This is a genomic window from Amycolatopsis japonica, assembly GCF_000732925.1.
GTDB lineage: Bacteria > Actinomycetota > Actinomycetes > Mycobacteriales > Pseudonocardiaceae > Amycolatopsis > Amycolatopsis japonica.
This window is the reverse complement of record NZ_CP008953.1, coordinates 1,467,012-1,524,060: the sequence shown is the minus strand read 5'-3', so window position 1 is coordinate 1,524,060 and position 57,049 is coordinate 1,467,012. Positions and strand designations below refer to the sequence as shown.

Below are 57,049 nucleotides of genomic sequence, written 5' to 3'. Positions count from 1 at the left end.
GCGCGGCCCGTTTCGCCGATCGAGCGCATTCCTCGACGGCCTTGGCGACCTCGTCCATCTGCTGACTCCTTCCGCGCGGAACGAGCCATCAGTCTGCCGTACCGCCCCGGTCAGGCGACGGTCGGCTCCAGCAGCCACAACCCGCCCGCGAAGAGACAGCTCACCGTCAGCACGGCCATCACCAGGACCCACAGCACCGCGGGCATCCCGGTGAGCCTGCCGAGCTGGTCGGCGTCGGAATCCCTCGCCGCACCCCGGCGCCGCTTGATCTGCAGCTCGACCACCGGCCGGACGCCACCGAACAGCAGGAACCAGGTCAGCAGGTAGACGAAGATCGCCTGGAACCACGACGGCGCCACCAGCGCGACCAGCCCGAGCACCACCGAGCTGGCGATCACGGTGAACACCCCGTAGGTGTTGCGCACCATCACCAGCACACCCAGCAGCATCAGGGCCATCACGATCAGCACGACGGTGATCAGGTCCGACGAGAGCAGCCCTGCGAACACCAGCCCGAGCACCGCGGCCGCCGGATATCCGGCCAGCGCGGTGAACGCCATCCCCGGTCCCTCCGGTTTGCCGCGGGAGACGGTGACGCCGGAGGTGTCCGAGTGCAGCTTGATGCCCTGCAACCGTCGTCCGACCAGCACCGCCGCCAGCGCGTGGCCCGCCTCGTGGACGAGCGTGATCAGGTTGCGGGCGATCCGCCAAGGCCTGCCCGAGAGCACCACGAGCAGTGCGAGACCACCGGTGACCAGGGTGATCGTGCCGGGCGGAGTGGACTGGGCGATGTCGGAAACCGTTTCGGCGGGAGACGAGCTCACCTCACCAGCTCACCACAGGCCGGATATGTCCCGTGTCAGGCGGTCATGGAACCTCCGATCCCCCGCGTGCGAAACTCCGGGTCGTTGCGCAGGGCGAAGGCCACCCAGCTGCGGAACGGCCGCCAGATCGCGGAAAGCTCCTCCAGCTCCTCGGGCGGCGCCTCCGGCAGGTCGTACGCGGCCCGCATGGCCTCCTGCAACCGCGGCTCGCCGGTGGGGAAGACGTCGGGATGCCCGGCGCCCCGGATCAGGATCAGCTGTGCCGAGAACGGGCCGATCCCCGGCAAGAGCTGCAGCCAGCGCAACGCGTCCGGCACCGGCATCGCGCGCAGGTACGCGGCGTCGAGCAGACCGTCCTTCGCGGCGTTGGCCACCGCCCGCAACCGCTCGGCCTTCACCGCCGGCAGCCCGCGCCCGGCTTCGGGCCCGGCCAGCACGTCCGGCGCCGGGAACGACCTGAGAACCTGCCCGCCGACGTCCACCGGCCTGCCGAACTCCTCGGCCAGCCGCCTTTTCACGGTGGCGGCCTGCGACATCCGCGTCCGATGGCTCAGGATCGCCCAGCAGGCCGCTTCATAGGGCGAATGGAACAGCACGGGGCGCAACCCGGGATGCTCCCGCTGCAGGCGGCGCACCACCGGATCCGCCGCGCCGAGCTTGGCGAAGCCGACGCCGTCGACGTCCACCGAGAGGATCCGCCGGACCTGGGCGCCGACCTCGACGGCGAGCCCTTCGTCGGCGAAGACCTCCACCTCGATCGTGCCGGGCGATCTCTGTCTGACGGCCGCACCGACGTGCTCCCAACCCGCTTCGGCGGGAAAGGCGAAGCGCAAGGTGCCGGGCTCGGCGGCGGCGTCCGCGCGGCACGCGGGCGGGAAGTCGGTCAGGAAGCGGATGGACTTGTCGAGGTCGAACGGGCCGCGCACCGGGATGCGCAGCGTGGTCGACGCGGGGTGCTGCAGGATCGAGCCGGTCATTTTCGGGCTCCTTCGGCTGGGGAACGGCGACTCCCTCCGACGTTAGAGACGGGCACCGACAGTTTCGGGCCGCGGCGGCGGGAATGTCGCGAACGGACCGGTCATGGCAGATTCTCGGGGGAACACCGTGAAGGGAGCAGCCGTGCCGGACCATCACGAACGTCTGAGGAGCCTGCTGAGGCCGGGCATCACGACCACCGGTGAGGGCAAGGGATTCCTTGATCTGCTGGGAGAAATCCCGCAAGCTGGGCCGCCGACCGGGCTCGCGCAGCGGCTCATGCGCACCTCCGCCGTGCCGATGATCTACGAGCGGTACTGGCGCCCGGCGCTGGGCAGGGTCGCGAAAGGACTGAACGGCCCGAGCATGGCCGACGAGGTCCGCATCGCGATCGAAGCGCTCGGCCTGCGCCCCGGCCGGATCGCGCTGGACGTCGCCTGCGGCACCGGCCGGTTCACGAGGGCCTTCGGCGAGGCGGTCGGCCCGGACGGGCTCTCCATCGGCCTCGACGGTTCGGTCACCATGCTGGAGAAGGCGCTCGCCGCACCCAATCCCGCTTCGGTGACGTATCTGCGCGCCGACGCCGTCGACCTGCCGCTGGACGATTCCACTGTGGACGCGGTCTGCTGCTTCGCCGCGCTGCACATGTTCGCCGACCCGGACGCCGCCCTGGATTCGTTCGCCCGCGTGCTGAAACCCGGTGGCTCGCTGGTGATGCTGACGAGCGCCCGGCACGGCGATCAGCCGATGCGGCTGGCGGACACCGTCCTCGGCAGGCTGAGCGGACAGCGGATGTTCGACCGCGGCGAGATCGCGGCGAAACTGTTCCGGCGCGGCTTCGACCACGTCGACGAGCGGTACTCCGGTGTCACGCAGATCGTCACGGGCGAGCTAGGAGTTAACATCCGGAAATGATCCGCTCTGAGCACGCTTCGCCGATCCCTCCCGACGACAGCTACCTCCGTTCACTGGTCGAAGCGACCGCGGACGCCGTCGCCGCGGCCGAACCACTCGGCTCGCCCCATGACGGCGCGGACGCCGCCACACGGGACGCCGTCGTCGCCGAGATCGACGCGCTGCGGGCGGAATTGGTGGAGTTGAGCCAAGACCTGCACGCTCACCCCGAAGAGGGTTTCGCGGAGCACCGCTCGGTCCGCGCGCTCGGCGACCTGCTCCGGCGGCACGGCCACGAGGTGACGATCGGCGCGGGCGGGCTGGACACCGCTCTGGTCGCGACCACTCCCGGCAGCGGCCCGCACATCGCGGTCCTGTCCGAATACGACGCGCTCCCCGGGCTCGGCCACGGCTGCGGGCACAACGTCATCTGCACCGCCGGCGCGGGCGGCTTCCTCGGCGCGGCCGCGGTCGCCGGACGGGTGGGCGGCCGGGTCTCGCTGATCGGCACACCGGCGGAGGAAGGCGGTGGCGGCAAGGAGACCATGGCCCGCGCCGGTGTTTTCGACGACGTCGACGCCGTGCTCATGCTGCACCCGTTCAGCCACGACATCGCCATGCACCCGTTCCTCGGCAGGCGCCAGCTGGAAATGGTGTTCCACGGTGTCGGCGCGCACGCGTCGGCTCAGCCGTTCATGGGGCGCAACGCGCTCGACGCCGCCGTCGCCGCGTACCAGGGTGTCGCGGCGCTTCGGCAGCATCTGCCGTCCAGTGACCGCGTCCACGGCGTCTTCACCGACGGCGGCGCGCGGCCGAACGTCGTCCCCGAACGCGCGGCGCTGCTGTTCTATCTCCGGTCCGCGCAACCGGACACGCTGCGCGACCTCGCCGAGCGGGTTTCGGCGGTCGCGCGCGGCGCGGCGGAGATGACCGGCTGCGGCGTCGAACTCCGGTGGGACGCCCAGCCCGCGTATCTGCCGATCCGGTTCAACACCACGCTCGCCGGACGCTGGTCGGCGCATCAGGTCGACGCCGGCCGCAAACCGCTGCCGCCGGGGATCGTGCCCGAATTCCTCACTGGCTCGACCGACCTCGGCAACCTCTCGTACCGGATGCCGGCGATCCACCCGATGATCGCCATCGCCGGACCGACGACCGCCTTGCACACCAAGGAGTTCGCGGCCGCGGCCGGTTCCCCGGACGGCGATCGCGCGGTCGTCGACGGGGCGCTGGGGCTGGCGCTGACGGCCGTCGACTACCTGGCCGACGCGAAGCTCCGCGCCGCGGTGCACGAGGAGTTCGAGGCATCGGGCGGAGCATTGGACGTGCCGGCGTTCTTCGACTGAGTTTTCTCAGGTAATTCTTCTCAGGAAAGCACAGGGGGATTCCACAGGCGGTTCACAAGTACGGGCGCGAATCTTGTTCCATGACCGAGAACGAGAGTCGGCCCGGCCCCGCCTCAACCGGTGGGCACCAGCCGCCGCACCAGCAGCAGTACCCCGGTTACACCCCTTGGCAGGCCGCGCCGAATCCGCTCTTCACGCCGCAGCCCGCACCTCGTAAGAAGGGCGGACGGATCGCCGTCCTCGTCAGCGCGACGGCACTCGCCGCCGCACTCGTCGGCGGGGTCGGCGGAGCGGCGATCATGGGGATCGGCTCCGCTTCGTCGGCGTCGGGCACGGGTTCGTCCGCGGTCGCCGACGGGCAACTGGTCGGGAACAACACCTCGGGTGACGTCAGCGGGGTCGCCGCGAAGGTGACACCGAGCGTCGTGCAGGTGAACGTGACCACCGCGCAGGGTGAGGCCGTCGGCTCCGGCGTCATCCTGACGGCGGACGGGCGCATCCTCACCAACGCCCACGTCGTCGCGGACGCCGAGGGCGACGTGACCGTCACGCTGTCCGACGGCAAGCAGTACAAGGCGAGCGTGGTCGGCGCCGACACGAAGGCCGACATCGCCGTACTCCAGGCGAAGAACGCGAGCGGGCTGACCGCGGCCTCGCTCGGCGATTCCAGCAAACTCGCCGTCGGCCAGCAGGTCGTCGCGATCGGCTCGCCCGGTGGGCTGCAGAACACCGTGACCACCGGGATCGTGAGCGCGCTGAACCGCAAGCTCGACGAGTTGAGCAGCGGCCAGGAACGGCGCTCGCCCTACAGCAGGACCACGAACGAAGCCGGGCCGAGCTACACCGCGATCCAGACCGACGCCCCGATCAACCAGGGCAACTCGGGCGGGGCGCTGGTGGACGCGCAGGGGAACGTCATCGGCATCAACTCGGCGCTGTACAACCCGGCCTCGACCGGCAGCATCGGCATCGGTTTCGCGATCCCCATCAACGACGCGAAGAAGATCGTCGAGCAGATCGTCGGCTGACCCCGCCGTCTGGACCGCTGTCAGGGGGCGGCCCAGCAGGCACAGTCCGTGAAGGCCTCCTTTCGCAAGGAGGCCTTCACGGGCTTTCAGAGTTCGTACGTGAGGGTGAAGGTGTGGTTGCCCTCGTCGTCCTGGACGATCTCCGCCGTTCCGGTGATGCCGGTCAGCTCACCATGGCCGGACCCCGGCAAGACGATCAGGTGATGCCCGTTGTCCCCCGCCGAGTGATGCAGGACGAAGCCGCCCTTACGCCCGCCGACGGAGACGGCCAGCCGCTCGAAGGCGACGTACGCCGACGACGTCTCGTTCACCGCCGTGAGCATCTCGACGGCACTGGTGCCTTCGACGTCGCCGGTGAACGTCTTGGTCAGGAGCACCCTCGAGAACTCGGTGCCTTCGGCCTTCTCGGCGGCTTGGGGATCCCAGCCGTCCACGGTGAACGACGCAGTCGCGCTGTTGGTCATGGCACCGAGTCTGCCGCGCATACCTGACAGATCGCGTCAGGTATTCCTCACCGCCGCCGGTTCCCGAACAGACCGCGCGTGATCTCCCGGCCGAGCGCGCTCGCCGCCGAGCGGAGGAACGACTTCACCGCCGGGTTCTTCATCGCCTGCTCCACCATCCCCGGCTCCTGCTTCTCCGGCTTCGGAGCGGGCGCTTCGGGCGGCGGCGCCTCACCGGCAGGCGGAGCGGCCACCTTCGCGGCGAGCTTCTCGTAGGCCGACTCGCGGTCGATCGTCTCGGCGTACTTCGCGTGCAGGTCCGAAGACGTCGTCGCCGCGGAGATGGCTTCGGCGCCGATCGAGCCCATCTTGGAACGCGGCGCGCGCAGGCGTGTCCACGCGACCGGCGTCGGCGCGCCCCGTTCGGAAAGGACGGTGACGATCGCTTCGCCGATACCGAGCGACGTCAGCGCCGAGTCCAGTTCGTAGTGCTTCGTCTTCGGGTACGTCTTCACCGTCTTCGTCAGCGCCGCCTGGTCCTCGGGTGTGAACGCGCGCAACGCGTGCTGCACGCGCGCGCCGAGCTGGGACAGGACGTTGTTCGGGATGTCCGTCGGAAGCTGCGTGCAGAAGAACACGCCGACGCCCTTCGACCGGATCAGCTTCACGGTCTGCTCGATGCGTTCCAGAAACGCCTTCGACGCGTCGTTGAACAACAGGTGCGCCTCGTCGAAGAAGAACACCAGCTTCGGCTTGTCGAGGTCGCCCTCTTCGGGCAGTTCCTCGAACAACTCGGCCAGCAGCCACATGAGGAACGTCGAGAACAGCGCGGGCTTCGACTGGAGGTTGTCCAGCTCCAGCAAGGTCACCATCGCCTTGCCGTCGGCCTCGCGCATCAGGTCGTGGACGTCCAGCTCGGGCTCGCCGAAGAAGTCCTCGCCGCCCTGAGCCTCCAGATTGGACAGCGCCCGGAGGATCACCCCGGCCGTCGCGGCCGAGACGCCGCCGATGCCCTTGAGGTCCTCCTTGCCCTCGTCACTCGTCAGGTGCGTGATGACGGAGCGAAGGTCCTTCGTGTCCAGCAGTGCCAAACCGCGCTGATCGGCCCAGTGGAAGATCAGGCCGAGCGTCGACTCCTGCGTTTCGTTGAGCCCCAGCACCTTCGACAGCAGGATCGGGCCGAAACTCGTGATCGTCGCCCGGATCGGCGATCCCTTGCCGCCGGTGCCCAGCGACAGGAACTGCACCGGGAACGCGGCGGGCTCCCAGGAGTCGCCCAGTTCCTCCGCGCGTTTGGCGATCTTGTCGTTGCTTTCGCCCTGCGCGGCGAGCCCCGACAGGTCGCCCTTCACGTCCGCCAGCACCACCGGCACACCCGCCGCGGACAGCTGCTCGGCGATCAGCTGCAAGGTCTTCGTCTTGCCGGTACCGGTCGCGCCCGCGACCAGCCCGTGCCGGTTCAGCGTCGCCAGCGGCAGGCGGACCGCCGCGCCGGCGTCGGCCTTGCCGTCGATCACGACGGCGCCGAGTTCCACCGCCGCCCCGTCGCTCACATATCCCTGCGCGATCTCCTGGGCTGGACCCTGTTCGGCCACTGTCGCTCCCCGATCTGTGACATGACTCACCTGAGGATGCACACGGTGCCAGCAACGCGCCGAACCCGCACGTCGCGCGCCACGAATCCCCGGGTCGGGTTAGGGTTTCGGGGTGAACGACCGCCTAGTCTGGATCGACTGCGAGATGACGGGGCTCGACCTCGGCAAGGACGCGTTGATCGAAATAGCCGCGCTGGTGACCGACGCCGAGCTCAACGTCCTCGGTGAGGGCGTCGACATCGTCATCCACGCCGACGAGGAAGCCCTCGACGGAATGCCGGAGGTCGTCCGCGAAATGCACGCCCGCTCCGGCCTCACCGAAGAGGTCCGGCGCTCCACGGTCACCATGGAGGAAGCCGAGCAGCGCGTGCTCGAGTACATCCGCGCGCACGTGCCCGAGGCCAACGTCGCCCCGCTCGCCGGCAACTCCATCGCCACCGACCGCGGCTTCATCACCCGCGACATGCCGCTGCTCGACGCGCACCTGCACTACCGCATGGTCGACGTCTCGTCGGTGAAGGAACTCGTCCGGCGCTGGTACCCGCGGATCTACTACGCCAAGCCCGAGAAGGGCCTCGCGCACCGCGCGCTCGCCGACATCAAGGAATCCATCGGCGAGCTCGACTACTACCGTCGCGTCGCCTTCGTCCCGCAGCCCGGCCCGACCACCGAACAGGCCAAGGCCGCGGCCGCTGAAGTGCAGGAACGCCACGAACGGTAACCCGTTGCGAGCCCCGGAAACGGGCACGCTAATATAGTGCGGCCGAGGTGATGGGGGGTTCCCCGAGCCCGGCGATGGTGGGCGTAGCTCAGCTGGTAGAGCACCTGGTTGTGGTCCAGGAGGTCGCGGGTTCGAAACCCGTCGCTCACCCCATCGACCCCAGTTCGGCCGGTTTTCCGGCAGGCTGGGGTTTCGCTTTTTCCGGGGGTATCGGTAACGCGGCGTGGTGCTCGCGCGAGTTCAGGATCTTCGTGGCGTCTCCGCCGAACCGAGTACCCGCACCGCTGCGGTTGAGCCCACGTCCACCAGTGAAGGTCACGTCCTCGGTCAAGAAGTCACCCTGAACGCCATGAGGGTCCTGTCAGGACGAAACCGTCCTGACAGGACCCTCATGAAGAACAAGTCAGTTCCGGTCGCCGCCGGTCTTCCAGTCGTCCCACGACATCTGCCACACCGACCAGCCGTCGGTCGGCTCCAGCACCTGCGGGCCCGAGTTGGCGACGGTGATGATGTCGCCCTTCTTGGAAGTGTCCATCAGCCACTTCGCGTTCTCGGTCGACAGGTTGATGCAGCCGTGGCTCACGTTCCGCTTGCCCTGCGATCCGACCGACCACGGCGCCGAGTGGTAGAAGATGCCGCTGTTCGACATGCGCACCGCGTACTTCACGAACGTCCGGTAGCCGGCCTTGCTGTCCGTCGGGACGCCGTACGTGCTGGAGTCCATCGTGTACCCGGTGTGCTCGCTCATCACCGTGTAGGTCCCGGCCGGGGTGCTGCTCGACGGCTTGCCCATCGAGATCGGCATCTGCTTGACCTCTTGGTCGTTCACCACGACCTTCATCTGGTGCGTGCCACCGTCCGCGGTCGCGACCAGCTTGTCGCCGACGACCACCTTGGCGGGCTTGTCCTCACGGCCGAAGGTGTTGTTGCCGAGGTTCTTGCCGTAGATCGCGGCGTTGACCGAGATCTTCGTGCCCGCCTTGAAGTACTCCTTGGGCCGCCACATCACGGTCTTCTCGCCGAACCAGTGGAACGCGCCCTCGGTCACCGGCTCGGTGACGATCTTCAGCGCCTTCTCGGTCGCGGCCTTGTCCGGCACGTTGCCGGTGAAGGTGAAGATCAACGGCAGGCCGACGCCGACCGTCTCCCCTTCGACGAGGTTGATCGAGACACCGATCTGGCGGCCGGGCTTGGCCGTGGAGAACGTCGAGGTCGCGGTGACCGGCTTGCCGTCGGTCCCGGTCGCGGCCGCGGTGACGGTGTAGCTCTTGCCGTAACCGAGCGGCTCCGCCGACTCCCAGCCCGAACCGTCTTCCTTCGGCTTGCCCGCGACGACCTTGCCGTCGGCGCCGGTCAGTTTGACCTCGCCCACCTTGCCGTCCGCGACGGCCACCGTGACCGGCTCGCCGGGCGCCACGTTCGCCGCACCCTGCGCCGGGGTCAGCGTCATCACGGCGGGCTTCGGCTCCGGCGCGGGCGCTCCGCTCTGCTGCGAACCCCCGGGGGCGCCCCCCGGCGACGGCTGTTCACCCGACGGTGTACTGGTGCACGCGGCCAGAGTGAACCCGGCCACCAAAGCCACCAAAGCCACCCGCGACCGCCCCGTCGCTCCCCAGACCCTCATGCACACCGCCCGTTTCGCGTGGTACCAACCCCTACGTCTGGCTATAGTCTGCCTGACCGGCCGCAACGCTCGCGGCCGGATGGCCGAATACGTCCCGGCCCGGCGTTAGGGGACCCCCCTGAAACGGGCCCCAGCAACCCTGTGTTAATGTTTTCCACGTCGCCGAGGGGAACACCAAAGCGGCGGAACAAGCAGGCGCCATTAGCTCAATTGGCAGAGCAGCTGGCTCTTAACCAGCGGGTTCGGGGTTCGAGTCCCTGATGGCGCACATCCAAGCCCCACGTTTTCGGTTTCGATGACGTGGGGTTTTGTGTTATCTGGACGCATTTCTTCCACTTCCTTACTGTCCATTGTGGTCTGATCCGCGCCCGAGACGAGCCCGAGCTGTCGGGCGGGATTCCTGGGGATGAGGTTGGCCGTCGCCTCGGCCGCTGCGAGGGCGATCTCAGGCAGGACCGTGGTGTAGGTATCCATGGTCACGGTGATCGAGGAATGCCGGAGCATGGCCTGAACGACCTTCATATCGACACCGGCGGCGAGGGCGAGCGTGGCAGCACCGTGCCGGAGGTCGTGCAGGCGGATGGGCGGCAGCCCGGCTTGCCGGACGATCTCGTAGAACCGCGCGGTGACATCAGCCGGATGCAGAGGACTCCCGTCCGGTTGGGTGAACAACAGGCCGCTGTCGACCCATTCGCTACCGAGGCGAGCCTTGTCCGCGTCCTGGCACGCGATGTGCCGACGCAGGACGAGGACAGTGTTCGCGTCGAGCGCGACCAGGCCTTCCGACGACGTGGTCTTCGGCGCTGACTGGCCGGTCTCCCACCCGTACTGCACGATCTGGTTCGCCACTTCCAACGTCGCAGCATCCAGATAAGTGTCCGCCCGGCGTTGCCCACAGGCCTCGCCACGCCGGACCCCGACATGCGCGACCAGGTGGAAGAGCGGATACAGCGGATCGTTCACCGCGGCGTCGAGAAACTGCCCGGTCTGCTCCGGCGTCCACACCATCACCGGCGACGGGATCTCTCCCGTGAGCTGCCAGCGCAGGACGCGCTCCGCCGTCCACACCTTCGGCGTCGGCCGGTTCGCCGGGGGCAACTCGACCAGCGATGCCACGTTCACCGTCAGCAGACCTTGCTTCACCGCGGGGCTGAGCGTCGCACGCAGCGTCTCCCGGATTCGCCGGATCGACGTCGGCCCGACCGGACGCTGCCACTTCACCGCCGCGATCTTCTGCGGATCCCCGCTGTTGCGGTACTCGGCAATGCGGTCGTTGTGCTCCACGATCGCGTCGAACATGCTCTCCAGGTGCGGCACGCCGAGCTTGTCCCTGCGAATGTGACCGAGATGCGGTCGCAAGTAGAGCCGGACATGCGACTCATACGACCGATAGGTGTTACGGCTTCGATTTTTCTTCTTCAAGGCCAGAAACGCAGTGAAGACGTCGCCCATGTACGGGTGTTCCAAGACGCCCGCACCCGCGCGCACGAGACGCCGGACATCGTCCACCTCCGGCAGTTTCTGCTTCTTCGCGACAGCGGTGGCGATCACGTCACCAATCTTCCGTCGCGTGTCCTCGTCGTCGTCTTCGGCGATCGCGAGCAGATCCCGGACGTGGTCGAGTTCCTCTTGGGCTTTCGTCGCCGACTCGAAGCCACTTCGGCGACGGGGACGCCGGGTGCCCTTGGTGTCGGCGGGTAGCTCGATCCGCCAGCACCACTGGCCATGGCGATGCTGAGTCAGCTTCGGACAGTTGCTGCCCAGCTCGCGATTGTTGTTGTCCCGGCAGGAACAACGCTTGAAGACCGACCCCAACGGCACCTGTGCCACCAGTCGTCCTCCTTTCTGTTCGGTTGAATCAGCGGGTTCGCACGATGCTCGCGCTGACCACACCTCTCGGGGAAGCCCGAGAGGTGACGAATTCACCTGATGGATGGATCAATCCCCAGCGCGCGTAGAAGCCCGGTGGTGGGTACGCGGTACTCGCCACCGACTCGAAGCAGCGGGCAGGGGAAGTCGTCGTTGCGGGCCAAGCCGTAGGCCGTGGTCCGGCCGATCCCCAACGCACGCGCGGCGGTCATCAAATCGACAACGGCGGGCAACGCCGCGACCTCGTCCAGGGTCAACGTCGTGAACCGCTCAGCGTCCGGGTTCACGGCTCTTCCAGGAAGCTTCCGAGCCGGCGCCGGGCCAGGGCATGGCATTCGGGATCCAGATCGATCCCGATGAACGAGCAGCCCTGCGCGAGCGCGGCAAGGCCGGTCGTTCCGCTGCCGGAGAAGGGATCGAGCACGACACCGCCGTCCGGGCATCCGAGCCGCACGCAGCGGCGGGCGACCTCCACGGTTCCCGCGGCGCGATGCCCGGTCCGGCCGCGGTCCGCCGCGACCGTCCAGACATCCGAATCCACTCCTACGGCACCGTCTCCGCGGAACCAGTGCTCACCGTCGCGGGCAAAGAGGAAGACCGACTCGTAGCGCTGCGAAAGTCGGTCCCGGACGCTCTCCGGACGCCCGTTGGTCTTCGCCCACACCACCGCGTTCCGCAGCAACCAGCCCCGGTCCTGCAAGGCGAACGCGACGCGCCACGGGACCCCGATCAGATCCTTCGCGCGATACCTCGACTGGGGCGGGCGGTGCACTCCGTAGGCCTGCGCCGAGCGGGCTGACGCGGTCCGGGCGAGGGATCCGCGGGCGACGTAGTTCCCCCATGAGCCGCCGAAGCTGTCGCCGAGATTCAGCCACGCCGTGCCGGTCGGTGTCAGCACCCGCCCGACTTCGTCGAAGACATCGGCAAGCCGGTCGACGTACTGTTCGATCGTGGGCTCCGCCCCGTGCTGGCCGTTGACCCGGTAGTCGCGTAAGCCCCAGTACGGCGGAGACGTCACCACGCAATCCACCGACGCCGGCGGCATGGCGGCAAGGACTTCCCGTGCGTCCCCGAGGCACAGCCGGACACGATCGCCGTCAGCGGAGGGGACTAGGCCGTGTCGGCTGTGGCTGGCTATGTGCGAGTCCGTCATGCCGCCACCTCATCTCCACCTCTGGTTTCCAGGCCGAGGCGCCGCAGCCCGATGTCGTGAAAGTCGGGATTGAGGTCGATACCGATGTAGTTCCGTCCGAGTTTCCTTGCGGCCAGGCCTGTGGTGGCTGCGCCGCTGAACGGATCGAGCACCACAGCGCCGTCGGGGCAGCCGGCGGCGATGCAGCGTAGCGGGATGTCGACCGGGAACGCGGCGAAGTGCGCTTCCCGCAACGGTCGGGTGGTGATCGACCAGACGTCCCCGGGGTTCTTGCCCCGTGCATGCGCCGCGGTGTGCTGTGTGCCGGTCGGGCGCATCGCGTCGCTGTGGGGCTTTCCGGCGAACGGTTCGGTGTCCCGGTATTTGCCGTACACGCTGTTGCCGCGGCGGCGTGCGGTTGCGTCGATCCCGCCGTAGCGGCCCTCGTTCGCGCCGCCGATCACGATGCTCTCCCCGACCGCTTCAGGACGGGCGAGTGGTTCGCGGATGGGGTCGAGGTCGAAGAAGTACTTCTGCTGTTTCGTCAGCAGGAACAACATCTCGTACCGGTTGGACAGTCGGTCTCGCACGGATTCGGGCATGGCGTTGGGCTTGTGCCACACAATCGCGTTGCGCAGAATCCACCCGTCTTCCTGGAGCGCGAACGCGACCCGCCACGGCATTCCCATCAGGTTCTTCCGGGGAAGGTCGTGGGCGCGCGCTGCTCCCGCACGGCGGACGGAATCCTGCAGCTGCGCCGCCGTGCTCCGGCCGGTCAACGTGCTCGCCCGCATCGCGTCGTCGGCGCGGCCGGGAGGCTCGGTGGCGTAGCAGTCCCCCAGGTTCAGCCAGACCGTGCCGGTATCGGCCAGCACCCTGTGCAGCTGGCCGAAGACCTCGCGGAGGCGGTTGACGTAGTCCTGCGGCGTCGGCTCCAGACCGTGCTGGTCGTCCTCCCGCCGCGCGCCGCACCGGCGACAACGCGCGGGTGCACCGCCACGATGCGCGGCCGAGGCAGGGTAAGCGGATTGACGCTGTATGGACTGGCGAACGTTGCCGCCGCGCCCGGCTGCGGCCAGGTGCGCACAGTCGGCGTCGCCACAGACCCAGCTCCCGGTGCCGTAGTCACGCAATCCCCAGTAGGGCGGACTGGTGACAACACAATCCACCGACCGATCCGGCATTCCGGTCAGGGTCGACGCGGCGTCGCCTGTCAGCAGCGTGACCGACTCGTCGCGGTAGTGGACGGTGCTCCTCGGTTGCGTGTTCACGCCGCCTCCTGATCCGCGTTGGTTCGTGTGTCGATGCCGGAAGTCGCTGCCTCCGGACGTCGACGGCTCCTGCGTCGTCGTCGGTGCACGTCCACGCGCGTGGGAGACGGCCACGCCGGTTCGGCCGCGGCCTGGTCGATGGCGTCCGGATCGGCGTGGAAGACCAGGACCGTGTGGTGCGCCGGGAGCGCGATCGGGTACCCGAAGGCGTCTTCTGCTCGCCGAACGGCGCGGCGCTGGGCGAACGTCGTGCGGGTGTGGGTCCTGCCTCGTTGCACCGCAGCGGTCAGGGCGACGCAGCGGGCCACCGGGACCAGCCCGGCTGTGTTCCCGATCGCCTCGATCCGGCCGGGAACGTCGAGCAGCTCGTGCCGTGTCGGGTGGCGGTGCGGGGAGCAGGTGACGACGATGTGGCCGCCGGGACGAACCAGCGGCCGGTACTGCGCCAGCAAGGTTCCCAGCCGGTCCACGTCGCCTTCCATGTCGCTGTTCCGGCCGGGACGCAGCGCGGTCAGCAGGAGATCCACGCGTCCGGTCAGGCCCGCTGTCGCAGCGGCGACGGCCGTGCCGTGGCGCCGGTCGAGGACCAGGACCATGCCGTCGACGAACACGCCATCGGCCTTGGTGGTGGTCACGTTCGCCCGGGCGAGCCGCCACCACCGGCGCTGATCGGTCAGCCCGATCGCGTGCCTTCCGCAGCGCAGCGCTTCGACGACCGTTGTGCCTGCTCCGCAGTCCGGATCGAGGACCACATCTGCGGGTTTCGTGAACGCCGAGATCGCGTATCGGGCGATCGCCGGAGCCATGAGCGCGGAGTCGGTGCCCGTGGCCTCGTGGTAACCGCCTTCCTCGAGCTGAGTTCGGAAAGAAAGCGTCCCCGTCGGCCACACCGAAGTCGGCACGAGACGGTCTTCCTGGTCGAGTTCTCCAGCGGACAGCGGCCGGCTCGTGCGCTCAGACATCAGAGGTCTCTCCTCCCCCGGCAACGTCGGCCTCGTCCTCTGTGACCGATGTCCGCGTGAACAGGACGAGGTCGTGATGGACCTGCCGGAAGGGCATCGGCCTGTCGAGGCTCGCGGAAGGCTTAATGACACGGCCCTCCCTCGTATGCGCGTCCTGATGTGCGACCGAGAAGTCAGAGGCATGGGCGGACTGCACGGCGATGTGGTCGAGACAACGCAGCTGGTAATTACCGAGCGTGGCAGCCAGTTCGGCGATGGGTTCGACGAGGCGCCCGGCTCGTCGTTCACTGTGGGTGACGAGGGCGACGATGCCTCCCGGAGTGATCTGCGAGTTCCAGTCGGTGTGTCCGATCCAGTCGGTGGCGCCCGGGTTGACAGCGGTGATGATCAGATCGAATGTGCCGCGGGAGCGGTCCCCGTCGGCCCGCGCGCAACGCGCGGAGTCGGGGGACGGTTCGGCGACCGACCGCAGGCCGAGCCGACTCGGGCGGGGTCGCGTCACCGACTCGTTTCGAGTGACCGGGCGCGAGTCGGTGCGATCGCTGCACTGGTCCCGGACCGGCACGGCGGCCGCGGTGTCGACGCCGCGGCCGAGGCGGCTGACGGTCCAGACCGCTTCAGCGAGTCCGCCGTAGTGGACGGAGTCGTGGCCCCTGCCGGTGGCGCGCGGCGCAACCCGGTTCGGCGCGGGCGGCGTGAGAAGAAGGACGCGGTCACCCGGGCTCGTGTAGGTCGTGACGATGGTGACGACGGTACGCCCCAGCCAGCCGGCGAGCTGTGCGGTGCCGGGCAGTTGCTCGGCGTCCGCGAATGCCCAGAATGTCGTCGGCCGGGGGCCGCGGATGCGCCGCCGGGCGGAGCCCAGGGACGCCGTCCGGCGCCTGGCGTGGTTGTCGTGACCGTCGTGGGTCGGGTGATGCCGTGGTGTGCGGCAGGGGCGGCCGTTGTGATCACGGTGCGGTGTCGAGGTCATCGGTAGCCCTTCCTCGCGGATAGTCCTCGGCGCGGTCTGCCAAGTCACCCCAAGAGGCCGCTTTTGAGCCCGATTTTCGACACCGCACGCCGAATTCCTTCAACTCTGCCGGGGCCGACGAAAATCTTATTTCAGTAACGCAAGGACTGCGCCCGTGCCCATGCTTGCGAGACGGGCAAGCGGACGCAGTCTGCAAACCGCCGCCTCCGACACCATTCACCCCGATTACGAGCATGACCGAACTACCAGACTTACAGCCAAGGGCCTCGACGCGCACAACCCGCGAGACCCGACTAACAACTACTTAAACACCAGGTAGAGATGCATATTTGCGCACCTGTGCCACGGGTCGACGCGCGGTCTCGACACCTCGACACCCGCTCGCTGAATCGATCACCTTCGGCCTATTTAGTAGTTCTTTAGTCCCAATCTCGGATTGACCTTGTTCTTTTCTTGTTCTTTTCTTGTCGGAGCTCTGGCGTCCTGTTCTCACGGATTTCCAAATCAGCAGAACAGGAGCAGGTCATGACGGTCGACGACACCTTCTCCACCTCACCTCGGAATGGCCGGGACGAGCATGAATGGTTGCCTCTGGATACCGCCCGCGATGCTTTCAGCTGGCTGGTCACCGGCCCGGATCCGATGGCCGTGCACGGCTCCAAGTTCGCCGGGCTGCCGCGGCGGCCGGTGCCGCTGGACGAGCTCCGGGACCGGTTGCTGAGCAAGCAGTGCCCATCGCGTACTCGCGATGCCGTCTGGGCACATCTTGTGTTGAGCTCGCGCGCTCAAGGTGGCGCGTGGACGGTGGCCTGTGTCGGCATGGCGCTGCCCTCGCTGGCATCGAGCGCAGGGTGGTTGGCGGCGCGGTACCGCGGCGACCGAGCCGACGCACACGCGGCAGTTCTTGCCGGGTTCATCGAGGCGTTGGCGACCGTAGACCTGACCGATCCCGGCATCTTCCTCCGGCTCCATTTCGCGGCCCGCCGCGCCGGCCAAGCGGCACTGGAGGAGTCCCTCGACGCACCTCGTCCCGTCGGGATGGCCTTTCGGTCGACCGTTCCGAAGCCACCGTACGGACACCCCGACTTGGTGCTCGCGACGGCAGTCGGTGAACAGATCTTGACCCCTGCCGAAGCGGAGTTGATCTCCGCCACGCGTCTCGGCGAGACGTCGATGACCGCATGGGCACAACGCCACGACACGGCCCTCGCGACGGCATACAAGGCGCGCAACCGGGCCGAAGACCGACTGGTGTCCTGGCTTCGGCAGCAGACCGACGGCACCGGCGACGAAGACCCGGTCGCCGACGCCGCCCTGAGCGCGCTCAGGGCGGCCGCTCCTGCCGCCGCCACCGACGACGACACCCACAAGTCACGCGCGGTGAGCGGGCGTCTCCGCAACGGGCGACCGGCGAACCGAAAGAAAGCGTCACGCTCGGTGTCGAAAAACAACCCGAAATCCGGCCTCTTGGGGTGCGGGGAGAGCCCGACCAACTCTCCGCGGACCGCCGAGAACGAGCCGACTTCGGAGGTGCGCCGATGCGCCTGATACCCCATCCATCGACCCAGCCCACCGTCTCGCCGCCGCCAGGCGCGGCAAGCACTACCGAGCACGCGCGGCCTGCTCCGCCGAACGAAGCGCGCGGCAACTCGAAGACCAGTCATCCGAGCACTAGTTCTCGGTCCGCGCGCGCCACTTTCTCCCGACTGGTCAGCTCGGCGATCGTCACCGCGCTCCTTCTGACCACGCACACGGCGGATTCGGCGCAGGCCTCAACGCATGTTGTCGCGCTCGCGACCACCGTCGATCAGGTCTTCACCAACATCCGTAACTGGCTGGTCGGGATCTTGGCGGGTCTGGCGACGGTGTTCCTGACCGTCGGCGGTGTTCGGTACCTGCTGGCCGGTGGCGACCCGGGTGAAACGGAGAAGGCGAAGTCGGCTTTCCGGAACGCTGCGTGGGGTTACGGGTTGGCGGCGCTGGCGCCGCTCGCCGTGGAGATCTTGCGCGGGATTGTCGGGGCCTGAGGTCATGGCCACGTCCCGTCCCGACCCCGCGCTCACATCCGGTCGCAGCGAGACCGACACGCGTGTGACGGTTCGCGGGCGCATCCTGCTCAGCCCGTCCGCCTCGGGCGGGACCGGTGGTCCACGGCGTCGCCTGCTGCGGTTGCTTCCGCTCGGCCTGGTCGTGGTCCTCGGCTGTCTTCTCGCGGTCGGAGCGTGGGCGGCGCCAGTGCCTTCGCCGTCCTCCGCCGTGTCGCAGGCCGCGGCGGCGCAACCGCAGCCCGAGCTTCCCCTGCCTCTCCCGACGGTCGCACCGGGTGAGACCTGTCCGCCGGGATCACCGGACCCGATCTGTAACTTCCCAACTGGGTCGCCACGGCCGTCGGTCCCTGCGACCCCGCTGCCGCCGATCACCGAACTGCCGCCGCCGGAGAGCTGTTTCCCCGGCCAGATCGGCTGCGCACCCGGCGAACCAAACACGGCTCCGACCACCAGCCCCGGCAGTCCCTGCGTCGGTGAAGGGTGCATCCCGCAACCCAGCTCCCCCGCGCCGTCCACGCCTCCGGGGCCGACCGGGCCGGGCGCCGACGGTGACGACCCGGACTGCGGGATCACCAACATCGAAGGCTGCATCAACAAGGCCATCAACGCGGTGTTCCGCGAGCTGGTCAAGTCCGCGCTCGACCCACTGCTGAAACTGCTGGGCGACACCGCGTTCAGCACGCCGACGCTGGATTCGCTGCCCGGAGTGACGAACCTGTGGAACAACTCCTGGCTGATCGTGCTGGCCTGCTACAGCGGGCTGATCATGATCGGCGGGATCATCGTGATGTCGCACGAGTCGGTCCAGAGCCGCTATTCGATCAAGGAGATCGCGCCCCGTCTCGTCATCTCCTTCATCGCCTCGATGCTGTCGCTGTTCGTCATCGACAAGGCGATCCGGCTCGCGAACGCGCTGTCGACCGCGGTGTTGTCCGGCGGGGCGGATCCGCCCAAGCTCGGCGACAACCTCACCCAGTCGATCAACGGCACCTACTCCGCGATGGCCTCCGGCGGGCTGTTCGTCATCCTGCTGCAAGTCGTCCTGGTCATCGCGGTCATCGCGCTGCTGCTGGTCTACGTGGTGCGGGTGATCATCACGCTGCTCCTGACCGTGTCCGCCCCGCTGTGGGTCGCCTGCCACGCCCTTCCCCATACCGACGGCATCGCCCGCTGGGGCTGGCGGGCACTCGCCGCAACCCTCGGTATCCAGGTAGTCCAATCGCTCACGCTGATCGTCGCGGTCAACACCTTCCTCAACGGCAGCACGAAGCTGTTCAGCTCCGTCGGCGGCGGTCTGATGATGCTCTTCGCCGTCCTCGGGCTGCTCTACATCCTGATCAAGATTCCGTCCTGGTTTCTCTCCGCCACGAAGCTCGGCGGGGGCGGCCGCTCGTTTCTCGGCGGCTTGGTCAAAGCCGTGATCGCCGCGAAGACCTTCGGCGCCATCGCCGGCAGCTCCGGCGGGTTCGGCGCGTCCCGCGCAGCCGGCATCGCCACGACACCCCGCGGCCGCGGCGGGAATGGGCGTGCCCGTGTCGCCGACCCGCCCTGGCCGCCGCAACCGCGGCTGGCCCCGACTCCGGAAGCAGTGAACAAGCGCATGCAACAGCAGTACGACGCCGAGCGGCTGCTCGCCGCCCAGCACCCCCGCGTCCCCTCGCAAGAACCGAAGTTCCTGCAACCTGGTCCGCAAACCACGACGCACGACCCCGCCGTCAGCCCCACTCCATCGGGACCGCCCCCCAAGCCGAAGTTCAGTTCGACGCCCCGGCCCGCCGTCCCGCTCCCACCGCCTGGCGGTGGTCGGCGGCGCGTGACGAACCCGCGATTCCAGACGGCGAATCCGTCACACCGCCAGGGGAACGGGCAGGCGCCCGCGCGGCCCGTCGGTGTCGCGGCGGTCCCGCCGCACTTGCGGTTCCAACCCGCTGCGCCGGAACCGGGCCATGTGTCCCGGCCAGACACGCCCGCGACCGCGACTCCGTCGGCGCCGGTGTTCCGGACCCCGCGTCCCGAGCCGCGTCCCGCGGACGCCAGACCGCGCACTCCGGCCGCTCCCCCGGTCACGTTCCGTGCGCCGACTCCGCCACCGGCGCCCCCAGCACCCGCGCCGAAGCCCTCGTCCCGTGGAGGTAAGACGTCATGACCCAGCCCGTGCGCATACCGTCCGATGTGGATCGGGAGGACCGGGTCCTCGTCAATCTCACCGCACGGCAGCTGGCGATCCTCGCGGTGACCGGAATCGCCCTCTACGGCGGGTGGACGCTGGTCCGCGGCACGGTGCCGCTGCTGGTGTACCTGATCATCGCCGTCCCGATCGGGGTCGTGGCCGCGGTGCTGGCCCTGGGGCAGCGCGACGGCGTGAGCCTTGACCGGCTCGTGCTCGCGGCCATCCGGCAGCGCATGCAGCCACGGCATCGGGTAGCCGCGCCCGAAGGTGTCCGTCCCGCGCCCGACTGGCTGACCAGTCAGGTCGCGGCGAACGACGACACTGGCGCGGCGGACGGTTCGCAGGTGTCACCGGCCGCGCTGCGACTGCCCGCGGAAGGGGTCACCGAAGCCGGTGTCATCGACCTCGGGTCCGACGGCGTAGCCATGGTCGCGGTCGCCAGCACCGTGAACTTCGCGCTCCGCACCCCCGGCGAACAGGAAGCGCTGGTCGCATCGTTCGGCCGGTACCTGCACTCGATCTCCGCCCCCGTGCAGATCCTCGTCCGCGCCGAGCGACTCGACCTGAGCCACCAGATCAACGACTTGCGCGAGGCCGCTCCCGGCCTGCCGCATCCGATGCTCGAAACGGCCGCGCGCGAGCACGCGACCTACCTCGACCAACTGCGCCGCTCGACCGATCTGCTACGCCGCCAGGTGCTGATCGTCCTGCGCGAACCGGTACGCGCGGCCGGTCCGACCGACGGGCTCGGCGGCGCATCACCGCTGGCTGTCCTGCGCGCACGCCGCCACGCCAACCGGAACGACACCGTCACCGAAAGCGCGCTGCGATCCGCGGAAACCCGGCTCGTGCGCCGCCTGGGCGAAGCCATCGAACTGCTCTCCCCCGCCGGGATCACGATCACCCCGCTGGACGCCGGGCAGGCCACCGCCGTCCTCGCCACCGCCTGCAATCCCGACAACCTCATCCCGCCGTCGGCCGGGCTCGCCGGCGCAGACGAGGTGATCACCACCGCCGCCGAACCCGAGGACGAACCACCCCTCCGAACCCCGAGGACCCGCCGGGAGCCCACCCGCCGCGCGGCACCGGAGGCAACAGCACTCGACGACTGGGAGGGCGACGACCTATGAGCAGGAAAACCAGCCACACTCGAGGACGCGCCCGACGAACCGCGGCAACCCCGGCGGGCGGAGCGAGCGCGTTCACCCCGGACTCGCTCTCGGTCTCGCCGCGCCATCTGGAGATCGGCGGCGAATGGGTCGCATCGTTCGCGATCACCGGCTACCCGCGCGAAGTGCACGCGGGATGGCTTCAACCGCTGCTGTCCTATCCCGGACGGGTCGATGTCTCGCTGCACATCGAGCCGATCGACCCGGTCACCGCCGCCAACCGGCTCAAGCGCCAGCTGTCCAAACTGGAATCCGGACGACGGCACAGCAACGAGAAGGGGCGGCTGCTGGACCCGATGGTCGAGGCCGCCACCGAGGACGCCTACGACCTGTCCGCCCGCGTTGCCCGCGGCGAAGGAAAGCTCTACCGGTTCGGCCTGTATCTGACCGTGCACGCCACCAGCGAACCCGATCTCGCCGAACACGTCGCCGCGGTCCGGTCCCTCGCGGCGTCGCTGCTGATGAACGCTCAGCCCACCACCTACCGGTCGCTACAAGGCTGGGTCTCGACCCTGCCGCTCGCGCTGGACCTCATCGGCATGCGCCGCACCTTCGACACCAGCGCGCTGGCCGCCGCGTTCCCGTTCACCTCACCGGACCTTCCGCCCGCCGACCCGACCAGCGTCACCGCGCCGGACGGTGTGCTGTACGGGTTCAACATCGGCAGCCAGGGCCTGGTGCACTGGAACAGGTTCGCCGCGGACAACTACAACAGCGTCGTCCTCGGCCGGTCCGGCGCCGGAAAAAGCTACCTGGCCAAACTCGAAGCGCTCCGCTCGCTCTACCGGGGTATCGAAGTCGCGATCATCGACCCGGAAGACGAGTACCGCCGGCTGTGCGAGGCCATCGGCGGCACCTATATCCGCCTCGGCGATCCAGCGGTCCGCATCAACCCCTTCGACCTGCCGATCGCGACACGCCCGGACGGGCGCCGCACCGCACCGAAAGACGCGCTGACCCGACGCGTTCTGTTCCTGCACACCGTGATCGGCGTCCTGCTCGGCATGGAACTGTCCGCGCACCAGCGGGCCGTGCTCGACCGCGCGTTCCTCACCACCTACAAGAATGCCGGGATCACCAGCGATCCCCGGACCTGGGGCCGCCAGGCACCACTGCTGGCCGACCTCTCCGCGACCCTCACCGGCACCAGTGATCCGGTCGCGGCCGACCTCGCGTCCCGGCTGCATCCGTTCGTCGACGGCGCATCCTCAGCGATGTTCGCCGGGCCCACCACCACCAGACCCGAGGGCCACCTGACCGTGTTCAGCCTCCGCGACCTGCCAGACGAGCTGCGCGCGATCGGGACCCTGCTCACCTTGGACACGATCTGGCGGCGCGTCTCCAACCCCGCCATCCGGCGGCCACGGCTAATCACCGTCGAGGAAGCATGGCTCCTTATGCAGGACCCCGCCGGGGCGCGTTTCCTGCACCGCATGGCCAAAGCCGCCCGGAAACACTGGGCAGGCCTGACCATCGCGACACAGGATGCCGGCGACGTCCTCGGCACCGAGCTGGGCAAGGCGATCATCGCCAACGCCGCCACACAGATCCTGCTCCGCCAAGCCACCCAAGCGATCGACGAGATCGTGACGACGTTCAACCTGTCCGACGGGGAGAAACAGTTCCTCGTCTCCGCGGACAAAGGACAAGGCCTGCTCAGCACCGGGACACAGCGAGTCGCGTTCCAAGCTTTGGCCTCGCCCCAAGAGAACGCGCTCATCACCACAGACCCGGCCGAGCTCGCCGCGTACGCCGAATCCGGCGTCGAGGCCGACGACAGCGCGTTCGTCGACCTTGACGGCATCGATACCGAGGCGACGTTCGACGACGACACCGACCGTCACATCGACGTCGATCCCGCCGCCTGACGCTAAGCCCGCTTAGCCGCTCCCTTTCCTTGCTCCTGCCTGCTTGTGTGAGGTGCTTTATGTCTTTACCCGGCACGAAATTGGCTAACGTCAGCCGGCCCGCGCGGTTGCTGACGCAGAACCGGGCGATGCGCGCCATCGGCGTCTGGAACTGGACACTGCCCGCGCTCGCGGCCCGGCTGCCCGACGGACGAACACAGGTGACCTGCCCCGCGGCCTCGGCCTGCGCGCAGATCTGCTACGCCCGCAACGGAACCTACCGCTTCCCTGCCGTGAAAGCCCGCCACCAAGCCAATCTCGCCTTCGTCCTCGACGACCTGCCCGGCTGGGAAACGGCCATGATCCGCGAACTCTCAGCGCCACGGTTCACCGGCAAATTCATCCGCGTCCACGACGCCGGAGACTTCTTCGACGACCCCTACACGCTCGCATGGTGCCGCGTCATGCGAGCCTGCCCGGACGTGACTTTCTACGCCTATACCAAGGAAGTCCTCCGATTCAAACGGCTGATCGAGCCGGATCCGCCCAGCAACTTCCTGTGGGTCTACAGCTACGGCGGCAAAGAAGACACCCACATCGACCCCAGCCGCGACCGGGTCGCCGACGTTTTCCCCGACACCGCCGCCATCACCACAGCCGGATGGTCCTCGCAAGAAGCCTCCGACCTGCTGGCCGTACTCGGCCCGCGGCTCGTCGGGGTACCCGCGAACAACATCCCGCACTTCCTCAAACGGATGGACGGGCGACGACTGTCGGAATGGCAGGCCGAAATCGACGCCGACCGTGCCCACAAACGACGCCGACACCTCCGGCTCGTACCCGGCACGAGCCCGGCGCCGCCGTCGCCGCAGAACCTTCCGCGCCCAGCGGACGCCCATCGCCACGCAGCCTGAACGCCTGATTTCCCCAGTGCAGAAAGGAGTTCTGATGTCTTCTGCCCCATCCGCGGCTGCCTACGCGGAGGCGATTACCTCTCCCTTGCAAGACTACCTCCGCGATCCCGGAGGCGCGGTGCACGCCCTGCTCACCGCGGTGCGAGACGTCGCCATGTCGTGGGGACCGGTCGCCGGTCCCGCGCTCGCGCTGGCTTGGACCGGCGCCGTCCTCGGACGACGGTGGTGGATGCGACGACGCCATGACCGGATGACCGCCGGGGCCCGGCTGGTCACGGTGCTCGCCCCGCCCACCGTGGACCCGGACGGTGCCGAGGCGCTCTTCTCCAACCTGGTCGGACTCCTACGTCCCGGCTGGAAACGCCGGATCCACGGACAGCCGCACATCGTATGGGAATACGTCTTCTCCCACGCCGGAGTCGCCGTCCGAGTATGGCTGCCCGGGATCGTCCCGCCCGGCATGGCCGAACGCGCGATCGAAGCGGCCTGGCCCGGCGCCCACACCCGCACCACCCCGGCCAAACCACCGATCCCGGAATCCACGCCCGCGGGAAAAGCCGTCGAGGCCGTCGGCGGGGAAATGCGGCTCGCTCGCAGCGAAGCACTGCCGATCCGCTCCGACTTCCCCGCCGACCCGGTCCGCGCCCTGCTCGGCGCACCGGCAGGACTCGGCTCCCGCGAACGCGCCGTCGTGCAGATCCTCGCGCGACCGGTCACCGGTGCGCGTGTCCGCCAAGCCCGCCGAGCCGCCCGCCACGTCCGCTCCGGAAGCTCCGCGAAAGTGGCGGGACGCTTCCTGGACCTGATTACCCCGCACACGAAGGGACGCAAATCCCGAGCCAGCACGACGAAGCCGGTCGCCGATCGCCAGACAGTCTTAGAGACCTCGTCCCGAGATCGGGTCATTGTGGCCAAGCAGCGCGGCCCCCAGTACGAAACCCGCATCCGCTACGCCGTCGCCACCCTCGTCGACGAGGACCTGACCGACGCGAAGCGTTCGCCGGTGCACGAGCACTTGGCCGGACGCGGCCACGCCATCGCCAGTGCGTTCGCGGCTTTCAGCGAGCACAACTACTACCGCCGTGTCCGGCTCTCTCACCCAGTCCGTGCCGTCACCGAACGCCGCCTCGCCGACGGCGACCTGCTCTCCATCACCGAGCTGGCCGCGCTCGCGCACCTCCCGACCGACGACGCCATACCCGGCCTGCAGCGCGCCGGGGCAAAGGCTGTCCCACCACCGCCTGGTATCGCCACCGGTGGCGCAGAGGTGAAGCCGATCGGGGTCAGTGACTCCGGCCATTCCCGTCCGGTCGGGCTGCGTGTCGCTGACGCCCGTCACCACCTGCACATCCTCGGGGCCACCGGCAGCGGCAAGAGCGAACTGATGGCGCGGATGATTCTCGACGATGCCGACGCCGGCCGCGGCCTGGTGGTCATCGACCCGAAAGGCGACCTGATCACCGACGTCCTGATGCGGCTTCCGTCACGGCTCGGGGACAAGGTCGTGCTCTTCGACGCCGATAGCCGCTTCCGGCCACCGGTGCTTAACCCGCTCGAAGGTGCCGACACTGCTCGCACCGTCGATGACCTGGTGTCGATCTTCTCCCACGTGTACTCCTCCAGCTGGGGCCCACGCACCGAAGACATCCTCCGATCCGGATTGCTGACCCTGCGCGAACTTCCCGGCACCTCGACCCTGACCCACCTGCCGAAACTTCTGACCGTGCCGAGCTTCCGGGAACGCGCACTCGCACAGGTCTCCGACGACGTCCTGCGCGGCTTCTGGGCCTGGTACGACGACCTATCCGATGCCAGCAAGGCCCAGGTCGTCGCACCGTTGATGAACAAGCTCCGCGGCCTGCTGTTGCGGCCGTTCATCCGGGCCTCCCTCGCAGGCGGCGAATCCACCGTCGACATGGACGCGGTCCTCAACGGTGGCATCTGCCTCGTCCGGCTGAGTAAAAACTCGCTCGGGATCGACACCGCCCGGCTGGTCGGTTCGATCGTGGTCGCCCGCACCTGGCAAGCCGCCACCCGACGCGTCCGAATCCCCCAGCGGGAAAGGCTCGACAGCTCGCTCTACATCGACGAATGCCACAACTTCCTGTCCCTCGCTTACCCCTTGGAAGACATGCTCGCTGAAGCTCGCGGCTACCGGATGTCGATGACCCTGGCCCACCAATACCTGCGCCAGCTCCCCCGCGAGTTGGAAGAAGGCATCAGCGCCAACGCCCGCTCAAAGATCATCTTCTCCGCGTCGCCCGAAGACGCGCGTGACCTCGCGCGGCACACCGAGCCCCAGCTCTCCGAACACGACCTCGCCAACCTGGGCCGCTACCACATCGCCGCACGGCTGGTGCTCAACAGCGAGGAAGCACCCCCGTTCACATCAGTCACCGAGAAGCTTCCGCCCGCGATCCCCGGACGCGCTAAGGAGATCCGCCAGCTCGCACGGACCAACGCTAAGGCTCCGAGCACACCGCACACTGCCGAACACGCACGATCCGCAGCATTCGATCCCCGGCGTGCCGCCTGACCCGGCACTCGCAATTCCTCGTTTGAACCCAACGCCGCGCATTGGCGCATTTGGAGGTGCACCACATGAAGATCAGCAACCCCACCCCGCAACGACAGCTGCGAGCACACCGGCCGGAACGTCCCGCACCACGCGTACTGAACAGCGCCGAGCACCACGCCTGGCTCGCCCGGCATCTCACCGACCGCGACCGCTGGTTGTGCCGGATGCTGTTCGAGCACCACGTCCTCACCAGCACTCAGATCGTCGACATCGCCTTCCCTGGACGCCGTGCCGCGAACCTGCGCCTGCACAACCTCTACCGGTGGGGCGTTGTGCACCGATTCCAACCGCACCGGTCCGTCGGCTCGCACCCGATGCACTACGTCCTCGATACCGCAGGAGCCGCGGCGATCGCCTATGAAGACGGCCTTGAGCTCAAAGACCTCGGCTACAGCCGCGAACGCGAAGTGGGCCGCGCTTTCTCTCTCCAACTCGCCCATACCGTGGGCTGCAACGCGCTCTTCACCACCCTGATTCGCGCGTCCCGTCAACCCGAGGCCGCCGCAAAGCTCACCACTTGGTGGTCGGCGGCCCGGTGCGGACGACATTGGGGCGACATCGTCACCCCGGATGGCTACGGCAGGTGGGTCAAAGCCGGACGGGAGGTCGAATGGTTCGTCGAGTTCGACTTCGGCACAGAGACACTGTCCCGTCTGGCGAGCAAGTTGGTCCGCTATGAGCGCCTCGCCGACGCCACGGGTATCGCCACACCCGTTCTGGCCTGGTTTCCCACCGCCGTCAGAGAAGCCAACGCGCGCCGCGTACTGGCCGAAGTGCTGCGAAGTCTCGACAGCCCCGCGCGAGTGCCAGTGGCGACGACGAGCGGCGAGTCCTCCGCTGATCCACTCGACATGTCCGCATCTCGATGGCTCCGGGTCGATGACTCCGGAGCTCTGGGACGGGTAGCCCTGGCCGAGCTTCCGAAGCTTTGGCCGCATCTGCCCGCATCCCCGCCGTCGAGCGGTGGGCGCAACCTCGATACCACGCGCGCCATGCGACCGGGGCTGGAGCCGCCCACGCCGATGCCGCCAGCCGTTTCCTCACGCCTTAACAGCTAAGGGGGCCTTAAGCGATGGCTAAGCTCGCAGTAGCCGGCGTCGCGTTCTTCGTCGTGCTGCTTCTTCTCATCGGCGGAGGTGCGATCGCCGTCGTCCAAGCAGTGGTCGGCAGCTCCGCACAAAGCACGAGTTGCATCCCCGCAGGCGCAACCGGCACATCGATAGCCGGATACGGCCCCGAAGAAATGGGCCACGCGGCGACGATCGTCGCCGTCGGCAAGCAGATGAACGTTCCCGAAACGGGCTGGGTCATCGCGATCACTACCGCGATCACCGAGTCACGACTGCGCAACCTCACCTACGGCGACCGCGACAGCATCGGCCTCTTCCAGCAGCGCCCCTCGCAAGGCTGGGGCTCCGTCGCCCAGATCATGAACCCGAACTACAGCAGCGAGCAGTTCTACCGGCATCTCATGGCGCTGCCGAACTGGCAGACCATGCCAGTCGCCGAAGCCGCCCAAACCGTACAGCGATCAGGCTTCCCCGGCCGCTACGCACAGTTCGAACCAGCCGCTCGCCAGATCGTTGCCGCAGTCCATGGCGCGACTTGTACATCCAGCGGGACAGGCGACTGCAACGCGATCCAGGCACCAACCCCCGCAGCGACAGCCGCGATCACCTACGCCTGCCATCAGCGCGGGCTACCTTACATCTGGGGCGGAAACGGACCGGACCGCGGACACGAAGGATTCGACTGCTCCGGGCTGACCAAGGCGGCTTACGGCGCAGCAGGGATCGCACTACCCCGGACCGCCCACACTCAGTTTGACGCCGGACCCCGAGTGCCGGACGGCCAACCGCTCTTGCCGGGCGACCTCGTCTTCTACGGCACACCCGCCAGAATCCACCACGTCGGCCTCTACATCGGGAAAGGCAAAATGATCAACGCCCCCACCTTTGGCCAACCCGTGCAGATCGATAACCACCGCCGTCCCAGAGACGACTACGTGGGCGCTACCCGTCCATCGGCCTGACCATCTTAAGGTTCCGGAGGAATGAACAAATTTCGATGACCGCGCAGCCCGATCAAAAGTCTTCGCATCATTCAGTTACCCGAGCTTGACGTTGACGTCGTGCTAGGCGACTGATCGCCGCCAATATACTTAATCCCAACCCAATACGGAGCAGTAAGGCTGCCAAGTTTTGACCCTTCTGTGCGAATGACGGCGAAGTCGCTTACGTAAGCAACACCGTCAGCACGACTACCCTCCAGCCTCAGAACGGCAGTAGATCCGCTCTGTTCACTGTGAACTGAAAACCCAACTACTTTCGGACGATCTGAGCCGGGTTGCTGCTTCGATCGGACCGCGCCCTCAAGCTGAATTCGGCAATTCTGCTCAGCTGCGGCCACGACCTGGCACAAGCCGTCGTAGTTATTCGCTTGCACCAGGTCGATGGCCTGATTGAGCAGCCCTTCAGCCTGCGCCTGCGAGATCGGCAACTGCGAAGGAGCTGTAGCATCATACGACTTGCATGATGCAATGACAATCATCAAAGAGGAAGCTATCGTTAAAACTGCGATAGCCTGTCTTGATTCCTTCATGTAACCACCTCGCTTAGCGAGACTCTATCTTAACAGGCTCACAAGACCCCAATCACTACTGGGTGTCTTGACATTTATCTCCCGCTCCGGGGTAAATGCAAGGATCCCACGACATCGAAATTCGAGCATCACCCGATGCGCCAGCACCTTCTGGAAGCGTGAACGAGTAGACCAATTCCGACGCCCGAGTCTTCCCCCAAGCTCGTCCAGACCACCAAGCCTTGAAGTACACTCCTGGATTCCATTTGTCAATCTTGATTGTATCGCAAGCCGGATAGCTCCACGAGCCAGTGATCGGCCCCACCGTAACTCCATACGAAATTGTCTTGCACTGCCCAACAGGCAACTCCGAGCGCGGACTCCAGTCCACCCACCTGGCATCTGGCGATGAGACAAGGTTCTGCACGCCACAACCAGTCAGGGTGAAGATCTTGCGCTCTTGCTGCGTGGCACATGTTTGCCACATACGGAAGACCCAATTGCCCCGGCCCGCCGTCGGCGGCAGCCATCCCAACTGCTTGCAGGCGTCCTGCCATCCAACTACCGTATCGCCCACTACGCCGTCCGGATCCGGCTGTACCCAAATTGTGCGCCGGTAGCATTCGACCGGAAACCAGTTCGGCTCTGCCTGAATCCCCAGCGCTGCCCGACCCTTTGCACTTGCGATCTCGGCAGCCGACGGCGGAGCTACATTAAAGTCGAGTGCGGACACTTCAGAGCTCGACCCGGTCATTACTGGAACCGCTTCGGAAACTGCTCCACCAGAGCGGTACGCGACGGCGGCCGACGATTGCTTCTTAGCTCGAATCGAGATCTCTTTCCCGTGCGAGACCACTTCGTAGTCCGCCGGATTGATGTGAATATTATGTCTACCGGCAATACCGGCCACGAAATCAGAGATCATTTTCTTCGACTGCGCCGCCGAGATATTGCTACCAGGTTTCCACTCAGAGCCTACATTTGCGTCCGCTATTGCCACCTGTGGAACACTGATCAATGCAGTCAGCACTACGGCCGAGACTAGCTTCCAATTGGAAAAACGCACAGCAGTCGAACTCCCTACTCGCAAATCTTGGACAACCAGGAGCAGGACGATCTACTGAAGGTAAGCCTTCCCCGACGCACAAAATACTGCCACCTTCACCCTCCCCTGGCGAGCGGTTGCACTCACCGTAAGTGAACACGGCACGTTAGATACCAGACAAGGGCTAACTGGGTGAATGATCAACAACTGGCAAGGTCGTATGACAGGGCTCAGGGTTCCCGCAGGCGGAGCTACAGGGCCCCGCCATTCGGCCCAACTGGAACCCTGGTGGCGTCGCTTCCACGTGCAGCGCACAGCGTTCCCGCAACGGGCCGTGGAACAAGGCTTTCATTCGATTGTGGTTATGCGGGGTCGGCAGCTCAGGGCCGGGTCCAGCGGCGGCGGCGAGGGTTCCAGGTCGCGGCGGTGTAGAGGCGGTTGAGGTCGGGGAGACTGGGGTCTCCTTCTTGCATCCAGCCGAACTCGATACATTCGGCCATCCCGGACATCAGGCCCGTCCATACGTCCTCGGGACAACGGCAGTACATGTGGCCGTTGCGTTGTCGGCCGGTGGCCAAGCAGCGGGCGACCTCGCAGCGATGTTCGTGAGCTTGTCCGATTTCAACGTGACAGGCAGGGCATGCCTCCTCCAGAGGGAAGGCGGACGGGTCGGGGCTGTTGGGGCGCGCAGTCATGGTCTCTTCTCCAAGCCGGTTGCGATTCGAGGGGGCACGTCCTGTCCGCTTGCACTCGCGCTGTCCCTTGGAAGGCGCTCGCGGTGGGACGGCGTGCCGCCGATGGGTCTGCTAGGACTTGAGGTCGGCGCGGGCACTCATTGGCGTACCCGCGCCGACCTGCACGTACCGAAATCCCTCGTGTCTCAGCTTGTCCTCTCCTTGAGGCTCTTCAGCACGGAACGAAGTGAAGCCGCAGGGAACTTGTTCGCGCCGTACTTCTCCGCCGCCCAGTCGAAGGCCCGTTGGACTACCGCGAGTGCCTCTAGCGGTGGGTGCGGCACGACGATGCTCCCTGTGCCGAAATGCCAGCCGTCCAGCTCGGCTGCGGGAACGGCGTGGCGTATAGCGTCCTGCTGGCGCGCCGTTGCCGGCACGAGCGGCGTCGTTCCTGTGATGGGTACTTCGCGTGGCTCGACCCGGATCCCGACGTCTCGCGCCCAGCAGTCGCTGGTGCGGCCGTTCGCATCCCAGCAGACGTGAACCTCGGCCAGCTCCCGGTGCGGCTCGCGGCGATCAGGCCGTACGACGTGGAGGAACACAGCACCACGCCCGTGCGGGCCTGCGACCTTCACCGGGAAGCCTGTTTCCAGCTCCTGTCCAGTGACTCGGTGGACGGCGACGTAGATGGTTCTTGTCTTCTGCTGCATGGCCCTTCCTCCTGAGTTGCTAGTCCTCGATGAGCACGGTGACGCTGGTGTTCGGTGGACCGGTGACCTGGGCTGAGCGGTCCGGCCGCACGGTCACCACGATGGGGAGGTAGTTGAGGGCGAAGTCCCCGGCGCAGGCTTCGTGGAAGCCGTAGAGCTCGTCCTCGTTCGGATGCCGCGCGAGCACTGCCTGCTGCTGCCGGTTGAAGGCGTTGCTGCACCAGCGGCAGTGGTAGACACCGGCGTTCGTGGCGTCCTCGACGCCCTGGACGACCATGGGGCCGAGTTTCGCTCCGGCATGGGTCTGGCAGACGTCCGACACATCGGGGGTGACCGCGGCGTAGGTCACTGCCTGTTTGGTGCTCCGCCGCGACCACGCTCCGGGGAGGGCGCCGCCCTCGGACAGCAGTTTGTCCAGGACGTCCACCGCCCCGACGAGGTCATCGAGAAGGGCTTCGCGCCGTTCACGTGCTGTGTCTTCGTCACCGGGCGTCCCCGCCCGGTCGGCGTCGTCGATCTGCATCAGCGCATCGCGGATACGGGTCAGCAGTGCGGAGGCATCGTCCAACGGGCCAGCAAGGGCCGCTCCGGGCGGATCGACATGTCCGTCACAAGCCCACCCTTCGTTCAGCGGGTCCTGCGGGTGAGTTTCGCTCCAGAACTCCAGCAGGACCCGCGCGGCGTCCTGCTCCGCATAACGGCTGCCCGCTGCATCCCGTGCTTCGCGTGTGTCATAGGGAATCGAGACTCGGCGGACGTTCTTAGCAGTCCGCAGAATCCGAAACGGGTATTTGGGTTCGTGATTCTTGACCATCTTCCCACTCCTTCTGGCGTGCTTGCATGCGGTATCGACTACTTACTAGGGTCATGCTCTGCGCGTTCTATCCGCTGCGCGTACGCGCGGTAAGCCGATCGTTCGGTTGAGCTCGACTCGATGCCGTCGCCACCTTCGAATGTCCAGCAACGACTGAGAAGCGCTCTATGCACAGCCAGTGTCGCCGTGACGCGGAGCGTGTATCCGCGAGAGCGATTGATGAAGCGAGCACCGTCGTATGCCTCGATCTCGTCGTCCTGCATATCCAGATCTTGCAGGAACTCCGCGATGGTTCCAGGCATATCCAGTGTCACGACCATGTCGTCTCGTTCTTCCATGTTTCCTCCTCGAACTGCTTGCAAATTTATAGTTCTTGATCGACGAGCTCCCATTCGAATGTCGTGCCGATCGCGTAGCGTCCGTCGGAATCGGCGTCGATTCGGGTCGGCAGGTAGCCGTCGTCGGCGATTGCCTGGTTGTCCAGCAGCACGATCGTGTCGGCGTCCCAGTACGCGCGGTCTGCGCCCTCTGGGCTACTGCGGGCGACGTCGTTGATCCAGGCAACGACCACCTCGGCGACCTCACGCCGGAACCGCGGACATCCCGCCCGGGACCAGCCGTGCTCCGCCGAGGGCAGTGCGGGGAACGCGGGGTCCGTGCCATCGATGTTGATGGTGACGAGGATTTCGCGACTCTCCGCCGTTAGCCGCGCCCGATCGTCGAGCAATTCAGCATTGCAATGCTTGTCAATGGTCGGAGTGCTAAGTACCCACGCCCAACCTTGAAAGCCGATCGCGTACCTGCCTTCCGCGTCCGGAAGAACCCGCACAGTCGCGCGTTCTTCTCCTTCCAGCACGGTCAGAACGCCGTCCGGGCCAAAAGCGGCTCCACCCGGCCAGGTTCGCGGGTCTTCCTCGTACATGGCATTGAGCCACGACGCGACCGCTTCAGCAGTCGCGCGCCGAAACCTCGGCACGGCAAAGGTGTTCCACCTCTCATCGTCGATAATTGCAGGGAAGGATGGGGCGTCTGGCACTAACAAGGCGACATAGACTTCGTTGCTTGCCGCGTTCAAATTAGCCGATGCAACCATGGCTACTCCTCAAGTGAGATACTCTTTCGACCAATCGATTCACTAGGGTGTCCCTATGCGAGAACTTTTGAAGGCCATCCAATAGGCAAGGAATTTCGAATCTTCCACAGTGGTCTGCGCATGTCGTCGACGCACAAACGAATTCTGGCGTCATGCCCCGGTTGCTACATCAACCTCGGGGAAGTCGCGTGGACATGCGAGTTATTGAATTCCGCAAGGCGTGATAGGTGGACGGCTACGGCCGTGAGGGCACGCATGCACGGGCCGCGCTCGTACTTTAGCTGTTCAGGCTGGGCACGGTTCAGATATCGGCTTGGTCGCCTGAATCGACGGGTGCGCCCTTAACATCTTGAAGAGCTTGCTCTCGCGGGCAATCTGGCTGGGCTGTTAGCGCGGATTGGCGGCTTTTGTGAGGATGTCGCGCAAGGTCTTTTCCGGGAGGCCGACTGCCTTGCCCATTCGTTGGGTGCCCCAGTCCGGTCGCGCGGCCGCCAGGTCCAGCACGGCCTTGTCTCGGGCTTGCTGCTTCTCGCGCTCGTCGTTTTTCGCCTGCGTCGTCCGGGCCCGGAGGTTCTTGTGCAGGTCCCGACTGACCCTCCATCGGGCGACGGCACGCGAGCAGCGCGCGACGGCATCGTCGTCCGAGTCTTCGCCGCCCGTGGGCGGTTCGAGCTCCACGCCGACGAGCTGGCCAGCCCGCGCGAGCCTCACCAGGAGGTCGACCTGCTCACGGACCGCGGACTGTAGTTCTGGCAGATCGTTGCCACCGTAGAGCGCCTCGATCGAGGAGCCCCCGCCTCCGGTGATGAACTCTCGGCAGGCATCGATGACCGTCTGAACCTCCGGCGTTACCTCCAGCGGCTCCACCTGCGTCATCACCTGCACTTCCGTGTCACCGCGCGTTCGCGGCAGTCCGATCGCTGTGGCCGGAGTAATCCGCCGTTCCGCCTGTTCAGCGAGCCTCGGGTGACACCGTAGCCGGTCAGGGGTAGTAGGTGCCTCCGGGCGTGCTTCGCAGCTGGCCATCGCGCACCATCCTTCGGCATGCTTGCCGGACCTGGTCTCGTCCGAGCCCAAGTCCTGCGGCGATCTCTGCCGGGGTCTTACCCTGATGCTCTCGGACCCACTCCACGATCAGCTCGCGTGTCCCCGTCGACGGCAGGTGGGTTACGTCCTGCATTTCCTTGACCTCGATCGGCGCGACGGCGCCTCCGAGGGCGATGTTGCCCCGTGCGGCGAGGTCTTCCTGGGCCAGCGGCAGCGTGGCGAAGTCGTAGTGCCCGACCTCGAGCGACCATGCATCCCGGCTCTCGTCGTACAGCAAGACGTGCGTGCTGTAGTTCGTGCTCCGGCGGGTCACGGCCAACGCTGAGGCGTTGGACCCTGAACCCCCAGGAGTGAAGAACGCGACCTCGACCACCGTGAACCCGTCGACGGTCGCCGGCGCGGCCAGCCGGAACCCGACCGGATCTTGTCGATCTCGGGGCGTCGTACCCTGTCGTTCTGCATGTGTCATGTCGTCCATTGGTATCTCCTCCGTGTTCCGTGTGGCCACGGCGCGCGCGCATCCAAAGATGTGCGCGACCGCTAGCGGCACGGCCTTCGGCATGCGGGGCCTGACTGTCTTCTACGGGTTGGACGGAGACTCCGGCCTCCGAGCATTGCCCCTACACGGGTACGGCGGGCTCCTGGAGTGCCCGGATGATTTCCTGCGCTGCGGTCGTTACTCGCTCGGCGGTTTCGGCGAGCAACTCGGCATCACCTTCCAGCCAGTCAGCGAGAGCAGGTTGTTGATGCGGCGAGGTGTTCAGGCCTAGGGCACCTGCTGCGATGATCGCTACCGCTGACGCTTCACGATCCATCCGTTCGCGGTGTTGCCGATACTCGTCTGCGTCGTCCAAGTGATCGAGCCGGATGTGCGCCAGCTCGCGGAGTGCGGCCGTGATTGCCGCTTTGTCGTCCAGGGTGTCGCAGACCCAAACCTCAAGGGCTTCCGGATCCGTGTAGCTGTCCACGTCATCGGGTGGTCCGCCTACCACGTCGTAGCCAGACCCCCGGATCTCAGCGGCGACCGCCTCCCAGACTTCCGCGATCTCGTCGTCGGTGACGAGAGCACGACTTGCCAGGTCTTCGGGGAGCGGCTCGCCCTCAGTCTGACTGACGTCGAAGCGAGGTGAAGGCCGAACGCCACGGATAGCCATCCGCGGCTTACCGTCACTGCCGAACCCCTTCTTTCCTTCCTTCTGAGCCTCTTCCAGCGAAAGACGGTATTTCATCGGTTCGAAGATGTAGAGGGCCTTCTCGCCTGCCTTGATCTTGCGCCCGAGCTTGTTCCATGCCCTGGACGTTTTCATTATCGACGGTGTGAACCCTCGCTCCGCCGCTTGCAACAGGATCAACATGATGTTGTTGAAGCTCCAGGTGGCCGCGAAGCCCTGTGCCGCCCGGAGGAACTCTTCCCATCGGCCGTCGTCCTCTGCCAGCTCGGCGATGCCGTCGGAAAGTTTTCTGCTCAGTGCGTCGTGCCTCTCCTTGCGTTCTTCTGGGGTAAGCTTCGACCGCTTCTCTTTTCCATCGTTCGCGTCTTCCGTCAGAACCTGATCAGGGGTTTCCCGTTCACTCTCTACTTCCGGAGCCATCTGAGGTTCACTTCCTTCCGAAACATCTACTTTGCCCAATGAGGAAATATTTTCGGCCATCGCTGGGGCGAGCTTCTTTGGCACGGCTATTTCGAATCTGACATGGTCACCGAACTTGCGAATCTCGACCGTGCCGTTGACACCATCACCGTATGAACCGAAGTGGACCTTGTTCGGATCATGGCGATAGGTCGCGCCATTGAGCGCACTCGCCATCGCTTCACAGGTTTGCTGATGCTCAGCGTCCCGGATGTCGCTCTCGGCTTTGTCGACGCGAGCCCTGGCGATCGCTTCTCCTACTCCGGGCAGCAGACGTCGCCGGATCTCGCACGCGATCTCCCTAATATCACGGTCTCTGGCAACGCTGATCACTCGGTCATGCTGTACAAACTTGCCCAAGTCACCGCAAACCGCTTCCGACACGAAGAATCTGTTATTGCCATATTTCTTGTAGTGCTCCGTAGCGACTCGTATACGCACGTCGTCAGCGCCTCGCAGGTAGACATCTCGGCCGTCAAACCTCTGACCTGACTCGACATGCCATTCCTCACCCAACTCACATGCAATAGCCGTAGCAATATTACCTAGGTTAACCACGTTAGGCTTCTTTCATTTGCCGAACGATCAAGGTCGGGCCGTGTGGTCACGGTGTCGCGAGGCAGAGCCACGCGACACCGAAATAACACGTACCACCACAAACACAAAATTCAGAACGACGTGGGACGCATATGGTTCAGGGCAGATCGAAACCACCTTCCAATATGCCTAACTGCTGGAGATTGCCGACAAGAATTTCCCTGACTTCAGGAACGTCCCGCGGGGCCATGACACAGGGCAGATAGATAGTTCCATCGGGAAGATTTTGATCAGGGTCAACGGGGTAGCCGTAATGGCCACCTATGTCGATCGGCCGATGAAAACGAGAAGGCATCTCGTGCATTACGGGCAACCCGAGGGCTCGAAGCATGGCCGGATGCGAGAAGCCGAACATAATAAGCGCCGGGTCTAGCGAATCGTTGACCCCTTTTACTTGCACGCGAATCCGCCCGAACAACTTCGAGCCTTTCTTAGCGTCCCCAAAGCTCATGTCCGCCCATAGCTCCGTCGCGAACCCAAGCGCCGAAAGCGCAAAGGTAAGCGCTGCGATGCCATGGCCACGCTTTTTGATGGTTTCCGGCGATACGGCCGTACTGTAGGCAACCGATGCGCAGAGCACGATTACCCGCCCCGAGCGCGATGTCGGAACAATTTCGTAGTCGATCATATTCTCGGGTTCTCCTGCCAGGTAGCGCGCTACATCTATCTCACAACCACTTACCTCCCAGACTGGCCGAAAACCGGTCAGCTTGTGCTTTCGCCGCACCAACTCGACTGCCTCGCTGGCGACTTCCATTGCCAGCTCAGCCTCCGCAATCCAACCTTCGGCCGCCAGTTTGCGAGCCTCGGCATGCGTGTCAACCCCATGCCATTCCTTGCGCAGAAGGCGATCATAGAAGTGCATATTCCTTTGCGAGAACTCGGCCATTTCGCCCACCGATCCGAATACAAGCTCGACTTCGCTAGGCGTTTCATTTACTTCCACTTGACCCAACCTTTCAAATGCAATCCGATTCGACACGCAAAGCGGAGTAGTACACCTGCAAAATGGATGCCGTCAGTAGATATCGCAGAGTTTTTTCCAGTCTTTATCCCCCATGCCCCGGTGCACACGTGCTTCCACGGCCGCATCCCAAGTCTTGCCAGCGGCCAATAGACGGCACATTCCGACACTTGCACGTGGCGAGATGACGACTGTCATGGCGCGTTCTTCGGCGCGCTTTCGAAGGCGTCGAATGTAGTCCAGAACCTGGGAGACGTCGTCTTTACCGAGGCCGGTAGCACTGCAAAGCGAATGCTCAAGTGCTTCGTCTACCCCGATATTCTCGACCGAAAATCGGTCAAGTGTTGCAGCGTCGATCTGCTGTCGCCCGACGTAGGATCGGTCTGGACCTTGACCGTACGTGTTGGCCGAGGCGACACAGCGGAAGTCTACGTGCCGCTTGACCATTTGATCGGGAAATGCCATCGCACCGTTAGCCAATGCCGCATTGATCACTGCTAGGACACTAGGGTGACCATTATCAAATTCGTCGAAGTGGAAGACACCACCGTTTTCGTACGCTTCGCGGAAAAGTGACCTGACATACTCTCCCTCAGCCTGCATATAGCCGAGAATCTGCGACGCGGGAGTCATCGGAGAAAGACTGATTGAGTAGTAGGGGATATCGAGACTCTCGGCCGCCTGCTCGGCAATTGTGCTTTTACCAGTACCGGCAGGGCCGACCATGAGAACATGCTCACCGGCAAGCAAGTCGGTGGTGACGTCGGCCAGCTTCTCATGCGAGTTGGCAACAATTTTACGGTCGCCACTGACACGTTCGACAACGGTACGCGTTGGCACAACGACGTTGGCGAGCTCATGCTTAATCATTGCGGCGACCTCGCCCCTGTCAACTTTGGGAGCAAGGCTTGCAATCAACGATTGAAACGCCGCAAAGGCGTCGCCATTGCCGGTCGGCGACTGCGCCTGATTTTCCGTATTCGTCGCCGCTTCGATCATGCGATCAGCACCTTTTTCATCGGTATTCTTCGGCAGGTTATCTTCCACGTGGCCCGGGTCCACCGGGTTGTCTTCACCGCATTTATGCAGTGATCCCAAGTTATCGATCAGCACCCACTTGCCGGAAGTTTTGCATTCGTCACAGTAGTTTCCGCCCGCCTGCGCCGTGTCATGCGCCCAGTAGAGCGCCTTTTTTCCACACTTTTTACAGCCACTGCGCAAGGTGCGCTTCGAGTGCTTGACGAACATCATGCATCAACCCCTAATTCGGTTACGGATATTCACTCTGCACCTTCTCCGGAATTGAACCGGTCAGCAGCCCTTAGAGACTGAGGCTTCCTAGCAGAAGGCCCCCGGAGAACCCGGGTTTAAGGTGCCGAAAGAAAACTTGGCGTCATGCTTACGCTGCATCTGTCTAAGGTTTTGCAAAGTAGCCGTGCGTACGATTCGCTCATCTCTTCCAAATGCACGTCAAGCACTGTCACTGCCCGACACGTGAGCCGTCTACCAAGGGAAGGCACCGCGCTTTCAATGGCCACATTTGGATATAGGTCGGACAAGTCGACGACCCAGTCCGCGCGGAGGCGACCCGCTAAACGTTTTTGCGCATCCGGTCAACAACTGCGGACGCGTGCCTTTGAAAGCTAAGCTCACTATGTATGTGTCAAGCACCTAAACCGCATTAAGCGCGCTTGAGCGCTACACTGCGAGGCATCACCGCGGGTTTTCGTTCCTCACCGGACAATGGTCCGGCCGGAATGCGCGATGATGACGCCCCTTCCCTTGCGGTTAGCTGGAATTAGGTCCCACGTCACGCGACTTAAGCGCGTTACGTGACACGGCAGGACTTCATTCCCCATCTTGACCAGCAAGCGGTTTCCGTTCGAGAGAACGGTGATCTAAGCCCAGGGGGCGGCTCGCAGTGCATGCGATTTTGAAAGATCAACAGTGATGCGGGGTACTGCTCTTGCGTCAGCCGGAGAACCTCTCCTGCCTCGCTCTCGGCGGTACGTCACATATATAAGCACCCCGTACGGGGCTATGCAAGATGCCCCGTACTTCGACGTTTGCACTTTGGCCTAAAAGCGCAGGTCAAAGGCGGAATGCGCAGATTCAACATCACTCGATTGGGGCAGCGCGAGATGCCCGGCCCCGGGCGCCATGAGCCGATGCAGCCGGAGGAAACTGCCGGGCGACACGCGCTTAAGCGTCTCGCCTCGATCAGTGTCCGGGCCCAAACTGGACTCGTTTAGGTTCGGGCCTACGTCAAGCCCTGTACCCGTGAGCTAGGCAGAGTCCCGTTAGCGTCCAGCCGAGCCTCCGGGGGCGCCTTAGGCGCGCTTAGCTGGCCGCAGTGAGCACTTAGCGGCCGCTAAGCGTCGTCCCCTATCTCAAGCAACGACCTTTTGTCCATAGTAGACAGTCATGTGGGCAGGACAACACGACGACCAGCAAGCCGCCCCGCCGGCCGGTGGCCGGCGGGGCGGAAGAATACTTCGGATGTCGGGAAGCCCTTGGCATGCGAACGCAACCATCGTGCCCAACGTGACCGCCGAATCCAAACATACGGAAGCCGACCACCCACCCGACAGACTGTTCAGATGCCTGCTGGCACCGAAGTTGGGGGGCACAGAGGAAGGGGTACCGACGTACCTGTGCTGCGACAAGCAGGTTCCCTGCCCTTTCCGCTCTAGTAGGTCCCCGGAGAGGAAGGCGGAAAGGAAGCTGGACAAGTAGGCGGACAAGCTCCTGCCGCCTCGATGAAGAGCCGACTTCTCGCTAGGGAGCGCTGCTGTCTGGTGAGACAGCGGTCCGCTCCCCCGGAGCCTCACCCGGCAACGCCTCGGGGGTCCCGGGTCCCAGGCGAAGCCACGTGAGCACGTCATCTTGGTAGCGCCGCAGTACGTCCGCGAAGCTCGAACGTAGTGCGGTGGGGATGGTGACGTCATTTTCGCGGAGCGAAGCAAGAAGGCGGCCCTTGCTGCTCGTGTCGAGTCCGTGGCGAACGTTCAGGGCTTGATGCAGCAGGGCGATGAATGCCTTAGTTTCGCGTCTGCTGTAACAATACTCCAAGGGGTCGTTCAGCCCTCGCGATGCGCGCCAGGTATTCACCGCAGCCCAGAGGTCGGTGACCGTGTACACCCAGGCACCTCGGCGGTCTCGGACGAGATTCGGGGCGTTCTCGCCGAAGACTCCGGCGAGACCGTGCGCGAGCTTTGCGCGAGAAGTCATTGGCTGCCCGTGCCTTCCGGCGGCCTCGGCGAGGCGGGCCCATCCCACAGAGTCGAACACGAGCCAGCACTGAGCGACGATTTCCTGCACGGCCTCAACGATCGCGCGTTCGGTGGTGTCGAAGTCGTTGTCCGCCGCTCGGCTGGTCTCATGTCTTGCCTCGGCCGGGTTGTCGATCGCCGGCTCCGAGATCTCCTCGGACGGCGTGCTGGCGTTGGTTCCCAGCTGCGCGTCGACCCAGCGGATAAATTCAAGGGGCGAGTGGAAGTTGGCGCGCACACGGGCCTGGATGGCACGGACATCGTGGCCGGGAAGAAAATCTCGACGGCCGATAGCACCGCAGCCGCACCCGCACGGCCGGGCCAGCAGTTCAAGTTCTTCCGGTAATCCTCCGTATGCGACGGGATTCTGCGACTCAGTAACTATGGGGTCTGGCTTGTCGAAGTAGGCGTCCCGGATGGGGTGCCCGGCAGCAAGTAGTTGTCCTTCGAGAGCGGTGCGCCCGGCCAGGATGGTCGTACCGGTGATCTCGGCGACCGCACGAACCATGCCCTCTCCCGTGATCAGCACAAACTGCTGCCGAGCGAGGCGGTCGCGGCTTATCTTCCACAGGCCCCGTCCGGCTTCCCATGCTTCGGCTTCGGACATCCGGGGGAAGTAGCCAACGTGGGAACGCCCCAAGGGGTCGTTCTGCCGAGTCTCGTAGGGACCTAGGGAAATCCGTATCGCCATCGCCGTCTTCCAACTTGTTGAACCCGGTGCTCGTTGCGGACAGTTCAACAGTTGCAACCTGGGTTGCGAAGTTGGACGCGCGCGCGATGAGGACAGTTCGCTCAGTCGTGTCAGCTAGCTCGCCTGCCCGGGATGCCGTTTCCCGGTTGCTGAAGTGCGGCGGCGAGGGCGGCGGTGTCGCGGGCAGGGTGTTCTCCGAGTTCGGAGAACACCGTGGCGAGGAGCCGCAGCGTGCGCGGGATGTTGTCGTACTGGCCGAGGCGGGCTTGGGTGCGCATGAGGTCGCGGTAGATCGCTTCGTTGTAGGGGTCGAGCCGTCGGGCGTGTTCCAGCAGGGCGAGAGAGTGTTCGGGCGCGTCGCGACGGGTTGCGCGGATCAGGGTGCCGAACGCATCGAGGACGTCGCGGCGGAGCGCTTCGCGGGGTCCGTCGATCCAGTCTGCGGTGATGCCTTCGGCGAGGTCTCCGCGGTAGAGCGCGATCGCGGCGTTCAGTGCCTCGGTGGCGTCGGCCGGTGTGCTGGTTCGGCTGGCGGTGAGCGCGTCGTGCAGCTGCCAGAGGTCGACGGTCACGAGTTGTTCGTTGAGGGCGTAGTGGCCGTCCTGGGTGGTGATGATGTCGAGGGCGTCGTTCTCGGTGGCGCGGCGGAGGCTTCGGCGGAGCTGGGACAGGGTTGCGTGGAAGGTGTTGTAGGGGCGTTCGGCTGGTGCGTCCGGCCAGAGCGCGGCGCTGAGGGTTTCGCGGCGGCAGCCTTCGCGGTGCAATGCCAGGTAGACGAGGATCTCCCGTTGTCGTGGCGCGAGCGCTTCGACGAGGTCGTACGGTTCGGGGCCGGTGCGGTTCAGGCGGAGACGGCCGACTACGTGCAGCCTCAGCGACCGATCCGGGGATCGGTCCGCGTGGTGGGTCTCTGCTGGCCCGATGCCCTGTTGCGTGCGTGCCGGTTCCGTTTCGGCGTCGTGTTCGGGACCGGCTTTACTAAATTCGTAGTCGGAGACGGTCGTCGCCGCCGGTTCGACGGACGTGTGCTGCTGTGACGGTTCGGCGCGGTCGGGCTTGACAGCGTGGAGCAGTGCGAGCAGATCGCGGGCGTCGGCGTCTGGGAGCGTGAAGAGTCGCGCGCCGGCGAGGTTGCTGGTGAGTGCCGGGGAAGCCGTGTCGACTATGCCGTCAACGGTCACGCGCACGGTACCGCCGGGACGCCATGGGCCGAGGAGCAATCCTGCGAGGCCGAGGTGGGCTCCGGTCTCGAGGATGGTGTGCAGGCGCCGGTCGGCGTCCGCGCTGGGCGCGGCCACGATGAGAAAGGGCCCGGAACGGCTCGACGGGCGAGGTGTCTGGGTATCCGGATCATTCCCGGCGAGGCTCTGGCCGTGCGTGCGGGCGAGCAGTTCGGCTTCCAGCACATCAAGAGCTGCGGGCAGGGCGTCGACGATTCTCAGCCGTCGCGGTACGCGGTCCGGGAGGGTGTCCCCGAGCAGCGAGCAGGCGACACGGTGCGGGATGACGATCGTGGCGTCGAGGTTGTCGCTGGCGGCTTGCGCGAGCAGGGTGACGATGAGGGCCCGCGCGGCGGAGCGGGCGCCGGGCCCGACGAGCCCGAGGCCTTGTGTCCGGGCGAGGTCGAGCGCGATGGTGTGTCCGTCCCGGATACCGACCGCGGTTCCGGGTGTCGTCGGGTGTGCGGCGCGGACGACGGCCTTAGCTCGGTCGCGGGTGTCCAGCTCGACCAGCCGGCTGTGTCGGGAGTTCGTCGGTTCGGTCGCCGGAGTCTCCTGGTCGGCTGGAGGTTGCGTGGCTGCGTCGTGAGCGATGCGTAGCGCGCGCACGACCGGCAATCCAGTGGGATCGTCGTCGGTTCGGACGCCAGGCCGGTACCAACGGCGACGTCGCATTCGGACCGTGACCGTCGCCAAGGTGATCAGAGCGGCCAGTCCGAGGCCGACGAACGCCCCGCCCGGCAGTGACACACCGCCGTCTCCGGACGCCGCGGGCTTCTGCAGTTCGCCCCCGGGTGTGGGCGGGGGTGTTTGGCCGGTTGGGGGTGGATCGTCCGGGAGTTCGGGTGCGGACACGCTCGGCGGTGGTTCCTGGATTTCTGCCGGTGGTGCGGTTGGCGCGGTGGCGGGCAGGGCGAGCGTCCAGCCGGGTAGGAGCTGGTCGGGGTGGCGCAGGGCACGGCCGTCGGGCTGGGGCCGCCCGGCGTTGAGGTCGAAGAGCGCCCGCCAGGCGTCCTGGTCGCCGAGGTGGCGCTCGGCGATGCCGGTGAGGGTGTCCGCAGGCTGCACGGTGACGGTCTCCGAGGTGGTGTCGTGGCGCGGGGGAAGACCGGCGGCGTCTAGCGGGAGAAGCAGGGTCCAGGCGGGTTCGAGGTCGTCCGGGTTGCCGGCGAGCAGGGTGGGGTTGAGCCGCACGATCTCGTGGTAGCGCCTGCCGTCCCCGAGATGACGCTCGGCGAGGTCCCACAGAGTGTCGCCGTGCACAACCGTGTACGGGATCGCGCCGTGCGTGGTTGTCGTCGCCGTGGCCGCAGTGGAATCGCGGGGCGCGCTGGCCGGGTTCGGATGAGGCCGTGGTGGGGCGGTGGCCGTGATCGGTGTGGCGGGGAGTCCGGACGCTGCCGCGGTGCCTGCGGATGTGGCGATCAGGACGGCGGCGACGAGCCCGGCGATCCACCGGCCGGTCGGGATCCGCCGCAGCGGGCCGCGGGCGGCTCGGCCGGTCTGGCGGATCACTTCCCCGATCACGGAGACGGTGAGGGCCAGCCAGCCCGTCCATGCCACGGCGACGATCAGCCAGATCACCAGGTCGCCGGTGATCCACGCCCAGCGCAGCGTGGCCCAGATCTGCTCGGGCCACTGAGTGATCTGTACCGGGTCCGGCCACCGTTCGGGAATCAGGCGAGCGGGATCGGCGCCAAGGGCCAGCAGCCCGCATGGGATGCCGGCGACGAATGCGAGCAGAGCCAGCGCGGCGAGCGTGCCGCGGACACGCTTTGCCGCCGGGGACGTCATGGGAGTCCGCCGTCGCGGGTCCCGACGCCGAGTTCGGCCACCGCGGTACCGGTGGCCTGGACACTACGGCCGAGCAGTCCGATGGGCGTGGGCTCGGTGACCGTGACCGTCACCCGGACTGTGCGGGTACCGGTAATGCTGACCTGGCCGGGGTGCCCGGTACGGGCGAGGTAGTCGCCCGCTGTCCGGGCGGCTGTGGCGGTGTCGATGCCGACCTGCAGGCTGCGGGTGTCCACGGCGGTGTTGGCGGCGCGGGCGGCTTCAGCAGCCAAGGCGTCGGCGCGGGCGATGGTCCGCAACCGGGCGGAGCCGTCGACGACCAAGGCGAGCACGAACAGCAACGCGGGCACCAGGACCGCGATCATCACGCTGAGCGACCCGGCATCCCGTGGCCGTGCCACGGTGATCATGGCCGTCCCCGGTACGGATCGGCGGGGCTGGTGAACGAACTGGTGATCATGCGAGTACCGCCGGGGACGGGGAGGGCGAGGTCGCTGAGCGCGACACGGCACGTCACGCTGGCCCTCACCAAGCCGGCGCGGCCGACGGCGATCTGGCTGGCGTCGACCGACACACTGGTTTCCTGGCAGGTGATGCCTTCACGTCCGAGACGATCACGAGCCACAGCCGCTCCGGCCTGCTGCGCCGAGTGAGGGCTGCGGGCGATCGACGCGGCGCGGGCAGCCGCGGTGGCGGCGTTGTCGACGGCTTGCTCCGCGGAACTGACACGGGCACCCGCGATGATCAGCAGGCCCACGATGATTACGGCGGGCACGAGCACCGCGGCTTCGACGCTGACGGAACCCGTGTCTGTCCACAACCGACCGATACGTGCGTGGCGAGTCACGAGCCGCCTCCGGTCAAAGACGTGGTGAAGCGTTCCTTGACCGCTCGCGCGGTCACTTCGACCCCGATATCAAGTCCGGGGATCGGCAGCAGCCGGACCGTCGTGCCGGACACCGCGACCTGGACAGTGTCGGCGGTCATGGTGGCACGAACCTCGGGTGAGGTCAGGACACCGCGGCCTGCGCGGTCGGCGAACGACCGTGCGGCGGCGGCCGCGACGGGTTGCGTGGCGCCGACAGGACGTCCGGCGTCCACACCGGCCTGTGCCGCCTGAGCGGCCACGGAGTGCGCGTGCCACCACAGGCCGCCTTGCACCATAGCGAGAATCAGCAGCAACACCAACGGAAACAGCACGGCCAAGCCGACTGACTCCGCTCCCCTGTCGTCGTGAAGCCGCGCCCGGACGGATACTCGGCACCGTGTCCATAGTGGCCGGTCGGCCTGGCGGAGCGAGAAAGTTGATGTTGTCACGACGCTACCGCCGGGAGAGGAACGGTGCCGCCGCGTGCGGGTGGAATGTCTTGCGCGGCTGCGACGTTGTGCGCTGGCTGGTGTGAAGCGGCCGGTTTCCGGGGCTGGGTGGTCTTCGCAGGATTCGTTCCGGTGGGCTTCTTCCGCTTGATGCGGCTGGGTTTGGCGTTGTTGAGCCAGCGGGCGAGCTCGGTTGCGGGCACGTCGGTGAAGGCGGCCAGCTCGTCGATCTCGATCACGTCGCCGGACTCGGCCAGTACCTCACCCAGTTCGCGTTCGATGCCGCCGAGTTGCTCGGCCAGCTCGGCGTGGCGGTCTGCCAAGTCACCGACGCGCCGTGCCGCGGCGGACCTCCTCTCACTCCGGGCAGTGTCTGCTACTTCGACGCGTCGTTCGATCTCCTCAGCGGTCGGCATCGTGTGGTCTCCTTTGCGGTTAAGGGCTTCCTGGCACGGACAGGTTCACTTGATCTGGCCTTGGTAGGTCTGGACGGCGGCACGGATGGCGAAGCCAAGCCCGATCGCCACGGCGAGGCCGATCGCAACGAGGACCGCCTTTTCCACGGACTCGGATCCGCAGTCTCCCGATGCACGGGCCCGCGTCCACTGGTCTTCTGCAGTGACGACGTAGCTGAGCACCCACGCGGTGAGGAACAGCCCGAGCCGGGCGCCTCGTCGCCGGACTGTGATCGCGCAGCGCTTGAGATGGTTAAGCATGAGTCCCGTTCTCCTTTCCCAATGAATTCGTTGGTCTATAAGGCTTGCCGGTTGACTTCGCGTTCACGGCTGCCTCTTCGTGATTAGGCGTGTTGATGGTTCGCCCGGCCGGGAGGTCACCTGCTCCGGGCCACTCGGACGGAGGTTGCTCCCACGGGAATGCCCCGGAATGCGTGATATCTCGTGCCGCGGTGACGTGAGCGAACATTTTTCGCGGCAACGCGTCGGAGTCCTGAGACAACCTGGTGAGGTGGTCTTGCCCCGGGATGGTGGCCAGGGTGTGACTGACGCGGGCAGCGAGATCGTGTCGCCGGAGTTTCTGCTCCCATGCACGACAGAGCACGACGCACCCTCGCACATGCTGCGCTACCTCCCGCAGGCTCGAATCGACGTCGTCGACCGCTCGCCGCGTCGCGTTGATAAGGTCATCGGTCGTGTCGAGCTCGGCAGCGACCTCCTGAGCAAGAGCGCGGGCCTCGCGGCTGCGGTCGAGGCAGCACAAAGTCCGCCACACCACTGTGTGGATCTCACCCGGCAATGCGGGATCGAGCCAGGCGAGCGCCGGACTCCGGTGCAGCACCTGCATCCCCGTCAGCAACTCGGCGACCAGTTCACGGGAATCTGCACCCAGGTCATCGAAATCGCGACGCCGGTAGAACTCTCCCCACCGAAGCCGAAGCCGCGGTACACCTTCATACTCGAAGGAGGTCTCACTGGCTGAGCGGCCAAGGAGGCGAAAGACACCCAGCACCACGATCAAGGTCACCAGGCCGATGCCGAACTTCTCGCCGAATCCGTGACCGCCGCAGGACATCTGAATGACCAGCCCTGCAGCGAAGAGTCCTTTGAGGATGGTCGTGGGGCGAACGAGACTAAGCGCTTGCCTTCGCCGCCACTGCCGCGGGGTCATCGCAGGATTGAGCAGCACGGTGGCGTAGCCGTCGGGGAGCACGCAGTCGAGTACCGGCGGCACCGTTGCAGGCGATTGATGGTTGTGCATCAGGCTTCTCCTTCAGCCGGGGCCGATTTCTGTCTCTGGAAAGGAAAGCGGAGGTGGCGACCAGGGACGTCGCGCGTTTTGGCTAACCCCCTCCTGCGGCTAGCCTGATCATGGCGGGGTACATGACCAGGAGCAGGAACGCGACCAGCAGCAGTGCGACGGGGAGCGCGAGGCGTTGGGAGCGGGCGTTGGCGTCGGTTTTGTCGGTGGCCAGCGCGGCGGCGCGCAGGGAGCTCGATTTGGCGATCAGGGTGGTGTAGATGGCGGCGCCGTCGGCCGCGGTGGCGAGGATGTCGGCCAGGTCGCTGAGTTCGACGACTCCCATACGTTTCCCCAGCCGAGACAACGCTTCCCACGGGGTATGACCGGCCTGTGTCGCGCGGCCGAGGGTGCGGCTGATCCGGGCGAACACCCACGAGTCTCCGACGGCGGCGGCCTCCCCCAGCGCCTGGCTGGGGGCGCGGCCGGTGGCGCGTTCCTGCGCGACGAGGTCGAGATAGGCGGCGGTGGCGCGACGGAATTCCTCCCGCGCCCGAAAGGCGTCCTCCTGCACGGCCAGGACCGGCACCGCCGATCCGGCCGCCGCGCCGACGATCACGGCCAGCACCACCACCGGGGCGGAAAGCTCGATGCCGCCGAACCAGCTAAGCCCGGCCATCACGAACACGGTTCCGGCAGCGGCAGCAGCCCAGGTCAGGCGGCGGGCAAGGTAGCGGTCGGCGGTCTGATCGAGGACGTCGAGGTCGGTGGCAGGGATGCCCCACCAGCGGTTCGACGATCGTCCGGAGACTCCGGCCAGACGTTCGATCCGGGTCGACCAGCGGCTGCGTGGCGGCGCTCCGTCAGCACGGCGGGAGGCACGGTCGTCCAGTTCGGCGACCGCGGCGGCCACGTTGACCGGAGCCGGGCGTAGCAGCGCCAGGAGCACGCAGACCAGAGCCAAGCCGCCCAGTGCGCCCAGCAGCGCAGCGGTGATCCCGGGATTCATCGCGGCACCTCCACGTCGACATGGGCAGCAGCGATCGGGGTGCGCCTCGGTTTCGGTGCCCCGGGAGGGATCCTCGAGGCGGCGCCAAGCAGACGAGCGGGGCGGCGCGTCCGGGTCAGCAGGTGCATCCACCACCCGGCCGCGCCCAGCAGACCGCCGATCCCGGCCATCACGAGCTGGCCGAGCAGGTCGTTGAACGGGGTAAGGAACTCGTGCGCGAAGACGACCAGGCCGGTGAGCAGGAGCGCGGTGATGCCGAGGATGGCGCGGACATCGGTGCGGGGCTTAGCGCGGTCGGCTTCGATGTCGCGGCGGGCGACGACCTCGCGTTCCAGGGCGGTGGCCTTGCTGTCGAGAATGTCGACCAGTCCGCGTCCGCCTGCGCGGGCGCGCAGGATCAGCGCGAGCACGACTTCGTCGGCGGCTTCATCGCCCACGTCCTCGGCGAAGGCGCGGAGCGCGGCCTCCAGGCCACGCGTCCGCAGACGCACCGCCAGGGTTTCGATCTCGCTGCACAGTGCTTCGGGGCCGGTGCGGGCGGAGGTGGCGATCGCTTGCTCCAGTCCGCCGGCGCCGGAGGCCAGGACATCGGCGAGACGCCGGACCCAGCTGGCGAGGGCGTCCAACCTCGCGATCACGCGGCGGGCGTCGTGTCCGCGGGCGAGGATCGGCACCGTCAGCGCCGCGGCGACGGTCAGAACGATGGCTACCGGCCAGCCAGTGCCCCACCACACGACCCCGCCCGCGGCGACCGCGACGACGACCCGCCGCCGCGGTACCCGTGCCGCGAACGTCTTCCAGCCCGTGCGGCGCACCTTGCGCGGTGTCGTCGACCGCGCAGCGGGCGGGCGGAAGGCCGCAACAGCGCAGGCGATCGCCGCCGCCGCGACGACGCCGAGCAGGCCCGCCCAGACGCCCGTCATCGCCTTCCTCCGCCCGGCAGCTCAGTGGACTGCCAGGTGTCGGCTCCGGAGGTGTCGAACAGGTGGCGGTCGACCCCGTGCCTCGTCAAGCGCTCCAGCAGGTCACGGCTTGGTGGGTAGGCCGGGACAGCGCGGCCGTCTTCGGGGCGAGGGGCGAAGATCCTTGTGGTGTCCGGTCGGCCGGAATCCCCGACCGGGCCGACCTCGATGATCTCGGTGACGAACCGCTGCCTGCGCCGCCCACCAGCCGTGGCGTGGTCGGCGCGGGCGACGTGCACGACGAGGTCGATCGCAGAGGCAGTCCACTGGTAAGCGGCCTCGATCGCCAGCGGCGGATGAGCGAGCTGCCCGAGCGCGCCGATCCGGTCGAACACCGCCGTAGCGCTCGTGGCATGCAAGGTGCACATGCCGCCCGTGGCGCCGTTCCCGAGCGCGCGCAGCATCGCGGTCACTTCCCCGGCCCGGACTTCCCCGACGATCACCCGGCTCGGCGAGTGCCGCAGCGTCTGCTTCAGCAGGTCGTCCAAGGAGATCTCCCCGATCCCCTCCGAGTTCGCCGGACGGGCCTCCAAGGGTGTGACCAAGGGCCGGGCGCCGATGTGCAACCCGAGTTCGTACTCCTCCTCCACCGTGACAACGTGCTCGTAGTCCGGGATCTCCGCGCACAACGCGCGCAGCAACGTCGTCTTGCCCGCGGCCGGGCCACCGGAGACGATCACGTTGCAGCCCGCCCGCACCGCCGACTGCAGGAAAGCGCTGAGCAAGGGATCGAGCGTGCCGTTGACCACGAGATCGTTCAGGCCGACGTCGACCAGCCGGTGGCGGCGGATCGCCACTCGCGGCCGGTCGGACACCTCCATCACCGCGGCCACCCGCGCCCCCAACGGGCCACCCGCGCCGATCCGCAGGTTCCCCAGCGGACGCCCGGCGTTGAACTCCCGGGAAGTCTGGCCCTGGCGGGCGAACATCGCCGCCAACATCTCCACCAGATCGGCGTCGGTGTCGGCCACCGGGTGCGGCCACTGCTCGACCGTGCCGTCCGCCAGCTCCAGCAGGATCCGGTCACAGCCGTGCACGTGAATGTTCTCGACATCGTCGCGTTCCAACAGCTCTTCCAAGGCGCCCAGCCCGGACAGCGCCGCGACGACCGCCCGGGTCAGCCGGCGTTCGTCGGCAACGGGCAGCGGCGCGTGTCCGGCGGTCGCGCGGCGTTGCACCCAGCCGGCGACCTCGTCGGCCACGTAGGCACGCATCCGTGCCTGCTGTTCCTCGGCCGTCAGAGGTGTGTCTACATAGGACTCGCCTGCCGCGACGCGTTCCAGCCGGGCAGCGACCGCTTCCCGGATCTCCCGAACAACTTCGGGATCGATCCGCCCGGTCAGCACACTGTCCTGCGGTGGTGTCCGCGGTATCGCTGTTGCGGGTTCCGCCGAGTTGCTGCGGGGTGGCGGCAATGTCACGGGATACGGCGGCGTCGCTGGATCATCTGCAGGGCGGAACCCGTTGCGCGGCAACGTCATCGTGCACCTCCGGGAAGTAGGTGGAAGGGTGCGGCAGTGGCCGGAATGCGCGGTTCGCTCGGCGTGTAGGTGTGGTAGGTGCCGTGCAGGCGCCGCGCGACGCGGCGCGCTGTGCGTAGCAGTGGCGATCGGTGCGGAGGCGTTCCTCCGTCGATGCCGTCGGAGAACACCGCCGCCGTCCGCGCGGCCATCGGGACTTCCACCGCGGCCTCCCGTCCCAGCGCCACGCGGACTTCGCGGGTGCCTGCGGGCGTTGTCGCGCAGACGGCCAGCCCCAGCCGTTGCGGCAGAATCCGCTCGGCGAGCTCGGCCAGAACGGGACGCGCGGCCAGCACATGCCGCTGCGTCGGGCGCACCGCGACCAGCACGAGATCCGCCGCGAGCAGCACCGGCCACGGTGTCGCCGAGCTGAAACGGCCCAGGTCGACCAGCGCGTCAGCCGGATGCCCGGCCACGGTCTTGAACGCGGCCAACGCCACGGTCAGTCGGGTCCATCCGGCCGTGCCGACCGCGGTGTGCTGGCCCGGTGTACTCAGCCCGGCCAGCAGGCCGACATGCCGCGCCGGAGGCGCCGCCTGCACGTGCTCGATCAGCGACCCTGGGTCCCCTGCCGTCGCGTGCCGGGTCGCGATGAAATGTGACAACACACCGACATCAGTACGGAGAAACCCGTTCACCACCCAATGCCCCAGCCAGCCCAGTGCCAAGTCACCCCCGGCGGGGTCGCAGTCGGCCAGCAGCACCGGCGCCGGCCACGCCGCCGCCAACGCGGCCAGCGACGTGGTCCCGCCGGGCGATCCCTTCCCCGACACGATCGCGATCATCGCCATCTCTCTCACCAATCCCTTTCGACAGCCGGTCTCTTTCACGCGCCCGGCCCGAGCTGGACCAGGACGACCTGCCCCGCGGAGGCACTGGTCGCGGCATGCGCGGCGTCAGCGCCGACGACGACGACATCGACCGTCACCGCGCCGGTGGAATCCGGCGGGCCGACGCCGAGCACCCGCGCACGAAACGGACCGGACGTGCTCGCCGGCGACTGCCCAACGTCCGGCCCGTTGCTGACCGCGATCGGAGTGACCTGCACCAAATCCCCAGCCGACAGACCACGGGCTGGTAGATGCCCCGGCCGCACGGGAAGCCCAACCAGCCGCTCTCCCGGCCCCGGGATCGGCTGCCCGGACAGCTGCCCAGGCGCCAGCACCGTCCCGGCGGAAAGGAGCGACCGCGCGACCTGCCCCACGACCCTGGCTTTGTCACCGACCGGGATGAAGGCCAGCGACTGGTCCGGCACTGCCTTAACCACACCGAGATCGCCCTCTCCGATCGTCTGCCCCCAGCTCACCTCACGGGTCAGCGCGAGGACATCGACACGGTCGTCCTGCCCAGCGATCAGGGCGTAGTTGCCGAACGCGACGACCGCGGCCAGCACCACCGCGACCCCCAACAACCACCAGCGCCGTCGCCGTGGCACCCGCGGCGGCTCGTCGTCGCCGAGTTGTTCAGCGAACGCCGGGTCGCTGCCGTGCGCTCTCGGTGGGCGCGAAAAAGACAAAGCGGTACCCATTGCGGTATTCCTCCACAATTCTTAAGTGCGACTTAACGACGTCTAGAATGCCGTCAATTTCTTTCGCAGAGCGCGGTTCTACTTCGCGCGCAGGGCCTGAACCTCGGCGACGGCGAACGTCGCTCTCGCCCGGGACTGCATCAGCGGGAAGTCGCCGCCGACGGAGCCTGTCCCGTCCGAGCCGATCCAGCTCACCGACCACTGGATCGCCCACTCCGCGGTGGTCTGATCGTTGGGCTGCCCGACCGAACTACGGGTGTACACGAAACCGCAATCGGGACTGGCGGCATGCAACCCACGGGACCGGTCATACGGCGTCCCTGGCCCCGAACAGGCCATCGACCCGCCGGACCCCGAGTTGAACGTCATTCCCGTCGGTGTCGCGGTCACTTCGGCCCACACCGGGCCGGCCTGTACCCGCTCGACCGCCGGTTTCCACACGCTTCGATCGGTCCAGATCCAGGTGTTCTCCCCAACGATCGTGGCGGTCCGACCACCGGGCAACCGCACGTCCGGCGAGTGCCGGGGAACCGGCAACGGCAACCGCAGCTGCTCGAATGCGCGCGCAGCGAGTTCCGCAGGCGTCGGCAAAGGCGGAGCTGCCGGTCCACCTGAAGCCGCGAGTTCGTCGACAGGAAGCGAGGGAAGACAACGGATCCCGAACGCACTGCCACCTGCACGACCTACGCCAGGTGAACCACCAACACCGAAACCGCCGAGCGAACAACCGGCAGGAAGCCCGTCCGACGGCGCCTGTGCTCCGCTATCTGCTGCCGCCCGCCGGTCCTGACCCGATGGTCTCCTTCCCGGTCCGCCTGGCCGGACAGGAGCCTGTCCCCGCTGCCGCAGCGCCTCCATGTCGACCGTCGGAGGAGCGACAAGCCCCGACGAGTCGCCCGGCACCACGATGACCTGACCGTCATCGGCGGTCGGTGGCACCGTGGCGTGCGCTTGGGGCGTGACGAGGACCGTTCCTCCGATCAGGCAGGCTAGGCCCATCGAAGTCGCACGCGTGCTTACTCGTCGGATCATCAGCATGTCCCGCCGGGGAACGCGACCTTAGCGACTCGCCACCGGCCGTCCGAGCTGTCCCGCTTCAGGTCGGCGCTCACCGGGTTCCTCGGCACCCCGACGGTTTTCGGATCACCGGTCGCCGCATCCGCCTGCCCCGTGCGCGACGCGTCCTGGCAATCCCTCACTATGGCGGATGCGCCGTCGACCTGAACCGATTGAATCCGCGCGGTGACGTCGCCATAGACCTTGATCCCGGCTTGCTTCTGAGCGCGCATCGCGTTCAGCGTCGTGGTGAGCTGGGGATCCACCGCCACCGCCGCCATCGCGGCACGCCAGCTGTCTTCGGGCTCGTCGTCGGTCTGGAGGGTCCGGGACCAGAAAGCGGAGTAGGCCGCCTCGACCGCTGACCGCTCGTCGTGGCCCGCAGAACTCGCCTCCTGAGGCGGCGCGGACAGATTCGGTGACGACGGCGAAACCTGGTCGGTGCCGCCGCTGCAGCCCACCAACAGCAGCACCGCCGCTCCGGCCAGAACAGCTGGCAGTGCTCGCCGAGTACTGAGTTTGCTCACGATTTCCTCCCCAAAGCCGGCCGAGTCCATGCGCGACCATTCCGTCCAAGCGCGGTCACCGATCTGTCTATGCCACGACGACGCTCAACAACGCTCCGCCGAGCAGCGACGGACCGGCGGCGAACGTGGAGTTCATGCTCTTGGACGACACCGCGACTACGAGGGCGACCACCGCGGTGAGTCCGCTGGCGAATAGCAGGCCCCGCAGTAAGCAGTCCCATCCGAACCATCCGAGGAACATTGTGAGAGCGCCGTACAGTGCCGTATCGCCTCCTCCCGTGTGGTCCGGCGCGCAGAGCTGGACCAGAGACGCGAGACCGTACGCGACCAAGGCAGCCGCGCAGGCAAAGCCGAATCTCGGCCAGTCTCCGTCCATGAGCGCAGTGCCGAAGAAGAGAACCACGCAACCGCCCGCCAGCGCCATCACCATCGGGAAAGGAAGCCGTCGGCAGCGGAGATCCGTGAGCGCGAGACCAACTCCCAGCGCGCAGACCCAGCACCACACCAGCCAGCTCGGCGTCGCGCCCAGCCGAAGCCAGCCGATCCAGCTCGCCGCCACCGTCGCGGCCGACATCGCGACCGCGGACGCGACCTGTGTCCAGAGCCCGGCCATCAGAGCCGTGCCCGTGGTGCGCTTCGCGGCCGCGAGCATTGCGGGACCCGCGACGAAACTTCCCGTACCGACGGCGACCACCATGATCGAACCCACGAGATCCTCCCGACCGAGCCGGAAAGCAAATTCGGTGATCAGTTCGTACTAGCACCGTGTCGTCCCACGAGTTGTCGGCCGCCATTGCTCTCGCCTCCTCTCATCGCTCATGCCGGGGTTAACGGCACCTGCCTTAGTCTCGCTGGAGCGACGATGACTCTCTGGATCGAAACTGTTGAACGGCGGCCAACTGAATGGGCGGGCCCGAAATGCGTTCCTCCGCTGGCTTGCCACACCCAGTTGACCGACCGCGCTCCTCTTGCGTCACCAGGGAGTCCTTTCCTGGTTGAGATCAACACGTACACCCACGGGGCCGACTGAGCGCAAGGTAAGTACTCGGGTGAGTGTGGGCTCAGTAGGCCACCTTTCACCCGTTTGGTGCAGGTGACCGACCGACTCGACGTTTCCCACATGCGGAGCCGCCGAGTCGTGTTAGCTGAAGGTATGGGTGGGGAGAACATCTCGTATCAGCAAAGAGTGAATGATGCCGTCTCGATTCTCCGCGGGCAGTGGACGATCTCCGTCCTCGCCGCGCTCGCGCTCGGAGAGCTGCCGTACAAGGAACTGCTGACGGCGGTCAACACGGCCGAGCATCGTCCGGGCGGAGGCGGACGGGCCCCGCTGTCAGATCGAGTCTTCACGGACACCCTGAAGAGAGCGCAAGCACACTGCTTGATCAACAAACTCTCGGATCCGCGGCGCTCGGGTGTCTCCGTTTACGAGCTGACTTCTAAGGGCCGAGCCCTCCTTCGAGCAGTTCGTCCACTCGTCGAATGGGCTCAGGAGTACGAGGATCAGGACGACCACGCCGCCGTCCGGGTCGACTGACGTCAGCGATGGTCAGCCTGCGGAACCCGCGATGATGGCGGTGCACCCTTGACCACACAGACACGGTCGCGCCCCGCCTGCTTGGCCGCGAACATCGCGTTGTCCGCGGCGAGAAGTAACTCTTCGAGGTCCTGTCCAACGCCGGGATACTGTGCGACGCCGATCGACACACTGACTCGAAGTTCGGCTAGCCGCTCGCCCTCTTCGCCGAAGCTGAGCGCTCGAACGGCCGCGCAGATCCGCTCGGCGACGTTGACGGCGTCGTCAACCGCCGCGTCCGGCAGGAGAATGACGAACTCTTCGCCGCCGAAGCGTCCGGTCAGGTCGTATGCGCGGACCTGACGCCGGACGGTGTCAGCGACGGCTTGAAGCACCCGGTCGCCGACAAGGTGACCATGGGTGTCGTTGATGCGCTTGAAACTGTCGAGATCGAGCATCAGCACCGCAACCGATGTCCGGTACCGCTGGGCCTTGCCGAACGCACGTTCAGAGAGGCTTCGCCAGCTGGTCGCGTTGAGGAGGCCAGTCTTCCGGTCCGTGGTCGCTGCTTGCTCGAGGTGCTTGACGAGGACGCTGCGGTGCAGCACGTAGACGGTCGGCAGCACGAACGCGATCAGCCACGGCCGCCAGATCATCAAGGCGGCGGTCAGGACACCGATGCACAGCGTGACGATCTCCAAGGCGTTGTCGCTCCAACTGCCGAGCAGACGTGCCCACGACCGTTCGCCGTCCTCCAGTGCGATCACCGCGCCGACAAGCACTGAGTTCATCGTCCAGAATGTCGCGATGACCAGCGCCGGCCCGATCAGGTCCTGCGGTCGGACGATATCCAGGATCTGACCGTGCGGAACCGCGTGGACGACGATCCACGCCGCATATACCGACAAGATCATCACACTGGCGTTGAATACCGCCCGATAGATCGGGACGCCGGAGGTCCAGCGCCACGTTCTCCACCACAAGTGCAGGTACAGGAGGACGACCGCGGCTGCGCCGAGAGCCGGGCCGGCCAACATCGTCACGGCCAGGATCGAAACCGAGCTCATGTTGACATGCGGCGTATCCGAAAGCTGCCTGCGAATGCGTTCGATGTATCGCGTCGCTTCCGCGACGACCAGCCCTGCAGCGAGCAGTACTCCGAATTCGATCCAGCCCGTCAAGGTAACCGAGCTGTTGACGGCCACCACGACCGTCGTGACGACCGCAGCTGTCACAACGCCAACGACGAAGGCGACCACGCGAGGCCGCAAGGCGAAGAGTCTTGCCTTCGTCGCTCTTCGGTTGCGCCTGACTACACTGCGCGCCCGACCGCTCGTCCTGTGATCCTCACCCTTCATACTGGCTGCGCTTGCGTCCCCGGACGGTCCAACCGCGGTTGGCGTT

57 protein-coding genes, 2 tRNA genes and 1 pseudogene (2 of these 60 only partly in view) are annotated in these 57,049 nt (G+C 66.5%); 18 read left to right on the top strand and 42 right to left on the bottom strand.

Annotated elements, in window-relative coordinates:
* The 3 genes in view from AJAP_RS07515 to AJAP_RS07505 are tightly spaced (at most 52 nt apart) and all read right to left on the bottom strand, a layout consistent with a single transcriptional unit that may run on beyond the window.
* Nucleotides 1–58 carry the beginning of an aldehyde dehydrogenase family protein gene (locus tag AJAP_RS07515; protein ID WP_038509214.1) on the bottom strand. The gene continues 1,175 nt to the left of window position 1, outside the view, so the window shows 58 of its 1,233 coding nt (coding positions 1–58); its start codon is at nt 56–58; the stop codon falls past the left edge of the window.
* A 52-nt stretch (nt 59–110) separates the two neighbouring features.
* Complete coding sequence (locus AJAP_RS07510) at nt 111–824, bottom strand: M50 family metallopeptidase (RefSeq protein WP_038509213.1); 714 nt, start codon at nt 822–824, stop codon at nt 111–113.
* A gap of 35 nt (nt 825–859) precedes the next feature.
* The gene (locus AJAP_RS07505) at nt 860–1,801 is read right to left on the bottom strand and encodes a DNA-3-methyladenine glycosylase family protein (RefSeq protein ID WP_051972379.1); all 942 of its coding nucleotides are present in this window, start codon (nt 1,799–1,801) and stop codon (nt 860–862) included.
* Nucleotides 1,802–1,943: 142 nt separating this feature from the next.
* Here AJAP_RS07505 and AJAP_RS07500 point away from each other — a divergent pair, with 142 nt between their 5' ends.
* From AJAP_RS07500 to AJAP_RS07490, 3 genes are all read left to right on the top strand, one after another.
* The gene (locus tag AJAP_RS07500; RefSeq protein WP_038509212.1) at nt 1,944–2,714 is read left to right on the top strand and encodes a class I SAM-dependent methyltransferase; all 771 of its coding nucleotides are present in this window, start codon (nt 1,944–1,946) and stop codon (nt 2,712–2,714) included.
* Nucleotides 2,711–4,039 (top strand): M20 family metallopeptidase, encoded by a 1,329-nt coding sequence (locus AJAP_RS07495; protein WP_038509211.1) that lies wholly within the window; start codon nt 2,711–2,713, stop codon nt 4,037–4,039. Before AJAP_RS07500 ends, AJAP_RS07495 begins: the two co-directional genes overlap by 4 nt.
* Before the next feature lie 80 nt (nt 4,040–4,119).
* Nucleotides 4,120–5,067: a S1C family serine protease gene (locus AJAP_RS07490; protein ID WP_038509210.1), complete on the top strand. Its 948-nt coding sequence runs from the start codon at nt 4,120–4,122 to the stop codon at nt 5,065–5,067.
* Between the two features lie 86 nt (nt 5,068–5,153).
* Here the strand turns inward: AJAP_RS07490 and AJAP_RS07485 are convergent, their stop codons facing one another.
* Together AJAP_RS07485 and AJAP_RS07480 are read right to left on the bottom strand one after the other, a co-directional pair.
* The gene (locus AJAP_RS07485; RefSeq protein WP_038522611.1) at nt 5,154–5,531 is read right to left on the bottom strand and encodes a DUF3224 domain-containing protein; all 378 of its coding nucleotides are present in this window, start codon (nt 5,529–5,531) and stop codon (nt 5,154–5,156) included.
* 47 nt (nt 5,532–5,578) lie between these two features.
* A complete protein-coding gene (locus AJAP_RS07480; protein WP_038509209.1) occupies nt 5,579–7,105 on the bottom strand; it encodes a helicase HerA-like domain-containing protein in 1,527 nt (508 codons plus the stop codon).
* 112 nt (nt 7,106–7,217) lie between these two features.
* On the opposite strand from AJAP_RS07480, the gene orn reads away from it, so the two are divergent.
* Together orn and AJAP_RS07470 are read left to right on the top strand one after the other, a co-directional pair.
* Nucleotides 7,218–7,826 carry an oligoribonuclease gene (gene orn, locus AJAP_RS07475; protein ID WP_081975886.1) on the top strand — a complete coding sequence of 203 codons (609 nt, stop codon included), beginning with the start codon at nt 7,218–7,220 and terminating at the stop codon, nt 7,824–7,826.
* Between the two features lie 77 nt (nt 7,827–7,903).
* Nucleotides 7,904–7,979, top strand: a tRNA-His gene (locus AJAP_RS07470).
* Here the strand turns inward: AJAP_RS07470 and AJAP_RS43590 are convergent.
* Both AJAP_RS43590 and AJAP_RS07465 read right to left on the bottom strand, forming a co-directional pair.
* Nucleotides 7,972–8,157 (bottom strand): hypothetical protein, encoded by a 186-nt coding sequence (locus AJAP_RS43590; RefSeq protein ID WP_148311479.1) that lies wholly within the window; start codon nt 8,155–8,157, stop codon nt 7,972–7,974. The genes AJAP_RS07470 and AJAP_RS43590 overlap by 8 nt on opposite strands.
* A 72-nt stretch (nt 8,158–8,229) precedes the next feature.
* Entirely contained in the window at nt 8,230–9,450 is a 1,221-nt protein-coding gene (locus tag AJAP_RS07465; RefSeq protein ID WP_193786323.1) for a L,D-transpeptidase, read from the bottom strand.
* A gap of 195 nt (nt 9,451–9,645) precedes the next feature.
* Here AJAP_RS07465 and AJAP_RS07460 point away from each other — a divergent pair.
* Nucleotides 9,646–9,718 (top strand) — tRNA-Lys (locus tag AJAP_RS07460).
* 245 nt (nt 9,719–9,963) lie between these two features.
* On the opposite strand, the pseudogene AJAP_RS45320 reads toward AJAP_RS07460, so the two are convergent.
* Nucleotides 9,964–10,458: pseudogene (locus AJAP_RS45320) on the bottom strand (site-specific integrase); the annotation flags it as partial.
* Nucleotides 10,459–10,480: 22 nt separating this feature from the next.
* Between AJAP_RS45320 and AJAP_RS44730 the strand changes: the two are divergent.
* On the top strand, nt 10,481–10,792 hold the full coding sequence (locus AJAP_RS44730) for a hypothetical protein (RefSeq protein ID WP_038509205.1): 312 nt from the start codon (nt 10,481–10,483) through the stop codon (nt 10,790–10,792).
* A complete protein-coding gene (locus tag AJAP_RS07445) occupies nt 10,789–11,151 on the top strand; it encodes a hypothetical protein (protein ID WP_148311478.1) in 363 nt (120 codons plus the stop codon). The genes AJAP_RS44730 and AJAP_RS07445 overlap by 4 nt, the downstream gene beginning before the upstream one ends.
* A 221-nt stretch (nt 11,152–11,372) precedes the next feature.
* Here AJAP_RS07445 and AJAP_RS07440 read toward each other — a convergent pair whose 3' ends face one another.
* The 5 genes from AJAP_RS07440 to AJAP_RS07420 all read right to left on the bottom strand — a co-directional run bounded on the left by AJAP_RS07440 (nt 11,373) and on the right by AJAP_RS07420 (nt 15,657).
* Complete coding sequence (locus AJAP_RS07440; RefSeq protein WP_228694887.1) at nt 11,373–11,606, bottom strand: helix-turn-helix transcriptional regulator; 234 nt, start codon at nt 11,604–11,606, stop codon at nt 11,373–11,375.
* Complete coding sequence (locus AJAP_RS07435) at nt 11,603–12,337, bottom strand: DNA-methyltransferase (protein WP_267284141.1); 735 nt, start codon at nt 12,335–12,337, stop codon at nt 11,603–11,605. The genes AJAP_RS07440 and AJAP_RS07435 overlap by 4 nt, the downstream gene beginning before the upstream one ends.
* Before the next feature lie 131 nt (nt 12,338–12,468).
* Nucleotides 12,469–13,722: a DNA-methyltransferase gene (locus AJAP_RS42420; RefSeq protein WP_051972377.1), complete on the bottom strand. Its 1,254-nt coding sequence runs from the start codon at nt 13,720–13,722 to the stop codon at nt 12,469–12,471.
* Complete coding sequence (locus AJAP_RS07425; RefSeq protein WP_084098069.1) at nt 13,719–14,684, bottom strand: DNA methyltransferase; 966 nt, start codon at nt 14,682–14,684, stop codon at nt 13,719–13,721. The genes AJAP_RS42420 and AJAP_RS07425 overlap by 4 nt, the downstream gene beginning before the upstream one ends.
* Nucleotides 14,677–15,657, bottom strand: coding sequence for a hypothetical protein (locus AJAP_RS07420; RefSeq protein ID WP_038509201.1), 981 nt, complete (start codon nt 15,655–15,657; stop codon nt 14,677–14,679). Before AJAP_RS07420 ends, AJAP_RS07425 begins: the two co-directional genes overlap by 8 nt.
* A 525-nt stretch (nt 15,658–16,182) precedes the next feature.
* On the opposite strand from AJAP_RS07420, the gene AJAP_RS07415 reads away from it, so the two are divergent.
* From AJAP_RS07415 to AJAP_RS07375, 9 genes are all read left to right on the top strand, one after another.
* Nucleotides 16,183–17,205 carry a hypothetical protein gene (locus AJAP_RS07415; RefSeq protein ID WP_038509199.1) on the top strand — a complete coding sequence of 341 codons (1,023 nt, stop codon included), beginning with the start codon at nt 16,183–16,185 and terminating at the stop codon, nt 17,203–17,205.
* Nucleotides 17,206–17,378: 173 nt separating this feature from the next.
* Entirely contained in the window at nt 17,379–17,684 is a 306-nt protein-coding gene (locus AJAP_RS45415) for a pilin (protein WP_038522595.1), read from the top strand.
* 64 nt (nt 17,685–17,748) lie between these two features.
* On the top strand, nt 17,749–19,851 hold the full coding sequence (locus AJAP_RS07405; RefSeq protein ID WP_228694885.1) for a hypothetical protein: 2,103 nt from the start codon (nt 17,749–17,751) through the stop codon (nt 19,849–19,851).
* On the top strand, nt 19,848–21,005 hold the full coding sequence (locus AJAP_RS07400) for a PrgI family protein (RefSeq protein ID WP_038509195.1): 1,158 nt from the start codon (nt 19,848–19,850) through the stop codon (nt 21,003–21,005). Before AJAP_RS07405 ends, AJAP_RS07400 begins: the two co-directional genes overlap by 4 nt.
* The gene (locus AJAP_RS07395) at nt 21,002–22,912 is read left to right on the top strand and encodes a VirB4 family type IV secretion system protein (protein WP_038509193.1); all 1,911 of its coding nucleotides are present in this window, start codon (nt 21,002–21,004) and stop codon (nt 22,910–22,912) included. Before AJAP_RS07400 ends, AJAP_RS07395 begins: the two co-directional genes overlap by 4 nt.
* 59 nt (nt 22,913–22,971) lie before the next feature.
* Nucleotides 22,972–23,805, top strand: coding sequence for a GP88 family protein (locus AJAP_RS07390; RefSeq protein ID WP_051972376.1), 834 nt, complete (start codon nt 22,972–22,974; stop codon nt 23,803–23,805).
* Between the two features lie 34 nt (nt 23,806–23,839).
* A complete protein-coding gene (locus AJAP_RS07385) occupies nt 23,840–26,341 on the top strand; it encodes a type IV secretory system conjugative DNA transfer family protein (RefSeq protein WP_051972375.1) in 2,502 nt (833 codons plus the stop codon).
* A 65-nt stretch (nt 26,342–26,406) separates the two neighbouring features.
* Complete coding sequence (locus tag AJAP_RS07380) at nt 26,407–27,441, top strand: replication-relaxation family protein (protein WP_038509189.1); 1,035 nt, start codon at nt 26,407–26,409, stop codon at nt 27,439–27,441.
* A 14-nt stretch (nt 27,442–27,455) separates the two neighbouring features.
* Nucleotides 27,456–28,415, top strand: coding sequence for a C40 family peptidase (locus AJAP_RS07375; RefSeq protein ID WP_038509188.1), 960 nt, complete (start codon nt 27,456–27,458; stop codon nt 28,413–28,415).
* Nucleotides 28,416–28,486: 71 nt separating this feature from the next.
* On the opposite strand, the gene AJAP_RS43585 is transcribed toward AJAP_RS07375, so the two are convergent.
* From AJAP_RS43585 to AJAP_RS07240, 28 genes are all read right to left on the bottom strand, one after another.
* The gene (locus AJAP_RS43585; RefSeq protein ID WP_148311477.1) at nt 28,487–28,984 is read right to left on the bottom strand and encodes a hypothetical protein; all 498 of its coding nucleotides are present in this window, start codon (nt 28,982–28,984) and stop codon (nt 28,487–28,489) included.
* Between the two features lie 55 nt (nt 28,985–29,039).
* Nucleotides 29,040–29,993, bottom strand: a complete 954-nt coding sequence (locus AJAP_RS43580) for a profilin (protein WP_148311476.1) — start codon at nt 29,991–29,993, stop codon at nt 29,040–29,042.
* A gap of 395 nt (nt 29,994–30,388) precedes the next feature.
* Entirely contained in the window at nt 30,389–30,517 is a 129-nt protein-coding gene (locus AJAP_RS45035) for a hypothetical protein (protein ID WP_267284139.1), read from the bottom strand.
* Between the two features lie 371 nt (nt 30,518–30,888).
* Nucleotides 30,889–31,392 (bottom strand): hypothetical protein, encoded by a 504-nt coding sequence (locus AJAP_RS07365; RefSeq protein WP_038509186.1) that lies wholly within the window; start codon nt 31,390–31,392, stop codon nt 30,889–30,891.
* A 19-nt stretch (nt 31,393–31,411) separates the two neighbouring features.
* Nucleotides 31,412–31,960 carry a hypothetical protein gene (locus AJAP_RS07360; protein WP_038509184.1) on the bottom strand — a complete coding sequence of 183 codons (549 nt, stop codon included), beginning with the start codon at nt 31,958–31,960 and terminating at the stop codon, nt 31,412–31,414.
* A 284-nt stretch (nt 31,961–32,244) separates the two neighbouring features.
* Complete coding sequence (locus AJAP_RS07355) at nt 32,245–32,544, bottom strand: hypothetical protein (protein ID WP_051972373.1); 300 nt, start codon at nt 32,542–32,544, stop codon at nt 32,245–32,247.
* Nucleotides 32,545–32,570: 26 nt separating this feature from the next.
* Nucleotides 32,571–33,299, bottom strand: coding sequence for a hypothetical protein (locus AJAP_RS43575; protein WP_148311475.1), 729 nt, complete (start codon nt 33,297–33,299; stop codon nt 32,571–32,573).
* A 387-nt stretch (nt 33,300–33,686) separates the two neighbouring features.
* A complete protein-coding gene (locus AJAP_RS07345) occupies nt 33,687–34,175 on the bottom strand; it encodes a hypothetical protein (RefSeq protein ID WP_148311474.1) in 489 nt (162 codons plus the stop codon).
* A gap of 106 nt (nt 34,176–34,281) precedes the next feature.
* Nucleotides 34,282–34,824 carry a helix-turn-helix domain-containing protein gene (locus AJAP_RS07340; protein WP_038509179.1) on the bottom strand — a complete coding sequence of 181 codons (543 nt, stop codon included), beginning with the start codon at nt 34,822–34,824 and terminating at the stop codon, nt 34,282–34,284.
* Between the two features lie 142 nt (nt 34,825–34,966).
* Entirely contained in the window at nt 34,967–36,310 is a 1,344-nt protein-coding gene (locus tag AJAP_RS07335) for an ArdC-like ssDNA-binding domain-containing protein (protein ID WP_148311473.1), read from the bottom strand.
* 361 nt (nt 36,311–36,671) lie between these two features.
* On the bottom strand, nt 36,672–37,520 hold the full coding sequence (locus AJAP_RS07325; protein WP_456061780.1) for a DUF7192 family protein: 849 nt from the start codon (nt 37,518–37,520) through the stop codon (nt 36,672–36,674).
* 72 nt (nt 37,521–37,592) lie between these two features.
* Nucleotides 37,593–38,789: an AAA family ATPase gene (locus AJAP_RS42875; RefSeq protein WP_084098068.1), complete on the bottom strand. Its 1,197-nt coding sequence runs from the start codon at nt 38,787–38,789 to the stop codon at nt 37,593–37,595.
* A 1,527-nt stretch (nt 38,790–40,316) separates the two neighbouring features.
* Nucleotides 40,317–41,417, bottom strand: coding sequence for a hypothetical protein (locus AJAP_RS44505; RefSeq protein ID WP_174492004.1), 1,101 nt, complete (start codon nt 41,415–41,417; stop codon nt 40,317–40,319).
* 194 nt (nt 41,418–41,611) lie between these two features.
* Nucleotides 41,612–44,515, bottom strand: coding sequence for a BTAD domain-containing putative transcriptional regulator (locus AJAP_RS07310; RefSeq protein WP_038509172.1), 2,904 nt, complete (start codon nt 44,513–44,515; stop codon nt 41,612–41,614).
* A complete protein-coding gene (locus AJAP_RS07305; RefSeq protein ID WP_038509170.1) occupies nt 44,512–44,925 on the bottom strand; it encodes a hypothetical protein in 414 nt (137 codons plus the stop codon). Before AJAP_RS07305 ends, AJAP_RS07310 begins: the two co-directional genes overlap by 4 nt.
* Nucleotides 44,922–45,362: a TadE/TadG family type IV pilus assembly protein gene (locus AJAP_RS07300; RefSeq protein WP_228694884.1), complete on the bottom strand. Its 441-nt coding sequence runs from the start codon at nt 45,360–45,362 to the stop codon at nt 44,922–44,924. The genes AJAP_RS07305 and AJAP_RS07300 overlap by 4 nt, the downstream gene beginning before the upstream one ends.
* The gene (locus tag AJAP_RS07295; RefSeq protein WP_038509169.1) at nt 45,359–45,721 is read right to left on the bottom strand and encodes a TadE/TadG family type IV pilus assembly protein; all 363 of its coding nucleotides are present in this window, start codon (nt 45,719–45,721) and stop codon (nt 45,359–45,361) included. The genes AJAP_RS07300 and AJAP_RS07295 overlap by 4 nt, the downstream gene beginning before the upstream one ends.
* A gap of 107 nt (nt 45,722–45,828) precedes the next feature.
* Entirely contained in the window at nt 45,829–46,248 is a 420-nt protein-coding gene (locus AJAP_RS07290) for a hypothetical protein (protein WP_038509167.1), read from the bottom strand.
* Nucleotides 46,249–46,293: 45 nt separating this feature from the next.
* Entirely contained in the window at nt 46,294–46,548 is a 255-nt protein-coding gene (locus tag AJAP_RS07285; RefSeq protein WP_038509165.1) for a hypothetical protein, read from the bottom strand.
* Nucleotides 46,541–47,548, bottom strand: a complete 1,008-nt coding sequence (locus tag AJAP_RS07280) for a hypothetical protein (RefSeq protein ID WP_038509164.1) — start codon at nt 47,546–47,548, stop codon at nt 46,541–46,543. The genes AJAP_RS07285 and AJAP_RS07280 overlap by 8 nt, the downstream gene beginning before the upstream one ends.
* A gap of 82 nt (nt 47,549–47,630) precedes the next feature.
* The gene (locus AJAP_RS07275; protein ID WP_038509162.1) at nt 47,631–48,536 is read right to left on the bottom strand and encodes a type II secretion system F family protein; all 906 of its coding nucleotides are present in this window, start codon (nt 48,534–48,536) and stop codon (nt 47,631–47,633) included.
* Nucleotides 48,533–49,459 (bottom strand): type II secretion system F family protein, encoded by a 927-nt coding sequence (locus AJAP_RS07270; RefSeq protein ID WP_038509161.1) that lies wholly within the window; start codon nt 49,457–49,459, stop codon nt 48,533–48,535. Before AJAP_RS07270 ends, AJAP_RS07275 begins: the two co-directional genes overlap by 4 nt.
* Nucleotides 49,456–50,712, bottom strand: coding sequence for a CpaF family protein (locus AJAP_RS07265; RefSeq protein WP_228694883.1), 1,257 nt, complete (start codon nt 50,710–50,712; stop codon nt 49,456–49,458). The genes AJAP_RS07270 and AJAP_RS07265 overlap by 4 nt, the downstream gene beginning before the upstream one ends.
* A gap of 263 nt (nt 50,713–50,975) precedes the next feature.
* On the bottom strand, nt 50,976–51,803 hold the full coding sequence (locus AJAP_RS07260) for a hypothetical protein (protein WP_038522577.1): 828 nt from the start codon (nt 51,801–51,803) through the stop codon (nt 50,976–50,978).
* Between the two features lie 41 nt (nt 51,804–51,844).
* On the bottom strand, nt 51,845–52,546 hold the full coding sequence (locus AJAP_RS07255; protein ID WP_038509157.1) for an SAF domain-containing protein: 702 nt from the start codon (nt 52,544–52,546) through the stop codon (nt 51,845–51,847).
* 78 nt (nt 52,547–52,624) lie between these two features.
* On the bottom strand, nt 52,625–52,810 hold the full coding sequence (locus AJAP_RS44725; protein ID WP_228694882.1) for a hypothetical protein: 186 nt from the start codon (nt 52,808–52,810) through the stop codon (nt 52,625–52,627).
* 767 nt (nt 52,811–53,577) lie between these two features.
* On the bottom strand, nt 53,578–54,129 hold the full coding sequence (locus AJAP_RS07245) for a hypothetical protein (protein WP_148311471.1): 552 nt from the start codon (nt 54,127–54,129) through the stop codon (nt 53,578–53,580).
* A gap of 67 nt (nt 54,130–54,196) precedes the next feature.
* Nucleotides 54,197–54,838, bottom strand: coding sequence for an A24 family peptidase (locus tag AJAP_RS07240; RefSeq protein ID WP_038509154.1), 642 nt, complete (start codon nt 54,836–54,838; stop codon nt 54,197–54,199).
* A 444-nt stretch (nt 54,839–55,282) separates the two neighbouring features.
* Here AJAP_RS07240 and AJAP_RS07235 point away from each other — a divergent pair, with 444 nt between their 5' ends.
* Nucleotides 55,283–55,666 carry a winged helix-turn-helix transcriptional regulator gene (locus tag AJAP_RS07235; protein WP_158509788.1) on the top strand — a complete coding sequence of 128 codons (384 nt, stop codon included), beginning with the start codon at nt 55,283–55,285 and terminating at the stop codon, nt 55,664–55,666.
* A 2-nt stretch (nt 55,667–55,668) separates the two neighbouring features.
* Here the strand turns inward: AJAP_RS07235 and AJAP_RS07230 are convergent, their stop codons facing one another.
* Nucleotides 55,669–57,049 carry the 3' portion of an MFS transporter gene (locus AJAP_RS07230; RefSeq protein ID WP_038509151.1) on the bottom strand. It continues 1,310 nt past the right edge of the window, so only the last 1,381 of its 2,691 coding nucleotides appear in the window; its start codon lies beyond the right edge, outside the window — the gene reads right to left on this strand; it ends in the stop codon at nt 55,669–55,671.

Bases quoted from the DNA above. Each gene is read 5' to 3' on its own strand.
- AJAP_RS07505 (WP_051972379.1), bottom strand. From the start codon at position 1,801: ATGACCGGCTCGATCCTGCAGCACCCCGCGTCGACCACGCTGCGCATC.
- AJAP_RS07495 (WP_038509211.1), top strand. From the start codon at position 2,711: ATGATCCGCTCTGAGCACGCTTCGCCGATCCCTCCCGACGACAGCTAC.
- AJAP_RS07490 (WP_038509210.1), top strand. From the start codon at position 4,120: ATGACCGAGAACGAGAGTCGGCCCGGCCCCGCCTCAACCGGTGGGCAC.
- AJAP_RS07485 (WP_038522611.1), bottom strand. From the start codon at position 5,531: ATGACCAACAGCGCGACTGCGTCGTTCACCGTGGACGGCTGGGATCCC.
- AJAP_RS07465 (WP_193786323.1), bottom strand. From the start codon at position 9,450: ATGAGGGTCTGGGGAGCGACGGGGCGGTCGCGGGTGGCTTTGGTGGCT.
- AJAP_RS07425 (WP_084098069.1), bottom strand. From the start codon at position 14,684: ATGTCTGAGCGCACGAGCCGGCCGCTGTCCGCTGGAGAACTCGACCAG.
- AJAP_RS07420 (WP_038509201.1), bottom strand. From the start codon at position 15,657: ATGACCTCGACACCGCACCGTGATCACAACGGCCGCCCCTGCCGCACA.
- AJAP_RS07415 (WP_038509199.1), top strand. From the start codon at position 16,183: ATGACGGTCGACGACACCTTCTCCACCTCACCTCGGAATGGCCGGGAC.
- AJAP_RS07400 (WP_038509195.1), top strand. From the start codon at position 19,848: ATGACCCAGCCCGTGCGCATACCGTCCGATGTGGATCGGGAGGACCGG.
- AJAP_RS07395 (WP_038509193.1), top strand. From the start codon at position 21,002: ATGAGCAGGAAAACCAGCCACACTCGAGGACGCGCCCGACGAACCGCG.
- AJAP_RS07390 (WP_051972376.1), top strand. From the start codon at position 22,972: ATGTCTTTACCCGGCACGAAATTGGCTAACGTCAGCCGGCCCGCGCGG.
- AJAP_RS07385 (WP_051972375.1), top strand. From the start codon at position 23,840: ATGTCTTCTGCCCCATCCGCGGCTGCCTACGCGGAGGCGATTACCTCT.
- AJAP_RS07380 (WP_038509189.1), top strand. From the start codon at position 26,407: ATGAAGATCAGCAACCCCACCCCGCAACGACAGCTGCGAGCACACCGG.
- AJAP_RS07375 (WP_038509188.1), top strand. From the start codon at position 27,456: ATGGCTAAGCTCGCAGTAGCCGGCGTCGCGTTCTTCGTCGTGCTGCTT.
- AJAP_RS43585 (WP_148311477.1), bottom strand. From the start codon at position 28,984: ATGAAGGAATCAAGACAGGCTATCGCAGTTTTAACGATAGCTTCCTCT.
- AJAP_RS45035 (WP_267284139.1), bottom strand. From the start codon at position 30,517: ATGTCCGGGATGGCCGAATGTATCGAGTTCGGCTGGATGCAAGAAGGA.
- AJAP_RS07365 (WP_038509186.1), bottom strand. From the start codon at position 31,392: ATGCAGCAGAAGACAAGAACCATCTACGTCGCCGTCCACCGAGTCACT.
- AJAP_RS07355 (WP_051972373.1), bottom strand. From the start codon at position 32,544: ATGGAAGAACGAGACGACATGGTCGTGACACTGGATATGCCTGGAACC.
- AJAP_RS43575 (WP_148311475.1), bottom strand. From the start codon at position 33,299: ATGGTTGCATCGGCTAATTTGAACGCGGCAAGCAACGAAGTCTATGTC.
- AJAP_RS07345 (WP_148311474.1), bottom strand. From the start codon at position 34,175: ATGACGCAGGTGGAGCCGCTGGAGGTAACGCCGGAGGTTCAGACGGTC.
- AJAP_RS07340 (WP_038509179.1), bottom strand. From the start codon at position 34,824: ATGGACGACATGACACATGCAGAACGACAGGGTACGACGCCCCGAGAT.
- AJAP_RS42875 (WP_084098068.1), bottom strand. From the start codon at position 38,789: ATGATGTTCGTCAAGCACTCGAAGCGCACCTTGCGCAGTGGCTGTAAA.
- AJAP_RS44505 (WP_174492004.1), bottom strand. From the start codon at position 41,417: ATGTCCGAAGCCGAAGCATGGGAAGCCGGACGGGGCCTGTGGAAGATA.
- AJAP_RS07310 (WP_038509172.1), bottom strand. From the start codon at position 44,515: ATGACGTCCCCGGCGGCAAAGCGTGTCCGCGGCACGCTCGCCGCGCTG.
- AJAP_RS07305 (WP_038509170.1), bottom strand. From the start codon at position 44,925: ATGATCACCGTGGCACGGCCACGGGATGCCGGGTCGCTCAGCGTGATG.
- AJAP_RS07290 (WP_038509167.1), bottom strand. From the start codon at position 46,248: ATGCCGACCGCTGAGGAGATCGAACGACGCGTCGAAGTAGCAGACACT.
- AJAP_RS07285 (WP_038509165.1), bottom strand. From the start codon at position 46,548: ATGCTTAACCATCTCAAGCGCTGCGCGATCACAGTCCGGCGACGAGGC.
- AJAP_RS07280 (WP_038509164.1), bottom strand. From the start codon at position 47,548: ATGCACAACCATCAATCGCCTGCAACGGTGCCGCCGGTACTCGACTGC.
- AJAP_RS07275 (WP_038509162.1), bottom strand. From the start codon at position 48,536: ATGAATCCCGGGATCACCGCTGCGCTGCTGGGCGCACTGGGCGGCTTG.
- AJAP_RS07270 (WP_038509161.1), bottom strand. From the start codon at position 49,459: ATGACGGGCGTCTGGGCGGGCCTGCTCGGCGTCGTCGCGGCGGCGGCG.
- AJAP_RS07265 (WP_228694883.1), bottom strand. From the start codon at position 50,712: ATGCGTGCCTACGTGGCCGACGAGGTCGCCGGCTGGGTGCAACGCCGC.
- AJAP_RS07260 (WP_038522577.1), bottom strand. From the start codon at position 51,803: ATGATCGCGATCGTGTCGGGGAAGGGATCGCCCGGCGGGACCACGTCG.
- AJAP_RS07255 (WP_038509157.1), bottom strand. From the start codon at position 52,546: ATGGGTACCGCTTTGTCTTTTTCGCGCCCACCGAGAGCGCACGGCAGC.
- AJAP_RS07235 (WP_158509788.1), top strand. From the start codon at position 55,283: ATGGGTGGGGAGAACATCTCGTATCAGCAAAGAGTGAATGATGCCGTC.